This is a genomic window from Acidithiobacillus sp. AMEEHan (assembly GCF_030996345.1).
Taxonomy (GTDB): domain Bacteria; phylum Pseudomonadota; class Gammaproteobacteria; order Acidithiobacillales; family Acidithiobacillaceae; genus Igneacidithiobacillus.
In genome coordinates this window covers 413392-468253 of sequence record NZ_CP118747.1, presented here as the reverse complement: position 1 = coordinate 468253, position 54862 = coordinate 413392, and the positions used below count along the sequence as shown (strand labels likewise).

Here is a 54862-nt window from a genome sequence, read left to right as displayed (position 1 = left end):
CGCGTTACGATCTCGATCGCTTCGGTATCATTTTTCGTCCCAGTCCGCGGCAATCCGATGTGATGATTGTTGCCGGTACCTTGGTCAACAAGATGGCTCCGGCGCTGCGCAAAGTCTACGACCAGATGGCCGAGCCACGCTGGGTGGTGTCCATGGGTTCCTGTGCCAACGGCGGTGGGTATTACCACTACTCCTACAGCGTGGTGCGCGGTTGTGACCGCATCGTCCCCGTCGACGTCTATGTCCCCGGTTGTCCGCCAACGGCAGAAGCGCTCCTCTTTGGGCTGATCCAGCTACAGAAGAAGATCCGCCGTACGCACACGATAGCTCGGTAACGCAAAAATGGACGACCTGGAAACAATATCCCAGCAGATCGAGGCTGGGCTGGGGCAGCAGATACGCCGTTGGCAGATCGCCCGTGGCGAGCTTACCCTGGAACTTTTGCGCGACGACTTTCTCACCAGCTGCACCTGGTTGCGGGATATGGCGGGTTTTGATCAGTTGATCGACATTTGTGGAGTGGACTATGCCGAATATGGGGATGGCGCGTGGGAGGGCGAGCGTTTCGCCGTCGTCTACCATCTCCTCGGGATTCACAGTCGTCAGCGGTTGCGCCTGCGCGTGTTTCTCGATGAGGAGCTTCCGATCATCCCCTCGGTGAACGCGATCTGGCCGGCAGCCAACTGGTTTGAGCGGGAGGCCTTCGATCTGTTTGGTTTTCTCTTCGAAGGGCATCCCGATCTGCGGCGCATTCTTACCGATTACGGCTTTGTCGGTCACCCGTTTCGCAAGGATTTCCCTTTGGTAGGTACGGTCGAAATGCGCTACGACCCGGATCAGCGGCGGGTGATCTACGAACCCACCCGTACCGAGGAGCGTGTCGTCGTGCCGCGCATCGTGCGCAGCGACGAGGAGGGGCGTTACGATGCCAGAAATTAGTAACTTCACCATGAATTTCGGGCCGCAACACCCCTCCGCGCACGGCGTGCTGCGGCTGGTGTTGGAACTCGATGGCGAGGTGATCGAGCGCGCTGATCCCCATATTGGGCTTTTACACCGTGCCACGGAAAAGCTCGCCGAGCACAAGACCTTTCTGCAAAATCTGCCTTACATGGATCGCCTCGATTATGTATCGATGATGTGCAATGAGCACGCCTATTGTCGTGCCGTAGAAGGCCTGCTGGGCCTGGAAATCCCACGGCGCGCCCAATACATCCGTACCATGTTCGACGAGATCACCCGGGTCCTCAATCATCTACTGTGGCTCGGGGCCTATGCCTTGGATGTGGGCGCCATGTCGGTATTCCTCTATTGCTTCCGTGAGCGCGAAGATCTCATGGATGTTTATGAGGCCGTCTCTGGCGCCCGTATGCATGCCGCCTACTACCGGCCTGGCGGTGTTTATCGCGATCTCCCCGCGCAGATGCCGCAATACGAGCTCTCGCCATATCGCGATGCGAAGCGCCTGGAGGAACTCAATGCCAACCGTCAGGGATCGGTCCTCGATTTCATCGAGGACTTCACCCGGCGCTTCCCCGCTTACATCGACGAATATGAAACTCTGCTTACCGATAATCGCATCTGGAAGCAGCGTACCGTGGGAATTGGGGTGGTCGCACCGGAGCGGGCCATTGCCCTCGGCTTCACCGGACCGATGTTGCGGGCGTCCGGCGTCGCTTGGGACCTGCGCCGTACCCAGCCTTATGCGGCTTATGCCGATCTGGATTTCGAGATTCCCGTCGGCAAAGAAGGTGACTGCTACGACCGCTATCTAGTGCGCGTGGCGGAGATGCGCGAGAGCAATAAGATCATTGCGCAGTGCGTTGATTGGCTGCGCAAGAATCCCGGACCGGTCATGGTGGACGACTACAAAGTAGCGCCGCCTCCGCGCGAAGAGATGAAAACCAGCATGGAGGCGCTGATCCATCACTTCAAACTTTTTTCTGAGGGCATGATTGTCCCTGCAGGGGAGATCTATGCTGCGGTGGAGGCTCCGAAGGGAGAGTTTGGTATCTATATGGTCTCCGATGGCGCCAATAAGCCCTACCGGATGAAGATCCGAGCGCCTGGATTTTCCCATCTGGCGGCCATGGATGAGATGGCGCGCGGGCACATGATTGCGGATGTGGTGGCAATCCTGGCGACGATGGACATCGTGTTTGGGGAGATTGACCGATGAGCGAGTGGCTGTCGCAGGCTTCCCTCGACGCTATTGCGGTGGAGCGCAGCAAGTACCCCCCCGAGCAGGCGCGTTCGGCGCTCCTCGCGGCTCTGCGTATTGCGCAGGAGGAGCATGGCTATCTGCCGAATGCCCTGATCGAGCATGTGGCAGGAATCCTCGGTGTGCCCGCAATCCAGGCCTTTGAGGTCGCTACTTTTTACACCATGTACGATTTGCAGCCCGTCGGTAAGCACCAGTTTTGTGTATGCGGCAGCGTATCCTGTTTTCTCAATGACAGCGACGGCATTCTGGCCCACTTGCAGGAACGGCTGGGAATCGGTATCGGCGAAACGACCGCTGACGGTCTTTTTACCATCAAAGAGGTGGAGTGCCTGGGGGCCTGCAAAGATGCACCGATGATGCAATTGGGAGATCGTTATATCGGCGATCTCACGCCGCAGAAACTCGACGACCTGATCGCGCAATTGCGCAAGGAGGCGGGGCAATGACGACGGAAACGTACGTGAATGGCGTTACCTTGCGGAACCGCGGTTTGCCGGATTCGCATCGTTTGCGGGTCTATCAGGACACTGGCGGCTATTCAGCCCTGCGCAAGGTGTTACTGGAGGGCATAACGCCCGAGCAGATCATCAACGAAATGAAGACCTCGGCCCTCCGCGGCCGCGGTGGAGCGGGTTTCCCTACCGGACTGAAATGGAGTTTCATGCCCAAGGGTGTCACGGGGATGAAATATCTGCTCTGTAATGCCGATGAAGGTGAGCCAGGCACTTGTAAGGATCGTGACATCATGCGTTATGAGCCGCACCGGCTCATCGAGGGGATGATCATCGGGGCCTATGCCATGGGTGCGCGGGCGGGATACATTTTCATCCGCGGTGAATTCATCGAGCCGATCCGAATCGTTGAGGCGGCCTTGGCCGAGGCGTATGCCGCTGGTCTCCTCGGTGAAAAAATCCTGGGCACCGATTTTTCTTTCGATCTGTATGTTCACCGGGGCGCTGGTGCCTATATCTGCGGTGAGGAAACCGCCCTGATGGAGGCGCTGGAAGGGAAGAAAGGACAGCCCCGTTTCAAACCGCCGTTCCCGGCGAGCTATGGTCTGTATGGTCAGCCGACGACCATCAACAATGTCGAAACCTTCGCCTCGGTGCCCGACATCGTCACGCGGGGTGGGCAGTGGTTTCTGGAGCTGGGCAAGCCGAACAACGGCGGGACCAAGATCTTCTCGGTAACCGGCCACGTTCAGCGGCCGGGAAATTTCGAGGTGCCCATGGGCACCCCCTTCGCCGAATTACTGGAGATGGCCGGTGGGCTGCGTCCGGGTCGTAAGCTCAAGGCGGTGATCCCCGGTGGTACCAGTACCGCCATGGTCGCTGGCGAGCAGATGATGCAACTGACGATGGACTACGACAGTCTTTCCAAGGCCGGTTCGGCCCTGGGTGCCGGTTCGGTGATCGTCATCGATGACAGCGTTTGCATCGTCAAGGTAGTGGAACGCATCTCCCGCTTCTACATGCACGAATCGTGCGGCCAGTGTACGCCTTGCCGCGAAGGTATGGGTTGGCTGTGGCGGGTTATGCACCGGATCGAGAATGGGCAGGGTCGCGAATCCGATCTGGAACTATTGCAGAATGTCGGCTCCCGCATCGAGGGGCGCACCATCTGTGCGCTGGCCGACGGTGGGGTGGCTCCGGTGACCAGCTCCCTCCGTCTGTTCCCGGAAGAATATCTGCACCATGTGCGGCACCAGGCGTGTCTGGTTGGTTCGGATGCCGCACGGAGAGTTGCCTGATGCCACGCATTGAAATTGATGGTCAGGAAATCGAGGTCGCAGCCGGCACTACCCTGATGGAAGCGGCGCAGCAGCTCGGCATCTACATCCCTTTCTTTTGCTATCACCCGAAGCTATCTGTGGCAGCGAACTGCCGCATGTGTCTGGTGGATGTCGAAAAGCAGGCCAAGCCCCTGCCTGCCTGTGCCACCCCGGCGAGCGATGGAATGAAGGTCTCCACCCGCTCGAAACGGGCGAAGATGGCCCAGCAAGGCGTGCTCGAATTCCTGCTCATCAATCATCCCCTGGATTGCCCGATCTGTGACCAAGGCGGCGAGTGTCCGTTGCAGGACATTACGATGGGTTATGCCAATCCCCATAGCCTGTATACCGAAGAAAAGCGGGTGGTGGAGGACAAAGATATCGGGCCGCTGATCGCTACCGAGATGACGCGCTGCATCCAGTGCACCCGGTGCGTTCGCTTCGGCACCGAGATTGGTGGCATCAGTGAATTGGGCGCTACCGGGCGGGGCGAGAAGATGGCCATCGGCACCTATGTTGCCAAGGCCGTGCGTTCCGAGCTTTCCGGCAACATGATCGATCTCTGCCCCGTCGGCGCTCTGACCAGCAAGCCTTTCCGCTATAAGGCCCGCTCCTGGGAGCTCAAGCATAGCCAGAGCCTCTGTCCGCATTGCTCGACGGGTTGCAATACCGATGTTCAGAGCCTTGGCAAGGAAGTTCTGCGGGTCAAGCCGCGAGTCAACGAGGCCGTCAACGAAGAATGGCTTTGTGACAAGGGGCGCTTCGCCTATGCCGGTTTGCAGGCGGAGGATCGCGTGCTGACCCCTCTCTTACGTATCAATGGCGTGCTGCAGCCAGTATCTTGGGCCGACGCCCTCGAGGCTGCCGCCAATGCTTTGCAGCAGGTGCTTGGCCGTAGCGGACCGGATGCCGTAGCGGGAATCGTGTCGCCATCGGCCAGCAACGAAGAGCTCTACCTTTTTCAGGCCCTTTTGCGTAGGTTGGGAGTACGGGCTATCGACCATCGCTTGCGCCAAACGGACTTCCGCGCTGATTCCGCCATGCCCTTGTATCCGGCCTTGAATATGAGCCTCGAACAGTTGGAGACAGAGCGCAACATGGTGCTCTGTCATGCCTACCCGCGCGAGCAGCAGCCATTGACCAATCACCGCTTACGTAAAGCGGCCTTGGCCGGGGCACGAATTTGGGCCATGGATAGTGCACAACGGGAGTTCAATTTCCCGTTGCGTCAGGTCTGCGCTCCAGCCGGGGGAGATCTCGAGATGTATCGGGAACTCCTTGCCAATCTGCGTGACGGAGCGCCGGCGCAGCATCCAGAACTACAGTCCTTGGCGGATGCCCTGCGTAGTGCCGAAGGTCCTCTTTTCCTGCTGGGCAATGGCCTCCTGCAGCATCCGCAGGCGGCGGAGCTGCTTGCCGTCCTGGCTGCCATCATAGAACAGGTGAATGGCCGGATTTCCTGGCTGGCGGAGGCCGCGAACAGCGCTGGTGCCTGGCTGCTCGGCTGTCTCCCAGGGCGCAAGCCGGGAGGCGCGCAACTCGTGGATGCGCCGCGGATCTGGGACGAGAAAAAGGCGTTTCTGCTCTGGGGCGTCGAGCCTGAGGCAGATGCCATGGACGCGCCGCGTGTCCGCGCGGCTCTCTCTGCAGCCGATACGGTCATTAGTGTCAGCAGTTTTCTCGGCGCTGCCGAGGAGTATGCCGACGTCGTTCTGCCCCTGGCGAGCTGGGCGGAGAGTAGCGGCAGCCTTTTCAATAATGAAGGACGTCTGCAACACTATCGTGCCGCTGTGCGACCGGCAGGAGAGTCACGCCCTGGCTGGAAAATCCTGCGTGTCCTGGCCGATCATCTCGAACTCGCCGGGCTCGATTTCGATGACCTCGAAACGGTGCGAGCGGCATGGCAGGAGGAGCTGGGGGATTTCCCCCTCGATGTTCCGGGTTTCGGCGTGATGCCAGAGATTGCCGCGCGCCACCAGGAAAGGGCAGAGGGTCTCCAGCTGCTGGGCGATTGGCGCATCTACCAGCAGGACCCTCTGGCTCGGCGGGCAGCGCCCCTGCAGCAAGAACCTGTGTGTCGCCTCCATCCCGATACGGTCGCCGGAATGGGGATCACGGGCGCCGCGGTAGAATTGCTGGGGAGCAATGGTGCGCTGGTGCAGCTGCCCTTTGTGAGCGATATCGGGATTCCCCACGGCGCCGTCTGGCTGGATCTCGGCCACCCCGAGACCCAGGCATTGGGCGGAGTCGGGACGGTACTGCGGGTGCAGATGCCGAGTATTCGGGCGCGGGCGTAGGGGGAGAGGATGCACGATCTGGTCAATGCGGCCTGGTGGCCGCCGGTGTGGGCACTCATCAAGATCATCATCGTTCTGATACCGCTGCTACTCGGCGTCGCCTATCTGACCCTGGCCGAACGCAAGGTGATTGGATATATCCAGATTCGCTTGGGACCCAATCGGGTGGGTTTCCGTGGTCTGCTGCAGCCGATTGCCGACGCCTTGAAGCTGTTGTTCAAGGAAGTCCTCATTCCCAGCACGGCCAACCGCTTTCTCTTTCTGGCTGCGCCCGTATTGGCCTTCGTCCCCGCCATGTTGGTCTGGGCGGCGGTGCCTTTCGGTCCTGACGTGGCCATCAGCAACATGAACGCAGGTTTGCTTTACGTCTTGGCCATTGCCGGCTTGGGGGTATATGGGATCATCATTGCCGGCTGGGCCTCGAACTCCAAATACGCTTTCCTGGGCGCCATGCGCGCCGCGGCACAGTTGGTGGCCTATGAAATTGCCATGGGTTTTGCCTTGGTGGGGGTATTGATGCTGGCGCAGACGCTGAATCTGAGCAAGATCGTCGAAGCGCAGGCAGGGGGAGGCTTTTGGTCGTGGTACTGGTTGCCCCTCTTCCCTTTCTTTCTGGTGTATTTCATATCCGGTGTGGCGGAAACCAACCGCGCTCCCTTCGATGTGGCCGAGGGTGAGTCCGAGATCGTTGCGGGTTTTCATGTCGAATACTCGGGAATGGGTTTTGCCCTGTTCTTCCTGGCGGAATATGCCAACATGATCTTTGTCTCGATCCTGACCACGGTGCTCTTCCTCGGGGGCTGGTATCCCCCCTTGAACGTGGTGCCGTTCACCTGGGTGCCGGGCTTGATCTGGCTCTTGCTGAAGACCGCCTTCCTGCTCTACGTCTTCCTCTGGATCCGTGCCACCTTCCCGCGCTACCGCTACGACCAGATCATGCGGCTCGGCTGGAAGGTCTTCATTCCCATTACCATCGCTTGGATCGTGGTCGTGGGTATCGCCCTCGAGACCCCGATGCGGGCCCTCCTGCGCTGAGGAGATCGTCATGGCCAATCCCGTCAAACGCTGGTTTCAATCTTTCTTTTTGCTCGAGATGTTGCGCGGCATGCGGCTCACCGCGCGCTACTTTTTCGCGCGCAAGTTCACCGTGCAGTACCCGGAGGAGACGACCCCCCAGTCGCCGCGCTTTCGCGGTCTGCATGCCCTGCGCCGTTATGAGAATGGCGAAGAGCGCTGCATAGCGTGCAAACTCTGTGAAGCCGTTTGTCCGGCGCTGGCCATTACCATCGAGAGCGAAGAGCGCAGCGACGGGACCCGCCGCACGAGCCGCTATGACATCGATCTGAGCAAGTGTATCTTTTGCGGACTCTGCGAGGAGTCTTGCCCGGTGGACTCCATTGTCGAAAGCCGGGTACTGAGTTATCACGCCGAGACGCGCAGTGAACTGCTCTACGATAAGATTCGTTTGCTCGGTAATGGGGATCGTTTGGAAGGCGAGTTGGCCCGTGATCGGCAGGCGGACAGCGCTTACCGCTAGGAGAGAATGAGAAAACGCATGATGCTCACCACCACCGTCCTCTTTTATCTCTTCTCGGCCGTCCTGCTGGTATCGGCCCTGTTGGTCATCACGGCTCGTAACCCGGTCTATTCGGCGCTCTATCTGGTACTCGCCTTCTTCAATGCTGCCGCCCTGTTTTTGCTCCTGGGTGCAGAATTCCTCGGGCTGATTCTGATTCTGGTATACGTCGGAGCGGTAATGGTGCTGTTTCTCTTCGTGGTCATGATGCTCGACATCAACCTAGAGCGTCTCAAGGAGGGCTTTCTACGCTACCTTCCGCTCGGTCTGGCGATTGCGATCATTGGCGTGCTGGAGATGGTGGCAGTGTTCTGGACCACGCCAATCGGGAGGGTGCCGGCACCTGGTCCGATCCCGGCGAATGCCGATAACACCCGCGCCCTCGGTGAATTACTCTACACCCATTACCTCTATCCCTTCGAGATTGCGGCGGTGATCCTGCTGGTCGCGATCATTGCTGCAATTGCCCTGACCTTGCGTCGGCGTCCCGACACCAAGTCGCAGGCGGTCGGCAAACAGGTTGCGGTTGCTGTACGTGAGCGGCTACGCATGGTCGATCTGCGGGAGCCGAAACCATGATCCCGTTGTCGCAATGGCTCATCCTTGGCGCCCTGTTGTTCTCCATCGGCGTGGTGGGGATCTTCCTGAACCGGAAAAATGTCATCATTCTGTTGATGGCGATAGAGATTTTGTTGTTGGCAGTAAATATCAATTTTGTCGCATTTTCCCGTTATCTGGGAAATCTTCAGGGGCAGATCTTTGTGTTTTTTGTCCTTACCGTAGCGGCTGCCGAGGCGGCCATTGGCTTGGCGATCCTGGTGGTCTATTTCCGTAATCGCCGCAGCATCAATGTAGAAGATATCGACGACTTACGGGGCTGATATGTGGATCTTTGACTGGCTGCATGGCCTGCCACCCATCTGGGTCTATTTGCTCATTCCCCTGGCACCACTGGCGGGTTCGCTGGTTGCTGGCCTTGGCGGATGGTTTCTGCGCGAGAAGGCGCATTGGGCACCCATCGCCGGCGTTGTCTTCGCCCTGTATCTGGCCATTTTCGTGCTGTTGCAGGTGTTGCATGGGCAGACTTTCTATGGCGACGTCTACACTTGGGCGGTGTTTGGGAATCTGCCGGTACACATCGGTTTTGACATCGATAGCCTGACGGCGGTAATGCTGGTGGTCGTTACCTTTGTCTCCCTCTGTGTGCACGTCTATACCATTGGTTACATGCACGGCGATCCCGGTTATGCCCGCTTCTTCAGCTATATCGCCTTGTTTACTTTCAGTATGCTGATGCTGGTGATGGCCAACAACTTTCTGCAGCTGTTTTTTGGCTGGGAAGCGGTGGGGCTGGTGTCCTATCTCCTGATCGGTTTCTGGTTTACCCGCGAAAGCGCCAACCAGGCCTCGCTCAAGGCCTTTCTCGTCAACCGCGTAGGCGACTTTGGCTTTCTTATCGGCATCGCAGCCATCTATCACTACTGCGGTAGCCTGGATTACCGCACCGTCTTTGCCATGGTCCCTAGCCTGGTCGGACAAACCGTCACGATCATCCCAGGACATCCCTGGTCGGTACTGACCTGGATTGCCATCCTGCTCTTTATCGGGGCCATGGGGAAATCGGCGCAGGTGCCTTTGCACGTCTGGCTGCCGGAGTCGATGGAGGGTCCGACGCCGATCTCGGCACTGATCCATGCCGCGACCATGGTCACCGCCGGAATCTTCATGGTGTCGCGCATGTCGCCGATTTACGAGCAGTCGGCAACGGCGTTGAGTGTGGTCATGATCATTGGTGCCATTACCGCGCTGTTTATGGGCTTGATTGGTATCGTGCAGAATGACATCAAGCGGATCATCGCCTACTCCACCCTTTCGCAACTGGGCTACATGACCGCGGCCCTGGGAGCGTCGGCCTTTTCTGCAGCCATCTTCCATCTGATGACCCATGCATTCTTCAAGGCGCTGCTATTCCTTGCCGCCGGATCGGTCATCCATGCCATGCAGAATGAGCAGGATATCCGGAAGATGGGGGGGTTGCGCACGCACATGCCCATTACCTATCTCACCTTTCTGGTGGGCGGGTTGGCGCTTGCCGGCATCCCGCCCTTTGCCGGCTTCTTCAGTAAGGACCTCATCATCGAGGCGGTCGGCGAATCGAGTATGACCGGGGCGACCTTTGCCTACGTGCTGCTCGTTTTGGGGGCGTTGGTGACTTCGCTCTATACCTTCCGCATGTTTTTCCTGGTCTTCCATGGCAAAAAACGCATGGACGAACACACGCAGGAACATTTGCACGAGTCGCCTTGGGTGATTACCGTGCCGCTGATTGCCTTGAGCATTCCGTCGCTGGTCGCGGGCTGGTTGTTCATCGCGCCGGTGGGCCTGGGCGGATTCCTGGATAGCTCTCTACAGATTCGCCCGCAGTGGAACACTATCGGCGCAATTGCGGCACACTGGCAGGGGGCTGGCAGTTTCCTCGTCCATGGTCTGGAGGCTTGGCCATTCTGGTTGGCCATTCTCGGCATCGCGTTGGCGGCGTGGTTCTATCTGCTGCATGACGGCGTACCAGCAGCGCTGAATCGCTTGTTCGCACCATTCACATGGGTCCTGCGCAAGAAATATGGCTTTGATGCGCTCAACCAGGCCGTATTCGTGCGTGGTGCCTTACTGCTCGGCCGCCGTTTCTGGCACTGGGGAGACGAGGCCATCATCGACGGTGGGATGGTCAATGGCAGCGCCCGGCTGGTGGCGCGCGCGGCGCTGTCCTGGCGCCGTCTGCAGACCGGTTATATCTACCACTATGCCTTTGTCATGATCATCGGCCTCGTCCTCTTCATGACCTTTTTCATGATCTGGAGGGGCTGATCGATGCATTCCTTTGGCCTTCTCAGTGCTGCCATCTGGGTGCCCATCGTTGGTGGTTTTCTCGTTCTCGCGTTGGGCGATCGTGCCGGCGGCAACCCGGCACGCTGGCTGGCGTTGTTGGTATCGCTGCTGACCTTTGCCATCACCTTGCCGCTATTCACGAGCTTCGATACCCATACGGCAGCGATGCAATTTGTCGAGCGCGTCCCGTGGATCCCGGCGTTTCACATCGAGTATTTCCTCGGTATCGATGGGATTTCTCTCTGGTTCATCTTGCTCACCAGTTTTCTGACGGTGCTGGTGGTGGTCGCCTCCTGGCGCAATGTCTCAATGCGTATCGCCCAGTATCTGGCCGCCTTCCTGATCATGGACGGGCTGATGATCGGGGTTTTCTGCGCCCTTGATGCCATCCTCTTTTATGTATTCTGGGAGGCGATGCTCATTCCCATGTTCCTCATCATCGGGGTCTGGGGCGGGCCACGCCGGGTCTATGCCACCATCAAGTTCTTTCTCTACACCTTCCTCGGTTCGGTCTTGATGCTGGTGGCCTTTCTGTACCTCTATTTTCATAGCGGCGACAGCTTCAGTCTGCTGGCTTTTCAGAAAACGCCCTTGGGCGCCAACGCACAGATCTGGATTTTCCTGGCCTTTCTGATCGCCTTTGCGGTGAAAATCCCCATGTGGCCGGTACACACCTGGTTACCCGACGCCCACGTCGAGGCCCCTACAGGGGGATCGGTGATTTTGGCGGCGATCATGCTGAAAATGGGGGCCTACGGTTTTTTACGGCTGAGTCTGCCCATCACCCCGGATGCCAGCCATCAACTCGCGTGGTTGATGATTACCCTATCGCTGATCGCCATCGTCTATATCGCCCTGGTTGCCATCGTGCAGCAGGACATGAAGAAGCTGATTGCCTACTCCTCCATCGCGCACATGGGTTTTGTCACCCTCGGTTTTTTCGTTTTTACTCAGACGGCGATAGAGGGTGCGATCATCCAGATGCTTTCGCATGGCTTTGTCAGTGCCGCGATGTTTCTCTGCGTGGGTGTGCTCTACGACCGCATGCATACCCGCGATATTCAGGCCTATGGTGGAGTCGCTAACGTGATGCCGATCTTTGCCAGCCTGATGATGCTTTTTGCCATGGCTAATGTCGGTCTACCGGGCACCTCGGGCTTCGTCGGAGAGTTCATGGTAGTGCTGGGCACTTATCAGGTATATCCCTGGCCGGCGATCATTGCTGCAACCGGGCTGATTACCGGCGCTGGCTATACCCTCTGGCTTTTCAAGCGGGTGATCTTCGGCGGCATCATTCATGCCGAGGTGGCCGCCCTCAATGACCTCAATGGCCGTGAGATTCTGGTCCTGGGGGCTTTGGCGGGCTTGGTGCTGCTGCAGGGTGTGTGGCCGGCTCCTTTCCTCGACATCGTTCACCAATCGGTGGCGCACCTCCTGCAGCAGGTTGCCACCAGTAAAGTTCCTGGTTGAGGAGGCGCCATGCAGAACGCTCTGTTTCACTGGACCTTTGCCATTCCCGAAATTTGGGTGCTGGCAATGGCCTGCTTGGTGCTGTTGGTCGACGTCTTCGTTGGCGAGCGCCAGCACGGCATCGCCTACGTGCTCAGCATTTTCACCCTGCTCGCGGCTATGGCCCTGACGTGGTTGGAGATGGGCCAGACGGGATTTGCCTTCTTCGGGCAGTTCCATCTCGATCCCTTTACCGGTGTTGCAAGTTTCTTCGTCGAATTGCTGACCTTGCTGGTGCTGCTGTATTCCCGCAACTATTTGTTGCGACGCGGTTTGTACAGGGGTGAGGTATTCGTACTGCTGCTCTTTGCCTTGCTGGGGGCGCTGATCCTCATCTCCGGCTCCAACTTGCTGGTGCTGTATCTGGGGCTGGAGCTGCTCGCTCTCAGTCAGTATGCCTTGGTCGCTTTTCAGCGCAGCAATCTGCGCGCGACGGAGGCGGGGCTCAAATATTTCATTCTCGGCGCGCTGGCCTCGGCGTTTCTGCTCTATGGCATGTCCTTGCTTTACGGGCTCACCGGAACCCTCGATCTGCATCAGATCGCCATTGCCCTGGTCAATATGGGCAGTGCCAACTACCTGTTGATGCTCGCGGTGATCTTTCTGGTGGCGGGAATCGCCTTCAAATTCGGTGCGGCGCCATTCCATATGTGGTTACCGGATGCCTATCAGGGCGCGCCAACGGCAGTCACCTTGTTCATGTCTTCGGTTCCCAAGATTGCCATCTTTGCCCTGTTTCTGCGAATCCTGGTGGACGGCGGCTATGGTAGCATCGAGATCTGGCGGCAGCTTTTCGTTGCTTTGGTAGTCGTCTCGCTGCTGATCGGCAATGTGGTGGCCATTGCCCAGACCAACCTCAAGCGCATGTTGGCGTACTCGACGGTGGGCAACATGGGCTTTCTCGCCTTGGGGATCGTCGCCGGTACGCAGAATGGGCTGGCCAGCGCCTTCTTCTACGCGGTCGTCTACGCCTTCATGGCGACCGCCGCGTTCGGTTTGATTGTCTATCTCAGCCGCGAGGGCTTCGAGGCGGAAGAAATCAGCGACCTGCGCGGCTTGGTGCGTAGCCATCCCTGGGTTGCCTTCCTGCTGCTGATCATCATGTTCTCCCTCGCCGGCGTACCGCCAACCATTGGTTTTTATGCCAAACTCGCCGTCTTCCAGGCGCTTGTCGAAGCGCATTTTATCTGGTTGGCGGTCTTCGGTGTGCTGATGGCAGTGGTGGGTGCGTTCTACTATCTGCGGGTGCTCAAGGTTGCATTGTTCGATCCACCGGCGGAAGATTTGGCCTATGGTGCCGATGATCCGCTGGCCGCTTCCGTGCTTACGCTGAACAGTCTCGCTCTCTTGCTCCTCGGCATCGTCCCAGGCGCCTTTTTGGCGTTCTGTTACCACGCCTTACAGGGGGTGCTCTGATGGCTATGCAACAATGGGCAATGATCTACATTCTGGTATCGTTCATCGCTGCGAATCTTCCGTGGCTGAGCCGCAAGCGTTTTGTCTTTGGCAGTCGCAATCCGAAGAAGACCTTGCCCTGGTACCTTGGCGAGTGGTTTGCCATGTACGTCCTTATGGGGCTCATTGGTATGGGCCTGGAGCGTTTTCTGGTTGGTCATAATCACGCGCAGGGCTGGGAATTCTACGTGATTGCCCTGTGCATGTTTGCGGTTTTCGCCATTCCCGGCTTTATCTGGCGCTTCAACATTGTGCCGATGCTGCGCCGATCTTGACGGGTCCAGGTAAACCCTGATACTTTTGCGCGAATTAGGCGCGTAGCTCAGGGGGAGAGCGCTACCTTGACACGGTAGAGGTCGGCGGTTCGAAACCGCCCGTGCCTACCAATACCCGCACCAGGGGGGCCCTGCTCACTGGTGCTTTTTCTTTGGAGATGGTATGCCTGAGATCCGTCTGCCGGATGGTTCCATACGTTCCTTTTCGGCACCCCTGACCGGTGTGGAACTGGCGCGCAACATTGGCGCTGGTTTGGCCAAGGCCGCGTTGGCGTTGCGCGTTGACGGCCGCCTCTGTGATCTCAGTACCCCCATCGACCACGATGCTGAGGTGAGCATCGTTACCATGGACAGTCCCGAGGGGCTGGAGATTCTCCGGCACTCCACCGCCCACCTCCTGGCGCAGGCAGTCAAGGAACTCTTTCCAGATGTGCAGGTGACGATTGGCCCGGTGATCGACAACGGCTTCTACTACGATTTTGCCGCGGCCAAGCCGTTTACGCCGGAAGACCTGGAGGCCATCAGCACCAGAATGCGGGAGCTGGTGAAAGCCGATCTGCCGGTGCAGCGGGAAGTCGTCAGTCGTGATGTGGCGATCGAACGTTTCCACGCCTTGGGTGAAGAGTACAAGGTGCAGATCATCAAAGACATCCCAGAGGGAGAGGAATTGAGCCTCTATCACCAGGGAGATTTCTTTGACCTCTGTCGCGGTCCGCATGTGCCGCGTACCGGAATGCTCGGCGCATTTGCTCTGCGCAGTGTGGCAGGTGCCTACTGGCGGGGGGATTCCCGCAACCCCATGCTGCAACGGGTCTACGGGACCGCTTGGGCGACGCAGAAAGATCTCGATGCCTTTCTGTTGCAACAGGCGGAGGCCGAGCGTCGCGATCATCGTAAGATCGGTACCGAACTTGAGCTCTTCTCCATTCAGGAAGACGCTGGCGGTGGCCTGGTCTTCTGGCATCCCCAGGGAGCGCGAGTGCGGCGGGTGATTGAGGATTTCTGGCGTGCCGCCCATACCGAGGCGGGCTACGAATTGCTTTTTACCCCGCACATCGCCCACGAAGACCTTTGGTACACTTCGGGGCACAAGGACTTCTACGCCGAATCGATGTTCCAGCCCATGGAAGACGAGGGGCAGCCGTATCAGCTCAAGCCGATGAACTGCCCTTTCCACATCCTGGTGTACAAGAGCAAGCTGCGGTCCTATCGCGAATTGCCGATCCGCTGGGCGGAGCTCGGGACCGTGTATCGGCACGAAATGTCGGGCGCCTTGCACGGTCTGATGCGGGTGCGTGGTTTTACTCAGGATGACGCGCATATCTTCTGTCGGCCGGATCAGATCGAGGTGGAAATCGCCGGAGTGCTGGCATTGACACAGCGCATTCTTGGCACTTTTGGCTTTGACCGTTACGAGATCAACCTCTCGACGCGGCCCAAGGGCTCGGTGGGCAGTGATGAGATCTGGGACACGGCAACCAAGGCCCTGGAAGCCGCTTTGCAGCGGGCCGGTCTCGACTACCAGATCGACGCCGGTGGTGGTGCTTTTTACGGTCCGAAGATCGATCTCAAGATCGAGGATGCGATCGGTCGCAAATGGCAATGCAGTACCATCCAGCTCGACTTCAATCTGCCGGAGCGCTTTGCCATGGAGTATGTCGCCGAGGACAGCAGCCGGCAGGTGCCGATCATGATCCACCGCGCCATCTTCGGCTCGGTCGAGCGGTTTTTTGGTGTACTCATCGAGCATTATGAGGGCAAATTCCCCTTCTGGTTGGCGCCGACGCAGGTGGTGGTGGCGCCAATCAGCGAGCAGCACAGCGACTATGCTGAGCACGCGGCCAACCAATTGCGTGCACAAGGCCTGCGCGTAGAAACGGACTTGAGAAGCGAGAAGATCGGCTATAAAATACGCGCCCACACTTTGCGGCGGGTGCCGTTCATGGCTATCGTCGGCGAGCGGGAAAAGAGCGAGGGTACGGTCAGTCTGCGGGATCGGAATGGCACGGATCTTGGTGCCATCCCGCTGGAAATGTTGGGGAAGACTTTGCAACGCTTGGATACACGACGGCAGCAGGCCTTGGAACTGGCCTAGGGGGAGGGTAGGGCAATCGCGACGGAAAAAGAGATCCGCATCAATCGGGAAATTCTTGCGGCAAAGGTTCGGTTGATTGGGGACGACGGAGAGCAGTTGGGTATCGTTCCCTTGCATGAGGCTCTTGCCGCCGCCGAAGAGGCGGATCTTGATCTTGTGGAGATCGCCCCGCAAGCAGTCCCCCCGGTCTGTCGGGTCATGGATTACGGAAAGTTTCGTTTTCAGGAAAGCAAGCGGCAACACGAGGCGCGGAAGAAGCAGAAGCAGAGCCAAGTCAAGGAGATCAAGTTTCGACCGCGTACGGACGAGGCAGATTATCAGATCAAGCTCCGCAACATCATACGCTTTCTGGAAGATGGCGATCGAGCGAAGGTCACCCTGCGTTTTCGTGGGCGAGAGATGAGTCACCCAGAATTGGGTATGGAACTGCTCAACCGGGTGGAAGCGGATTTGCAGGAAATGGGTGTGGTCGAGCAGCGGCCACGTATGGAAGGGCGGCAGATGGTCATGGTCATCGCCCCCAAAAAGAAATAGGAGAGGCACGATGCCGAAGATGAAGACCAATCGCGGGGCCGCTAAGCGTTTCAAGCGCACCGGCTCGGGGAAATTCAAGCACCGGCAGGCGTTCTTGAATCACATCCTCACCAAGAAAAGCACCAAGCGCAAGCGTCAGCTGCGCCACACCCTGGTAACGTCTGGCAGTGAGCAGGCCGCATTGCGGCGCATGCTGCCCTACGTCTGAGTCAAAAGGAGTACCCAGATGCCGAGAGTAAAACGGGGCGTTACCGCCCACGCCCGCCATAAGAAGGTTCTGGCGCGCGCCAAAGGTTTCCGTGGCCAGCGCAAGAGCAATTTCCGTATCGCCAACCAGGCGGTGATGAAGGCCTTGGTCTACGCCTATCGGGATCGCCGCACCAAGAAGCGCGATTTCCGTAGTCTGTGGATTGTCCGCATCAATGCCGCGGCGCGTTCCGAGGGCTTGAGTTACAGCCGCTTCATCAATGGCTTGCAGCGGGCTGGTGTGCGTCTCGATCGCAAGGTCCTGGCGGATCTCGCCGTGCGGGACAAGGCAGCGTTCTCTCGCTTGGTTACCGTCGCGAAGGGTCAGCAAGACGCCGCTTGAGTCTGCGCAAGGAGGCTATGGTGGAGAATGCAGTGTCGCCGGCCTCTGTCGTGGAGTTGGCCAAAGCCGTAGCCAGGATTCAGCAGCTCACCGAACTTGAGCAGCTGCGCGTGCAGTGGCTTGGGAAAAAGGGTCTCATAACCCGAGCAATGCAGGGCTTGGGCGCACTGGATCCGGAACAGCGGCGGGTCCGTGGCGCGGAGCTCAACGAGCAGAAAGAGACGATCCAGCAGCTGTTGGAGCAGCGCCGCGCAGAACTGGAAGAGGAGCTGCTGCAGCAACGTCTGGCAAGCGAATCCGTGGATGTTACCCTGCCGGGCAGAGATGCTGAGCGGGGTTCACTGCATCCAGTTCGGCAAACTCTCCATTGGATCGAGGATTATTTTTCCCGCCTGGGCTTCGACGTGGCCGATGGGCCAGAACTCGAAGACGATTTTCACAACTTCACCGCCCTCAACATTCCCGAAGACCACCCGGCGCGGGCGATGCACGATACGTTCTATGTCCAGGATGGGCGTGTACTGCGAACCCACACCTCGCCGGTTCAGATTCGTTACCTGGAGCAGCATCAGCCGCCCTTGCGCATGATTGCGACTGGGCGAGTCTATCGGCGTGATTCCGATATCACCCACACGCCGATGTTTCATCAGGTGGAAGGTCTGTATCTGGATGAAGCTGCGAGCTTTGCCGATCTGCGCGGTCTGTTGGCCGACTTTCTGCAGGAGTTCTTTGACAACAGCGCGCTGCCGGTGCGCTTTCGTCCCTCCTATTTCCCTTTCACCGAGCCCTCGGCAGAGGTGGATGTCGGTTGCGTCATCTGTCACGGGAAAGGATGCCGTGTCTGCAAGGATACTGGCTGGTTAGAGGTTCTTGGCTGCGGCATGGTGCATCCGAGTGTGCTCTCCACCGTAGCGGTCGATCAGGAGCGTTTTACCGGCTTTGCCTTCGGTCTGGGGGTGGAACGACTGACCATGCTGCGCTATGGCATCGACGACCTGCGCCTCTTCTTCGAAAATGACTTGCGCTTTTTGCGCCAGTTTGCGTAGGGTACGTCATGCGCGTGGCATTGGAGTGGTTGCGGGAGTATCTGGATACCGAGCGTTCGGCCGCAGAGCTGGCCGAAATCCTCAGCATGATCGGCTTGGAGGTCGAGGCGGTGGAAGCCGCAGCTGCGGATTTCTCCGGGGTGCTGGTCGGACGGGTTCTGCGGGTCTGGGCACATCCTTCCGCTGACAAGCTGCGGGTGGCGGAAGTCGATCTTGGTGCCGGGAACCACCGTCAGATCGTTTGTGGCGCAGCCAATCTGCGGGAGGATATGGTCGTTGCGGCGGCCTTGCCTGGCGCGCGGCTCCCGCACATGGAGATTGCCGAGGCCGACCTGCGTGGTGTGCGCTCGGCGGGGATGCTCTGTTCGGCGGCGGAGTTGGAAATCGACGATGGCAGCAGCGGCATACTCGAACTGGATGCGGATGCCCCAATCGGTGTGGATCTGCGCAGGTACCTGCGCCTCGATGATCCGGTCTTTACTCTGGGACTTACCCCGAATCGCGGGGATGCCTTCTCGATTCTGGGGGTGGCGCGGGACCTGGCGGCGCGTGGTGCCGGCCGTTTTCTGGCACCGACGTTGCCGCAGGCCGCTTGGCTGCCAGAGCCAAGCAGCACGCAGTTGACCAGTGCATTTTCGCTACGGATTGCCGACGCGGCTCTGGAAGCCTGTGGCAGCTACTCTGCCCTGCAATTGGAAGCGTTGCCGCAGCGTCTACCAGACCGCTGGCGCGAGCGCCTCCGTCGCGCTGGGCAGAAATCCATTGCGCCCATGGTCGATTGGCTAAATGTATGGATGTTGGCGCTGGGGCAACCCATGCATGCCTTCGACGCCGAAAAGATTCAGCAGGGAATCGAGGTGCGTTGGGCGCGCGCGGGAGAGGTGCTGGATGCCCTCGACGGCCGTGATCTGGCCCTCGACGAGGACATGCTGGTGATCGCCGATGCGGCGGGTCCCGTGGCCCTGGCAGGGATCATTGGTGGGCGTCGTACTGCCGTATCGGCGGGTACCCGCTTGGTACTGTTGGAGGCGGCATACTTTGCCGCGCGGGCCGTGCAGGGCCGCGCCCGCCGTCTGGGATTGCAGACGGAAGCGGCGCAACGTTACGAGCGTGGAGTGGATTTTCGCCTGGCGTTGCCTGCCGCCCTTGCCCTGGCCGAGCAGTGTGGCGTTCGTTGTGTGGCGGGGGCGACGGTATCGGGTACAGAACCAAGATTGTCGGAAATTCGTTTGCGGCCACAGCGCATTGCTCGGGTACTGGGTACAGAGATCGCGGCAGAGACGATCTTCCGGCAGCTCCAGGCGCTGGGTTGCCAAATCCGGGCCGACGGCAGCGAGTACCTTGTGCTTCCTCCCAGCCATCGCTACGACCTGCGCATTGAGGCTGATCTCATCGAGGAACTAGGTCGCCTTACCGGCTATGAACATCTGCCGACCCTGCGACCGCATGCCATCCTTCGTCCATTGCATAGTGCAGACGGGCATCGGCGTGCCCTGATGGCCTTGCTCAGTGCTCGTGGATATAGCGAGATCATCAGTTATAGCTTCATCGCCCCAGAACTGCAGGCGCGGTTCTACCCTGGAGTGGAGTCTCCGGTGCTGCAAAACCCCATTTCCGCCGATATGGCCGTCATGCGTGCCGGGATTTGGCCAGGACTTTTGCAAACCCTGAGTTTCAATCGCAATCGGCAGCAGGATCGTCAGCGCTTCTTTGAGATCGGGCGGGTCTTCACCGATCAGACGCAGCGTCTACAAATGGCTGGGGCGATGCTGGGTGCAGCCAAAGCCGACTCCTGGCTGGGAAAGGGCAGAGCCAGCGATTTTTTCGATCTCAAGGGCGACGTCGAGGCCTTGCTCGGAGTCTGGCCGCAGCGTTGCTTCCATTTTGCCAAGGTTGCCGATCCGGCCTTGCATCCCGGGCAAAGTGCCGAGATTTTCTGGGGCGAGCGGGTGGTAGGTCGCTTGGGTGCCCTGCACCCAGCGCTCGCGGAGAGCTATGATGTTACGGAGCCCGTCTGGCTCTTTGCCCTGGATCTCGAACTATTGTTGGAACCGTCGGAATTGCCGCGTTTTCAGTCGCTATCTCCGTTTCCCTCCGTGCGCCGCGATTTGGCCTTGTTGGTGCCGGAGGAGTTGACTGCGGGCGATGTTCTGGCGGTTTTGCGTGGAGCGGAGTCCCCGCTATTGCAGGAAGTGTCTGTGTTTGACCGGTATATTGGCAAAAGCCTCGCGGATGGGCAGGTAGGTTTGGGCGTACGTTTGCAGTTTCAGGGGCAAACGAGCACTCTGACAGAAGCACAGGTACAGGAAGAAGTGGATCGGCTGCTGCAGGCACTGCAACAAGTCGCTCCCATTGCGTTGCGCAACTAGAGGTGAAAAATGGCAGTAACAAAAGCAGAAATCGTCGACATGCTCTTTTCGACCATGGGTCTCAACAAGCGCGAGGCCAAGAGTGTCACAGAGTCCTTTTTTGAGGGCATTCGTGAGACCTTGGCGAAAGGGGAAGAGGTCAAACTCTCGGGTTTTGGCAATTTTTCCCTGCGCGAAAAGAACCCGCGTCCGGGCCGCAATCCCAAGACCGGTATCGAAATCACCATTACCGCACGGCGCGTGGTGACCTTTCATCCCAGCCAAAAGCTCAAGGCGTATGTAAATGGCGATGGAGCCAGGGAGTAGGTCGAAACCTGGTAAAACCCTGTCGGCGCTGCCTGCAATTCCGGAAAAGCAGTATTTTTCCATCAGCGAGGCAGCGACGCTTTGCGGGGTCAAGGCGCATGTGCTGCGCTATTGGGAGCAGGAATTTGGTTCTTCGATGTTTCATGTGGGTAGCCTGAGATCCAGTTTACCGAGGATCAGGTAGGCCATGTTGATAAAGTTCTTGTGGGTACGGTAGCCACGGGCTTTTGCCTTGGCGGACTGGAGGAGGCTATTGAAGCCTTCCAGAATCCCGTTGGTGATCTGGCTCTCGAACCAGCGGAGCACACCATCCCAGTGATTCATGACGGTGTAGGCGACCTTGACCATTGGCGGTAATCCGCTGTCCTTGACGTTTTCCACCCAGGCCTTGAGCAGGGTGGCGCCCTGGTGGCGATTCTGGACGGTGAAGATTTCTTGGAAGGTCAGGCGAAGCTGATAAGCCTGTGCTGTCTTGAGGTTCTGGTTCTTGAGGATCTCCCGGAGCCTGGCGCTTTGCTTGGCGGAGAGCTTTCCCGGGTTCTTGAGCCAAAGCCAGCGGCTCTTTTTCAGGTCTGGTTGGGAGAGGGCTTCCCCCTTGCGTACGGCATCTACGGCCTCATTGACGAGCTTCATGAGGTGAAAGCGATCGAAGGTGACCTGGGCGTTGGGCAGGTGTTCTGCGGCCCCTTTTTGGAAGGCTGGCGAGAGGTCCATGCTGACCTCCGTAATGGCCTCGGCGCTGCCGCCATGGGCCTGCAGATCTTCGGCGAACTGCGCAAAAGTCTCGGCATCCTTGCCGGGTGTGGCAAACAGCAGGCGCTTCGCCACGAGGTCCACAAACAGGGTGATGTAATCATGGCCGCGCCGGCTGCTCGTCTCATCGATACCGACGGAATGGACCTCTGACATGTCCGCGGCCTCGCGGGCCTTGGCGACGTAATGATCGAGCACCCGCCAGAGTCGCTGGTCCGTCTCCCGCACTAGGCGGGAGACCGTCAACACGGGCATCTCCCGGACCATGGCCATGACTAGAGCCTCAAAGAGCAGCGTGAATCCCGAGCCTTCCCGCGCCCAAGGGACGGATACCAAATGCACGCCGTGTTCCGGGCAATGGACCCGTGGTACGCGGGCATGGAGATAAGCCGCATGCTGGAAGAAGTCGAGGTGACGCCAGACCTTCTCCTGGGTGTCATAGACCGGGCAGTCCTGGCCGCAGACCGGACAGGGAAACTGACTACCCCTTGGGAAGTTCACATGCAGGTCCAGGCGCTTTTCCTCCACCGTGAACCGCACATCGTCCACCATCCACGGCGGAACCAACCCCAACGCCAGAGTGAACAGTTGATTACCTTGGTCCATCCTTATCCTCAGCTCGCTGCCCTTCCCATAAAGCAATCATACCGCCTTACCCACTCAATGTGTCGAGGAGCCAGGAATTTCCCCAGCTACGCCCATTGAAGCGACGGGGTAATCGCCGCTATTACCAAAAACATGATCTACTCTTGGTGCGGCAGATCCGCTTCCTCCTGTACGGCGAGGGTTTTACCATCCACGGCGCGCGCGAGAGGATTGGCCAAGGAGTGCGCGACAATGATCACTCGCCCCAGCTCGTTCTTGATATCGAGGTGCAAGACGACGCCGGGGAGCGCTCTCCGCAGCATTGGCGGCAGCGCCTCCAGACTCTGCGGCACGAGCTGGAGGCGCTGCGGAACCTCTGCGTGCGCCGCGATTGACCGCCGCTAAGAATCTGCGTACTCTGTGCAACTCGCGGGGCGTAGCGCAGCCTGGTAGCGCACCTGAATGGGGTTCAGGTGGTCGGAGGTTCAAATCCTCTCGCCCCGACCAACACAATAATTTGTTTGTCCATCTGGAAGTGCCCGAATCCTGCTGATTCTCCAGCCTCCACTGTCATCGGTCTTCGCTTCCCGCATCATCGTCGTTCTGCATCTGCCGTCATTTCTCTCCCTCGCCTGCTGGGCTACTGAGCCATCAGGAGCGGAGCTTGCCGCAAGTTCTGCGGCGTTGTCAGTGGCTGTCTGACTCCTTTGGTTCTCACAGAGCTCAGACCAAGCGTGTTTGTCATAAAATATTCATAAAAAGTTCATAAAACTGTCACATTGATGCGCTATCATGCGGCCTTCAGAAAAATCGCCGAGGACCGCCGACAATGCGCAATCGCTTTCTTGTATGTTCTGCCTTGGGTCTCACCCTGCTGCCTCTGCTCGGCCATGCCGACACCCTAGCACAAATCATCCGTGATGGTTCGGTGAGTGGGGATCTCCGTTCCTATTACTTCAGCAAGCTGTACGGTGCGCCGACGAAGGCAAACGAGGATGCCTACAGTCTGGGCGGTATTCTCAATGCCCGTACCGGGAGTCTTGACGGCTTCAGTGCGGGGGTAAGTTTTTTTACTGCCAATAGCCTGGGTACCCATGGAAACGATAGCAAGAACGTGGATACCACCCTCATGGGCATCGCGCCCTCCATCAATGCCTTGGGGCAGGCCTATTTGCAGTATGAGATGCCCAAACGTCTGCTCATTCGGGTCGGTAATCAGGTCATCAATACCCCGTGGATGGGACCGCGCGACTCGCGCATGTTGCCCCAGACCTTTCAGGGTGTTTTTGCTGAGCTAGAGCCCCTGCCGGGCCTGAAGATCGAGGGAATGCGCATCTTCCGCTGGAAGAGCCGGACCTCCGACAATTACTATCGCGACAACCTCTATTACCCAACCAACTATGACGAAGACCCTCTATACGGGGTGAAAAAGGTGGGGCTCAAGGCGGATACGCCGGCCAGCAACGGTACGTTGGCGTTTGGTGCCCAATATTCTGCCATGGGCGCCAAGTTGGCGGCTTGGTACTACAACTTCTATCAGTTTGCCAACCTGTTCTACGGCAGCGCCCAATATGGTCTGAAGATGGGTGGTGTTACTCCCTACCTCGCGGGACAGTTTTTGCGGGAGTGGGAAAGCAACGGAATTTTGCAAAATTATCAGGCCAAGCTCTTTGGACAGGAAGGGACGGTGAACACCACCCTCTGGGGCCTGAAGGCGGGGGTGAAGGTTCCGCACGCCAATCTCTTCTTTGCCTATAACCAACTCAACCCACATATCGATAGTTTTGGCGGTGGGGCAATCGTCTCTCCCTACGGTAATTATACCGCCATGTATGCCTCTTTCATGACGAATAATCTGCTGGCCTTTGGTCCCGGGCATGCCTGGCGCCTGGGCGCGGCTCTCGACGCTTGGCAAAAACAGATCCGTTTCTTGGCCGGCTTTGCCCACTTCGATACCAATTATGAGGGTAAAACCGATGGCGTGTATCTGGATTTGACCTATTTCCCCGTGCAGGTCAAAGGGCTGAGCATCCGCGATCGGGTGGCTATTGACAATGGATTGGCGGCCTACGCCGGGCACTCCTTCATCTATAACCGCCTGATGCTGCAGTATGCCTTCTGAGGAATCTGCGGGGCTGCAGATCGAGGGCCTGCAGGTCGAGCTGGGGGGGCGGCCGGTGCTTGCGGACGTCCATCTGCAGCAGGCAGCGGGCAGCTACGCCTGTCTGCTGGGGGAGTCCGGCTCGGGCAAGAGCACCTTGTTGGCGGTCATCGCGGGATTGTTGCGTCCGCAACGGGGATCAGTCTCTGTCCATGGTCAGCAGGTGAACGGGGATGGTATCTTCATCGCCCCAGAGCGACGGCAGACTGGGATGGTGTTTCAGGATGCCGCCCTCTGGCCGCATCTGAGCGTGCTCGAGAATGTGCTGTATCCTCTGCGCGCCCGTCGGCAGGCCGCCGACAAGATGCGGGCCTTGGCCCTGCTGGAGCGCATGGCCATACCTGCCGCCGCCGCCCGCCGGCGACCGCACGAGCTTTCGGGGGGGCAGCAACAGCGCGTCGCCATTGCCCGGGCCATCATCGCCAAGCCCCGCATCGTGTTGCTGGACGAGCCACTCTCGGCGCTCGATCACGGTGTGCGCGAGAATTTGCGCGAGTTTCTCCACGAGCTCTTTGCCGAGGAGGGCATCACGGCCCTGCATGTGACCCACGATCCGAGCGAGGCCTTTTATCTGGGACACCGGGTCGGCGTTCTGAATGCTGGCCATCTGGAGCAATGGGACAGTCCCGAGACCTTGTACCAGCAGCCGGCGAGTCTGGTGGTGGCGCAACTGGGTGGTTCGGTGCGGGCCCTATATGTGCCGGTTTTGCAGCATGCGGGAAAGCAGGCCCTGATCCAGTGGGAAGAGCGCCGCTGGCCGGTGCCTGCATCGGCAGGACTGAATGGCGCGACGCGCGCCATGCTACTGCTCCGGCCGAATGATCTGGAAATCGACGATGCGCCCAGCGACGCGCCCGAGGCAACGGTGCGCCATTCTCACTGGCACGAAGGCCGCTATCTGCTGACCTTGCAGGCCGCTGATGGCCAGGAGTTTCTCGCCCAGTCCCGCCGGGGGGATCTGGGACCGCGCCGGTGGCATATCCGCCCCGACCACGGTTGGTGTATTCCCGTGCTCTCTTCCGCAAACGACCGATAGGAGTATCCCATGAAACGTCTTTTCGTTGCCCTACTGGGTCTAGGCCTGGCGAGTGCCGCCCATGCCGCTACCCTCACCCTTTACAGTGCTGCCCCCGCCACCTTGGCCAAGTCCCTCGCCGCGGCCTTCGAAAAGAAGACCGGGGACCATGTGGATGTCTGGACCTCCAGCACCGGCAAAGTCATGGCGCGTCTGGCCGCCGAAGCCAACCACCCGCATGCCGATGTCGTGATGGTCGCCGGCTGGTCGGCGGGGCTAGATCTGGCCAAGCAGGGAATGGTCTACCCGTACCATCCGGCAGCCATCGAGAAGACTTTGGTCAAGCCCGCTCAGGTATCTGCTCCTTTTCTGCCTTATGGTCTGGATACGGTGTCGATGGTCTTCAACACCAAGGCCTTGCCCGCAGGTGCCAAGCTGCCGGATAGCTGGTTCGCCCTGACCCAGCCGGAGTGGAAGGACCGCATCACGGCACCGAATCCATTGCTCTCTGGCACCGCTTCGAGCTTTTTGGTGGCTTTTGTCGATCAATATGGCAACAAGGCCTGGCAGTTTTTGCAGGACCTGAAGGCCAACGGCACGGTGTGGCCGGGCACCAATCACGCGGCGTTGTTGCCGGTGCTCTCAGGTGAACGCAGCGGCATGCTGGAGTGTGTAGGACATGCCGCGGTGGCTGCCAAGGCGCAGGGCAACTCGATATCGTTGGTTTACCCCAAGGAGGGGACCATCGTCATCCCGCGGCCGATCATGATCCTCAAATCAGCTTCGGATAAGAAGCTGGCAGAGCAGTTCGTGAACTTTGCCATGTCTCCGGCCGGGCAAAAGCTGGTCGCCAAGAATAATCTCTATCCCGCCCTGCAAGGGATTCCGGCCAAAGCGATCATGGCCAAGATGGGTAGTTTCAAGGTGACTCCCGTCGACTGGGCGAAACTGGCAGCGACGCAGCCTGCCGTATTGGCGCGCTTCAAGAAGGATATTCTGGGTCAGTGAGCCGGCTGGCCAATCATCTGCTGGTCTATGTCATCCTTGGGGTGCTGGTTTTGGCACCCTTGGGGGCCATCCTCTATGAGGCGCTGCAGCCGGGTAGTGGTCAATTGCACGGGATTGCCCTACTACAGTTGGGAGTGGACCAGCAATTTCTGCAGTCTTTGTCCGGAACCCTGGGGATGGCCAGCCTGGCCGTCCTCTTTTCCCTACCCATGGGATTGGGCTTGGCTTTGCTACTGTATTTCTTTCCACCGCGTCTCACTCCTCTCTGGGAGGCGCTGATCCTGATTCCGTTCCTCATTCCTCCGTATCTGACTGCTGAGGCCTGGAGCCTTTTGGCCGGACCCGTAGGAATGATCGAGCAGTTGACCGCCTGGCGAGCGTTGGGGGCAACGCTCGAAGAATTTTTGTTTTCGCTGGCCGGTATGGGCATGGTGATGGCCCTGCATCTCACCCCCTTGGTCTATATCCTGCTGCGAGCCGCCCTCGAGAATGGCAATCCGCGCTTGTTGCAGGCAGCGCGAGTGCATGGAGCCTCGGCCCTAGGTGCCTTTCGTTTGGGCATTCTGCCGCTACTGCTTCCGGCGCTGGCCGCTGCGGGCTTGCTGGTCTTTCTCGATACCTCGGCAGAGTTTGGCGTTCCCGCCCTGCTGGCGGGGTACGCCGGAGTGCAGGTGCTCAGTACCAGTATCGAGGCGGCCACCAACGTCTGGCCGGTGGATCTGCCCAAGGCCTCGGCCATCGGCCTGATCCTTTGCGCCCTGGGGGTGGTGATCTGGTTCCTCTACCGGCCTCTGGTGCGCAACAACGAGGGGCGCATCCAGCGCCGCGCGCCAGCGCGCCGAGTATGGTGGAGCATCCTGCCGATTTCGATTTTTGCGCTGATTGGGGTGATTCTGCCTTTAGGAGCGGTGGTCGCAGTTTCTCTGGAAAAGGCCTTGAGCGTGGGACTGCAGGGGAGCAATTTCACTTGGCACCATTATCACCATGTGCTTTCCCACAGCTCTTCTGGCCTTTCGGCCCTGGAAACCAGCCTCAAGCTTTCCGCCTTGGTCGCAGTGTTTGGCATGGCCTCGGCGCTGCTGGCCGCCAATCTGGTCCGCCGGGGTGGGCGCATCGCTGCCTTCGTCGATCTTCTGGCAACGCTGCCCATGGCTATCCCCGGAGTGGTGCTGGCGGTGGGCATGATCTTGTTCTGGAATGCCCCTTGGAACCAGCTGCCGGTGTTTGGGCATCCGATCATTCTTGCGGTGGCCTATGCGACGGGGACTTTTCCCTTTGCCATCCGCTACGCCCGTACCGGACTCGCGCAAATCCCCGCACGCCTGGAGCAAGCGGGCCGGGTCCACGGCGGCTCGCCCTTGCACTCGGTCTTGCGAATTCAGATGCCGTTGCTCTGGCCCATGCTGGTGGGTGGAGCGACAGTGGTGTTTGCCTTGTCCATGCGGGAACTGGTGGCCTCGTTGATGTTGCAGCCGGCTGGCGTGCAGGTCATTTCCACCTATATCTACGGAAATTTCCGGCAGGGGACCATTGGCAATGGTATGGCTCTGTCGGTCATAGGCATTTTCAGTTCGGCGCTCATTCTAGGGCTCGCCCGGGGAGCGCTACTTCGTCGCTAAAATCACCAGGAGAACCATCATGTCCTCTCGCTGCCCGTTATTTCCGCTATGGGCCTTGACCCTGCTCACTGCCTTACCCTTGACAGCCCAAGCCGTCCCCGCCGAAATCATCCTGTTACGCCACGGCGAGAAGATCAACCCCTTCCAACTTTCAAAAATTGGCGAAGAGCGGGCGCATGCCCTGGCGCAGGTTTATCTGGGCAAGGACGCCAGTCACAGCATTCTGCCCAAGGGCGAGAAGCCAGCAGTTTTGATGACGGTCACCCTGCATACCATCGAAACCATGACCCCCACGGCGCTGAGCTGGGGGATGCCAGAGACGGCCTACACGGCAGTGCCCGAATACTTCCAAACCGAGAAGCAGAAAAAGGCGCAGGAGACCCAGCGCACCCAGGAGGCCGCCTACGCGATACTCCACGACCCGGAGTATGATGGCAAGGTGGTGATCGTTATGTGGGAGCACGCCCGTATTGCCAGCCAAAAATTGGAAGAGCATTCCCCCGGTCAGCAGGTCACTTTCCGGCAGCTCCTGCATCTGGGCACGCTCCCCGGCGTGCCAAAAACCTGGCCCAAGCATACCTTTGATTATTTCTGGATCGTGAAGTACCACGGCGGCAATCCCGATCCGGCTGCGTTTCAGATGATCAGACAGACCTACACTGGGAAATATGCCAATCTACCGCAAAATGACTGGGGCAAGCCGGAATAATCACTGACACCCATGGAGCTATCGTGGCGCATGTTGTCGTCACTTTTGGTCTACGAAGAAGCCTATCAAAAATCTTCTGCGGCTCTATCTTGGTTGTTCAATAATTGCGCAATAAAAAGGCCACGAATTATCGTGGCCGAAATTTTTTCTGACGAAAGAGCTGGAATCCGCGTTTAGAAGTTTGCGGTCAAACTGACATAAAAGGTGCGAGGTTCGCCTGGCAAACCGATCAGATCACCTTTGGTGTTAGGTCCATAAGTGCCACCGCTGCTGATATATTCGTAACTGTTGTAGCGATTCCCCGCGACATTGAGCAGATCGACATCTACGGCAATATTCCGGAAGTATTGCAGGTGCATTGGGATCTTGCTGTGCAGCGCCAGGTTCAGCAAGGTATAGGCCGGGAGTTTGGCGGTTGGCGACGGTGATTTGGTGATACTGTCGTAAAGGGTTTGCGGCCCGGTGTACTGGACCCAAATACGCGGCTCGAGCAGAAAACCGTCGACAAAACTCTTGGCATAGGCGCCAATATTGAAGGTGCTGTCCGGGACGTTGGCCACCGGAAGTCCAGAGTAATTTTCCTTGCCGTTATAATAGTTGCTGAAATGTGCCTGCTGTAGGGAGAGGTTGCCGAACAGGTGCAGCCAGTAGATAGGGTTGTCGACGGCGTAGAGGTTCACTCCTTGGTAGTCTGAGGTACCGAAGGCGTTGATGACCGTACCATCGGGCTCGGTGATCGGCAGATACTGATCGGAGAAGCGGGTGAAGTACCAATTGGCGCTGAACAGGAAATGATGCAGGACGCCGTCATGCTCAACATGCACCTTGAAGCCCGCCTGATAATTCTGACCTTTTTCGAGGCTGATGGAACTGCCGGGAATATCCTGGAACGGACCACCGCCGCCGCCAAAGCCCGGAATTTGGTTCGCTTCCGAATAGCTGGCAAAAAACGCCAGATGTTGGATGGGGCGCCAACTGATGTTGACCGAGGGCTCCACCGCGTTCAGGCTACGAGAGTCGGCTGGAAGTTTGGCCTGATTGCCCTTGGGATACAGGACGCTGGCTTCCGGGAAGGCCTCCGTGGTGTAGGGCGTATAATTGAGCTGCCACTGTTCCACACGTACCCCGGGGGTGATATCGAAGCTATGGGCAATATGGATTTTGTCCTGGAAGAAGGCGGAAAGATTTGTTACATCCAAAAAGTCACTGCGATATTTGTCGTTGGGTACGAAGCGGCTAGCATTGTAGGGCGGGTAGCTGCTGAAGAAGGCATTTTTTGTGTTATCGCGCGCTTTGAGGAAGTAGCCACCAAAGGCTATCTTGTTGTAGGGCAGGCGCGTGTCGAACCAGAGTTTGTCGCCATAGGTTTCGCTGTGCGGGTCATTGTACTCGTTGGTGTTGGGCGCACCCACGGCAAACGAGGCATAGCGGTTGTGCAGGCGATGCCCGTAGCGATACCAGATATCGTTATGGAGCCAGGTTTTCGCACCAATATCCACATTGAGCTTGTTGTAGAACATCCAGGTACTGTTGGAATCGATCTTGTATGGGGCGGCATTGTAGAAGCCGGAAGTCTGCTGGCTGTAGAGCGGTCCGGGAATCGGCTTGCCGGTCTTGTAATCGTAGCCATTGATGGTGGTACCCGAGGCTGGGCTCAGTGGGATGTCATAGGGCTTGTATGCCGAGCCAGAGGCCAAGTAGGCGCCAAAGCTGTCGTCTCCAGTATGAAATTTTTTGCGAACCTTAACAGGATGCTGAAAAAGTCCGTGGTATAATTGGCGGACCAGGGCACGGAGGGATTCGATCATGCGTGGAACCAAGGTAGAGTCGGGTGCGATGTTCAGTTATCTGTCCCCCGAGGAGCGAGTGCCGAAGGATCATCCCCTACGTGCTATTCGGGTGATCGTAGATCGCTCCTTGGCAGAGCTCGACGGACATTTCAACCAGATCTACTCAGACCTGGGGCGCCCCTCGATTCCCCCAGAGCATCTGCTTCGTGCTTTGCTGTTGCAGGTCTTTTATAGCGTGCGCTCCGAACGGCAGCTCATCGAGCAGCTGAACTACAATCTCCTGTTCCGCTGGTTCGTGGGCTTGGGTATGGATGATTCGATTTGGGTGTCCACGGTGTTCAGCAAGAACCGGGATCGCTTATTGGACAACGGAACAGTGCAACGCTTCTTTCAGACGGTTTTGGCGCAAGCAAGGTCTCAGGGACTACTATCCGAGGAGCACTTTTCTGTAGATGGCACCTTACTGGAAGCCTGGGCTTCACAAAAATCCTTCCAGCCCAAAGACCCCGAGGATCGGCAGGGCGACGGCTCGGATTTCCGTGGGCAGAAGCGCAGCAATGACACCCATGCCGCGGTAACGGACCCCGATTGCCGTCTCTACAAGAAGGCACCGGGGGATGCCTCGCGGTTGGCGTATCTGGGGCATGTGCTCATGGATAACCGCCATGGTTTGATTGCCGGAGAGAAGGTCACTACGGCGGATGGGACAGCAGAGGTGGATGCTGCGTTACAGCTCATGGATGAGCTGGGTGGAAGCCACCGGATCACCCTTGGCGCCGATAAGGGTTACGATCGTCATGGCTTCGTCCAGGACCTTCGTGATCGGAATGTCACCCCGCACGTGGCCCGTAAGTGCAAGGGATCCGCGGTAGATGGTCGCACGACCCGTCATGTCGGGTACAACATCAGCATTCGTGTCCGCAAGCGGATCGAGTCGATCTTTGGGTGGATGAAGACCGTGGGCGGGATGCGCAAAACGCGATTCCGTGGATTGGAACGGGTGGGGCTGCACTTCACTCTGGTGTCCACCGCCTACAATCTGGTGCGTATGGCACGACTGGGGGTAGCGTGATGGGAGTACTGCGTCCAGAGTTCGGGAATCCGGGCAGATTGACCAGAAAAACCGCACAAAAGTGGTCCAGAACTGCCTTCAGGCCGCGTTTTTCGAGAAAAATAGGTGCCGAGCAGATTTTATTGCTCGGTTTTTCAGCGACCTGTTAAAGAACCAGGCATAACTGTGACTGGGGAGAACGACTCCCGAAGGGCTATACAAGGTCGTGCCCGCTGGAACTCCAAGAAAGCTATTTCCACTGCTTACTCCACCGGCAAGCACAGCGGAGAAGCCGTCGATATTTCCGGTACGGATGTCAAAATGAATATTTTTGAAATCATTGCTGCCATAGCGTATGCCAACGCTTGCGCCGGGCTTGGCAGTGGGCTGAATCGGAACGAAATCGATACTGCCGCCAATGTTGTTGTACCAGCGGTTCTCCGGATTGCCTGGCCCGTAGGTGATATGGATCCCCTGGATCAAAGAGGATTGGTTCACCTGCGGCGATTGCCACAACCCCGTTGCCGGGTTATTCATGGGAATACCGTCGAACTCCACGGCAATACTGTGTGCAGCTTCGGAACCCTTGGGATTGCCCCAACCCTGTTTGATACCGTCGATACTGATCTGCGCCTTGGCAGCGCCCGTTCCATAGCTGGCGAGCACATTCACGCCGGGAGCGTAACTGAGCATCTGCGCGCCACCTGCGGCGGGCCCTGCGGCTTCGATTTCGGCGCGTCCTAGCACCTTGCTGGAGATTCCCGAGTGAAAGATCTTTTTCTGAGAGGGCAGTAGGGGGCTACGTCCAGCATAGGCCGATTGTGTCACAACATTGCTGGCGACCTCGCCCACATTGACTGCATGGTGCTTGTGGTGTTTCTTGTGATGCTGGCTGGCGTCGACCTGGGCACTGGCAGTGGTGCTATAGGACAGGGCGGCGGCCAAGGCAATGGTAAGGACGCGCCAACGTGTATTACAGACGGACATCGGGGTACTCCTTTCGTAGCGGTTGGTTGAAAATTGTTGTGAAGTTGGGAGGATACCAACGATGTGTTACAGTTTTGTGAACAATTGATGACAAAATAATGATATTTTGGATTTTCTATTTTATGGGTGCATAAATGCCTGCAGAAAGTGCGCGGCGTTTTTCGTGGCGACCACGACCTGGAGCCAGCTTCGCCCAAAGCCTGGACGTCGCCGCCGCGACTGATTACCCTTGCGGAACGAAAGTAAGCCAAGATCGGGAAGGCCATAGCAGCATGCGTAAGGGCATCATTCTGGCGGGGGGATCTGGTACCCGTCTCTATCCGCTAACCCGGGTACTGAGCAAGCAGCTCATGCCCATCTACGACAAACCGCTCATCTATTATCCTTTGTCGACCCTCATGCTGGCGGGCATCCGCGAGTTTTTGGTGATTTCCACCCCCGCCGATCTCCCGCATTTTCGCCAGCTTTTGGGCGACGGTTCGGCTTGGGGCCTCGATTTTCAGTATGCCGAGCAGCCGCGCCCGGAGGGGCTGGCGCAGGCCCTGCTGATTGCCGAAGCATTTTTAGCAGGAGCCTCTTCCGCCCTGATTTTGGGGGATAATCTCTTTTATGGGCATGACCTGAGCGAAGGCCTGCAGGCGGTTAGTCGGCAGGCGACTGGTGCTACGGTCTTTGCCTACCATGTCGCCAATCCCCGTGCCTACGGAGTGGTGGAGTTTGACGCCCAGGGGCGGGCGGTGTCTCTGGAGGAAAAGCCGGCCAGGCCGCGTTCCAGTTATGCCGTTACCGGTCTGTATTTTTATGACGCGCAGGCCAGCCAGATTGCGCGCACGATTCGGCCTTCAGCGCGCGGCGAGCTGGAAATCACCGAGCTCAATGCCCGCTATCTGGAAGCAGGGCAGTTGCGGGTAGAGATTCTCGGGCGGGGCACCGCCTGGCTGGATACTGGCACCCATCAGGACCTGCTCAATGCTGGCGAATTCGTGCGCACCCTGGAAGAGCGCCAAGGGCTGAAGATTGCGTGTCCAGAGGAGATCGCCTGGCGCATGGGGTATATCGACGCGGAGCAGGTCTTGCGTCTGGCGGAGCCCCTGCGCAAAAGCGGCTATGGCGAATATCTGTTGCGTTGTCTGGAACAGGAAGGACACTGATGGAATTACAGCGCCTCGCTATCCCGGACGTTTGTCTGCTCACGCCTCGGGTTTTCGGTGACCAACGCGGCTTCTTTCTGGAAAGCTGGAACCGCAAGACCTTTGCCGATCTTGGTCTTGATCTCGACTTCGTGCAGGACAACCACTCGCGCTCCGCCCGCGGTGTTCTGCGGGGATTGCACTATCAGATCGAGCAGGCGCAGGGCAAGCTGGTGCGGGTGGTGGAAGGCGAGGTCTTTGACGTTGCCGTGGACCTGCGCAAGAGTTCTGCCAGCTTTGGACAGTGGGTGGGCGTGACCTTGTCTGCCACAAATCATCAGATTCTCTGGGTGCCTCCGGGCTTTGCCCATGGTTTCTACGTGCTGAGCGAATTTGCCCAGTTTCTCTACAAGACCACTGACTATTATTTGCCCAGTGCGGAGCGTTGCTTGCTGTGGAACGATCCGGCTTTGGGGATCGCCTGGCCTATCCCTGCCGGGGAAAGCCCCATGCTCGCTGCCAAGGATGCAGAGGGTCTGCCCCTCGCCCAGTGTGAAGTCTTTACCTGAGGATTTGTGGATGCGCCAGATCTGTATTTTTGGGGCTGGAGGGCAATTGGGGCGGGAACTGCTTCGCCGTCGTCCAGCGGATGTGACGGTGCATGCCATCGATCGGTCAATGCTGGACCTCAGTCGTCCTGCCGAAATCTCTGCGCTATTGCAGCGCTTGCGGCCGCATATCATCATCAATGCCGCCGCCTACACGGCCGTGGATCGCGCGGAGTCCGAGGCGGAGCTGGCATACGCCGTCAATGCAGAAGCACCCGCGCTCATGGCCCAGTGGGCGCAGGCAGCGGGGGCGCGGTTGCTGCATGTCTCGACGGATTTTGTCTTTGATGGTCGGCAGGGCAGGCCTTATACGCCCAGTGATACCGTGGCTCCCCTGGGCGTTTATGGTGCCAGCAAGGCGGCGGGAGAGGAGAAGATCCGCGGCTTTCTCGGTGCAGACGCCCTGATTCTACGCACTGCTTGGGTCTACAGTGAGTTCGGCAACAACTTCGTCAAGACGATGCTCCACCTGATGGCTGAGCGGGAGACGCTCTCCGTGGTTGGCGATCAGATTGGCACGCCTACCTGGGCTGGGGGCTTGGCAAGTGTGCTTTGGCGTGCCACCGAGCTGCCGGAATTCTCGGGCACGCAGCATTGGACCGACGCTGGCGTGGCGTCCTGGTACGATTTCGCGGTGGCGATCCAAGAAGAGGGTCTGCAGCAGGGCCTGCTGACACGACAGATTCCCATACAGATGATCCCGACCACGGCCTATCCCACCCCGGCCAAACGCCCCGGTTGCGCGCTGCTGGACAAAGCTGGCAGCTATGCAGCCCTGGGGGCGCCACCGCATTGGCGGGTACAGTTGCGACGCATGATAGGCGCTTGGCAAAAAGGAAAGATCGATGGCTGACAAGTTGATACCGGCAGAGATGCGACTCTTGGTTACCGGTGGTGCAGGTTTCATTGGCGCCAATTTTTGCCACTATTGGCGGCATCGTTTTCCGCAGGGCCGTTTGGTGGTGCTCGACGCCCTGACCTATGCCGGTAACCGGGCAAGCCTCGCAGGGTTGATGAATCAAACAGGATTCCTCTTCGTTGAGGGCGACATCAACGATACGCCGTTGGTGGAAAAGCTCTTGCGCGAACACGAGCTCAACGTCATCGTCCACTTTGCCGCCGAGAGCCACGTCGACCGTTCCATCCACGACCCGGATGCATTTCTGCATACCAACATCCTTGGCACCCACAGCCTCTTGCGGGCGGCCCGCAAAGTTTGGTTGGAGGGGCCAGGTGGAGTCATTCCGCATCGCTTTCATCACATCTCCACCGACGAAGTCTATGGCACCCTTGGGCCGCAGGATCCGCCTTTCCGCGAGGACACGCCCTACGCGCCTAATTCGCCCTATGCCGCCAGCAAGGCGGCCTCGGACCACCTGGTACGGGCCTATCAGCATACCTATGGGCTGCGCACGACGACCAGTAACTGCTCCAACAATTACGGGCCGTATCACTTTCCGGAAAAACTCATCCCACTGGTGATCCTCAATATTTTGCACGGCCGCCCCCTGCCCATTTATGGTGACGGGCAGCAGGTCCGCGACTGGCTTTTCGTCGAAGATCATTGCCAAGGCATCGCTCTCATTCTCGAGCACGGTGCAGAAGGGGAGAGCTATAACATTGGCGGCCATAACGAGTGGGCGAACCTCGATATCGTGCGTCTGATCTGTGGATTGCTGGATACGGCTTTTGCCAATGACGCCAGCCTCGCCCGGCGTTTCCCCCATGCCGCACCGGCCCAAGGAAAAGCGGCGGAGAGCCTGATCAGCTATGTCAAAGACCGCCCCGGTCACGACCGTCGCTATGCCATAGATGCCAGCAAAATCGGCAGGGAGCTCGGCTATCGGCCACGACACAACTTTGCCGAGGGTATTCGCAAGACGGTGGATTGGTACCTGCAGCATTCCGACTGGTGGCAGCCTTTGCTTGGTGACGCCTATGCCCAGTGGGTGCAAAAACAATACGCTGACTGAGCCTTTTCGAGTTTCTCGCTTCTGTTTTCCGCTATCGCTCACTCAGTTACAGATGACGACTCGAGGGCGCCGCGTTCGGCTTCACGCGCTTTGCGTTGCGGAGCCACCAAGGCCATTATAAGGCCGCCAGAAGAACATCACGCTCACAGAACCTTCCGCCGTTTCACGGAGAGCCGGCATGAAGCTCGCGCAACAGGATCAAGCGATCCTGATGCACGAGGGATTGGCCTACATAGGCAAACTACCGGACCGGTTCGTCCGTATCGAGGGCAAAGTGTCCGCTAAACTCCGCCCGGTCGATCACATGCCCGAGGGGATGAAACTCGACGGCCTGCGGATCGTCGGCCGGGGGCGGAGCGATGTCGCCAGGATCACGTTGCTTGCGGAGTTTTTCTTTGACTGTCTCCCAATTGGCTCCTTCCGCGAGGCCCAGACCGGGCAGATCACAAGCCAGCAGATGGAAATCATAGTGCTGCAATTCATGGCTGGGGTCGGCTACCGGCGGGTGATAGCTATCGGACCCGAAATCATTCTTCCCGGTCTTGGCCCCCTCCGGGATCGGTCCGCCCTCGGGAATGCCCGTAGCGCTCACTGGTATGTCGTATATCAGCCAGTGAATACGCTGTCCGGCCGCCGCGCCGCGATGTTCCATGAGTAGAATGAGACTCTGGGCGTTAGCGGGAACATGCAGCCAACTGATAGGCGGGATCTTCCCTTCCCCGGGTTGGGCAAAGCGTTGTGGAATCCAGTCTTCAGGATCAATGCCCGTACTGAATACCTTCATTTCTGCAGTCATCGTCGCCTCCTTTTCTTCGTTCTTTTCAGTCTAGACAATATCTGCATGCTTTGCCTCAGAGCCCCGTCGCGCGGCGGATGAGCGGAAAGTACCAGCGGTAGGGGAGGCAACGCAGGAGGGAAAAGCGGCGGGTGAAGGCGCGGGGAAACTGGATCTCGAAACGCTTGCTGCGCATCCCGCGCAGGAGGGCCTGGGCAGCATCCTCGGGGCGCATCAGGTGCGGCATGGAGAAGGTATTCTGGGCGGTGAGAGGGGTGGCAACAAAGCCGGGATGCACCACCTGCACGTGAAAGCCGCGGGGTTCGAGATCGAGGCGCAGTACCTCGGCCAGGTGGGTGAGGGCGGCCTTGCTTGGGCCGTAGTAGAGGGATTGCGGCAGGCCGCGCACGGCGGCGATGCTGGAGACGAGAACGATCTGCCCCGCCCCGCGCTCCTGCCAACCGGGCAGGGCTGCAGCCAGACTGCGTAGGGCACCGCGGTAGTTGATGTCGAGGATCTCTTCGGCTCGATGCAGGTCGAGTTCCCAGGCGCGTGCCGGAGTGTAGGCACCCGCGAGATAGACCAACACATCGATACCTTGCCAATGGCGCAGGATTTCGGTGTGCGCCGCCTGCAAGCTCGTCAAGTCCTGCACATCGGCGGGCAGAATCAGCGGTTGCGCGGCAGCCGGCAAGACCTGCTCGAGCTGGTCTTGTCTGCGGGCGCTGAGAGCAAGCCGTGCCCCGGCGGCGTGCAGGGCCTGGGCGGTGGCGGCGCCAATACCCGTGCTGGCGCCAATCAACCAGCAGCGGCGATTTTGCCAGTAGGTGTCTGTCATCGGTAGGTCTCCGGGCGCGGATGGCCACGGACGGCGTCGAGCTCATCGGCGCCGAGGCGATGAATCTCGATGATTGCTTCGCCAACGAAAAAACCGAAGAAGTGCATGCGACTGTGATTGATTACATGCTGCGGTCCGAGCAGGTACATGCGGTCATCGGTGCGTAGATTGTAAGCTTTGTCGCCCACGGGTTGGCGCACGGTATACTGCCAGTGCATCGCATAGCCCTCGGCACTGCCCTCGGCAATACCGACGATGTCTCCGGCAGAGCCCGCGGCGGTGCCGCGAAAATTTCTCTCGTCAATCTGCTCCAGCTTCCAGACGCGCTCGGCATGACTGCTATTGCCTTGATCGTCGAGAAAGGTGAAGCGCTCCTCCAGGGTGCCGCGTTTACCCTCCCAGTTACCCAGCATGTTCATGAAAAAGCGATTGCGCACGCGACGCTTGCGATCGCAGAAGACGCCGCTGGCAACGAGAGGGCCGCTAAAGAAGCCGTCGAGAGTGAAGCGCGGCAGGGTGCCGCGATACGCGGCAGTACTGTTGATCGACATGATGGCATTCTCCTCGTTCTTCTTTACGTAAAATTCCAAACCCCAGATGCAAAAAATGGAGCGCGAACGCTCCCCAATAGGCCACCAGAAGTCAATCTCTGCGCACGAGTCTCTTGAGAGGGATCAGCTCCGAGCGATAATGTTCTTTGGGAACCAAGCTACTCACCGCATAGGAAACTCCAATCAGGGTCAGAATCCCGGCGCTCAAATTCCAGAAGGGAAGGCTGTAAGAGCCCTGAGTCGCGAAGAGCCCGGCGAGCAGCAAAAAGAAGCCTCCCTTCATCCATGAGTAATTATGTGCAGGCATTCCGACCTCCTACGCGCTCATTTTTGCGAGTTGATACAGATCCATCACCGCTCGCGAGCCCGCCGACTGCCCTTGGGCGATGGAGTCGTCGATGGTTTCTGGACCCGTCGCCGCGCCACAGACGTAGATGCCCTTGCGTGTCGTGCCCTGACTGTTGGTGTACTGCTCGGCCTTGTCGATAAAGCCATGCTTCTCCAGACCAATACCAAAGGTCTTGGCAATCTCGGGATTGAGGGCGTTGGGATCCATGCCAATGGCATGCACGACCATGTCCATGGGGATGACGATGGGGCGCTTCACCAAGGTGTCTTCGCCTTTCACCAGGAGGCGGCCATCGGGAGACTTGGTCACCTCGGCAATACGCGCCTTGACGAACTTGGTTTTGTACTCTTCCTGGCTCTTCCAGTAGAACTTGTCTTCGTAGAGCCCGAAGGTCCGAATGTCCATGTAGTAGATGAAGACATCCGTAGATGGTGACAACTCTTTGATCTCCATGGCGAGATTGGCAGAGACGGTGCAGCAGATCTTGGAGCACCATTCGCGGCCAATCTGCCGATCGCGGGAGCCGACGCAGAGAAGAATGGCTACTCGCTCCGGTACCCGCCCGTCCGAGGGGCAGCGAATCTGGCCGGTGCCGACCATCTGCTCCATCTGGGTCGTGGTGAGCACATCCTCATAGGTACCAAAGCCCCACTCCGGCTTGTTGATGGAGTCGAAATGGGTAAAGCCGGTTGCGAGGACAATGCTGCCGGCCTCCACGCTGCTGCCATTGCTCAGGGTGGCCGTGAAGTTTCCGGCTTCACCGTCGAGCTTGGTCACCTTGGTGGATTTGTGAATACTGACGTTGCCATCGCCTTCCACGCGGCTGACCATGCGGCCGATGGCATCCTTGGCCCACTCGCCCGAGGGGACGAGCTTGGAGTAACCAGAGATGATTGGGGCGCCGCCCAATACATCTTCCTTTTCCACAATGACGGCTTTCTTGCCCATGCCGGCGATGGTTGCGGCTGCCGAAAGACCGGCTGGGCCGGCACCCACTACGAGAACTGTATCCTGCGCTGCCATGACACTGCTCCTCTGCTGACGCTACACAGTCAAGATAGTAGCCGCAGAGGACATTGTCAAGCTTATGTACTAGACAAATATCAGTCAGGATTCTCGCAGTGGTTTTTGCCAGCTCTGCACCGCCTCCAACAAGTCGCGTAAGCGGCGAAAACGCGGCATGCCGTCGGCATCAGGGTCGAGCTCCTCGGCGCCGCTACCGCTCAGCCAGAGGCTGGTGCTCGCAGGCATGCCGCGGCGCAGTTGCTGCAAAAGTTGTTGGTTCTTGGCGTTGACGGAAGCGGCAGAAACGGCAATCTGCAAGACCGGCACCGGGCAATGTTGCAGGCAGGCCAGAATTTCCGCAGATGCTGGCTCATAGCCCAGGAAGAGGACATCCGCTCCACTGCCGAGAAGAAGGGTGCGAGTCATCTGCAACTCGAGCTCGCGTCCCTCTCCGGGCAGATTGGCGAGCAGGATCTGCAGGTTGTTGGCGCCCGCCGGCGGCAGCATGGCGCGCGCCCAACTCATCGACTCCAAGAGCTGCTCCTGGGCAATGGCATGCACAAAATCGGGCACGGCTTCGCCAAGTTCGGCCTGGGCAAGCTGCTGATATAGGGGGGCGGCGATGTGCAGGATAAAGGTCTGTACTCCCAGATTGGCGAGGTGCTGGCGCAGTAGTTGTGCCGAGTGGCGAAAGTCCAGCCGCGTCAGGTGCCCCCACAGTGCATCGACTTCGCTTTCAGCAGTCGTTGCGATTGGAGCACTGCTGGCACTGGGAATTTCCTCTAGAAGCCGCTGCAGCTTTGCTTCGTTGGCGCCGACGACGAAGCCGGGCCGATAGCCTGCCGCCAGCAGCTTGTTGATGTTTTGTAGCCGTTCGATTTGCTCGCGGCTATACAAGCGGTTGCCGCTGGAATCCCGAGCGGGGACCGGGAAATCGTAACGGCGCTCCCACATACGCAGGAGTTCCTTGGAGATTCCCGTCTCCTGCTCGACGACGCTGATCGGATATTGATGCTCTTCCGCTTGCATTGACGTGTTCTGTTCTCGTTTTGTATAGGACGGTATTGAAAGAGGGCTCCGCATGCACTAGGATCATATTGCCATGATTGGCGCGTATAGTACAAAGCCGAGACGAAGAGGCAAGGGGAGGGCGGTGAAAGAATTTTTCCCGATCCAATGGCGGGACCAACTGGCCCGCATCGACCGCCAGCAAGTCGAGCTCTGGAGCTTTGGCGTGATCGCTCTCAATGACGACGCCAAGGTCGTACTCTTCAACAGTGCCGAAGAGCGACTGAGTGGTCTGCCGCGAGAGGAGGTCCTCGGGCATGATTTCTTCACCGAAGTGGCACCCTGCACCGCCAGCCGTCTCTTTCGCGGCCGTTACCTGCGCGCCCGTGCTGAAGGTCATCTCGATGAACACTTTTTCTACACCTTCACCTACCGCATCCGCCCGGTTTCGGCGCATATTCACATGCTCCACGACAGCGAACAGTCTCCCTTGGTCTTCATTTTTCTCGATCGCGTGGTGCCTCTTTTCGAGGATCTGGGATGAGTAGCGCCCCCGATTGGCTCAGTAGCGACTGGTTGCTGGCGACCTGCGATGCCCTCGCCGCTCAGCGCTTTCAAACCCCGCAGCTGCGCGAGGAGCAGGATCTGCTGCTCTATCTCTGCTTGCTCTGTCTGTGGCAGCTACTCAATAACGCGCATCAGGGCGATGGAGAGCAGTTTCTCAGCGCGCAGCAGGCGCGGCAGTTGCAGGAGGTGGATGCGCGCATCGCCTTGCTCGAAAGCCTTATCCCGCCGGCCTTGCAACAGCGGGCACAGCAGTGCCAGCGCAGCTTGCTGGCGCAGATGGATGAATTGGCGCCGTGAATGCTCGCGATGCCCTGCTGCAGGCCCTGCGCGATGGTCTCGAAGGCGGTTTCTGTCTCGATTGGCGTCCCGCGGGAATCAGCCGGGCTTGGCCGGGGCAGGCGCTCTTGGCTTGGGCAACCCAGCTGCGACGGCGCTGGCACCGGAGCTTGCCGCCGCGTGCGCGCATCGCCGTCGCCCTACCCAACAGTCCGGCCTACATCGCCCACTGGCTGGCGGCTTGGCAGGGGGATTGGGTCTTTTGTCCTCTGCCCGAGTCGTCTCCCGCGGAGCGCACGCGCAGGCTGCAGTCCCTACGACCCGCGCTCTTCGTCGACTGGCGGGACGGAACGCTGCGCGAACACTGGTTTCCCGTCGATGATACGATCATCGATCCCGCAGAACTCGCCAATATCTACTGGAGCTCTGCCAGCATCGGTCAGGGTTCTGCCTACGGACTCAGCTATGCCGCTTTGCTCTGGCAGTGGCGACAACATGCGCCGCAGATGGAACTCGATCGCCAGAGTCTGCTGCGCAACACCCTTCCCTGGGCCCATGTCTTTGCAGGTGTGCTCGAACTCTTGCCGGCGCTGATCGCCGGTGCAGAGTTGCGCGTGGCGCCCATCCTCGAGCTGCGGCACGAGACGTTTACTCATCTTCTCACGGTGCCGCGGGTGGCCGCGCTCTTGGACGATGACCAGATCTATTCCCTGCGCGGAGGCAACGTGGGTGGGGCCGCAATGGATGACGCCCTTGCCCGGCGCCTAAGCGGTAGCGCGCTGCAGGTTGGCTATGGCCAGACCGAGGCCGGGCCCGGTATCAGCCTCGGAGCAAGGGGGGAATTTTCTACGGGCTGCATCGGTTCCTTTCTGCCCGAAGTGGAATGTCAGGTTGCCGAGACCCTGCGCTATCGTTCGCCCGGCCAAGCCTTGGGGCGCTGGGATGGCCATGCTTGGCAATCTATCGTCGATGCCGAGGGTTACGTCGACAGCGGCGATCGCATTTCTCCTCTCCCCGAGGGCGGATACCGCTGGCTCGGGCGGCGCGATAGCGCGTTCAAATTGGCCGATGGCCGGGGTATTCAGCCCGAGGGCGAAGAGCTGCGTTTGCGTGCCCAATATCCGAGCCTGCAGCAGATTGTCGTCGGTGCCCCGGGGGAACGTCGCCTTGCCGTACTGGCGGCGGTGGCCGATACCGACCCGGCGCAGCTACGTCGCCGCTGGCAAGAACCCTATCCCCTCTACGTTTTGCCCCCGGACAGCTGGAGCAGTTGGCAGAGTGCCGCCGGCAAACCCAGGCGCCTGGCGCTCTACCACGACTGGCCGGGAATCTTGTCGCAGGCATATCGCATAGGAGGAGGGAAATGAATAGAAAAATCATCAAGCTACACGAACCTCGATATGCCGCCCAAGTGCACGTGCGGCTGCTTCGATTTGATCAAGACGAGATGCATGGTTTAGGTCAAACAAGCGGTCCACTTGAGGCAAATGCCAGCCTAACCTACGGGCAAGTTCAGCTTTTCGAATCCCCTGTTCCAACATGGCTCGGTATAGACCGAGCTTGGCACATTCCAAGGCAGACGGGCTAACGGTTTTCTGACCCTTCATGGGCGAACTTGGAACGGGAAGTGGTTTCCGTTCGTCTACATACATAGAGAGGGCGGTCTCAAGCGCGTCTGCTGCCACCAACAGCGCCTCATCTTCATCCTCACCCTGGGTGATGGCTTCAGGGATGTCCGGGAAAAATACCACGAAACCGCCTTCTGGCTGTGGATGCAGCACTACGGGAAAGTCGAAATCGCTCATTTGTGTCACTCCTTCAACCCAAGTTGTTTCTTGATTGCCTCGACGAGACCTGTCTTTAGCTCACCGGCATGCATGGGGAGCACCGACTGACGCCCGTTCAGATACACCTTCAGGTGCGCCCCCTTTCCTGGTTGGAACGTCGCCCCTCGCTTGGCGAGCCATCGCTTGAATTCGTTCGAGTTCATGGCCGGAACATATCACTTCTGTTGTTATTTTCAACCGGCATTGGAAAGGTATTTCTCAACCCACCGGTTAGCTTGGGCGAGTTGATTGTTGGACTAGCAAGAAGCGTCTGCAGTCATCGCGACTGATTGGTCCAGCGGATTGTATACAGATCACCCGAGGACCGCGCCGTTGCAGACCGCGACAGGCCTTATCGCCTGGGCGGTCTCGTGGAGGTAGATTGCTTTTGTTGGGGGTCGGAGCTTTGGAGGCAAGTGCCAGAGTGGAATTGCGGGTAGCGCGCTGCTGGCTAGCTCAAGCCCAAGCCCAAGCGCCTCGCGCTTTACCACGATCGGCCGGGAATCTTGTCGCAGGCATGTCGCATAGGAGGAAGAAGATGAGAGGGAATCTTGTAGTCACCGGTGCTTCTGGGGCTCTGGCGCAAATTTTCATGCCCGCAGCGCGTGCCGCAGGCTGGCGCGTCATTGCCGTTTCTCGCCGCGAGCCGCCCGCGGACTCGCCCGCTGAAGATCTTTGGTTGCAAGAGGACGTTTCCACTATGGCCGGCGCCGAGGCGGTATTCGCCCGCCTCGGCGAGGCCGGCGTGCTTCCCGATGCTCTGGCGCATCTGAGCGGTATGCTCCTGCTTGCGGGTTTGGCACAGACCTCGGAGGAGCAGTACCGCGCCTGTATGGCCGCCAATCTCGACTCTGCTTTTTTTATGCTGCGTGCCTTCGTCAAAGCGCGGCGCCGAGGGGGCGGTGGAGGCGCTGCGGTGTTCGTCTCGTCGGTGGTAGCCGACATCGGCGTGTCCTTCCACGAGGCAGTGGCGGCGGCCAAAGGCGGACTGGAAGCACTGATCATGGCCGCTGCTGCCACCCATGCGCGCGATCAGATCCACGTCAATGGGGTGCGCTCGGGGCTCATGGATAGCCCGGCGGCAGCGCATCTGTTGCGCAACGAGCGGGCGAGGGAAATGGCCAAGCAGCAATATCCACTCGGCGAGATCATCTCTCCCCAAGAAGTTGCCAGCGCCCTACTGTATTTGCTCGGCGCCGAACAGATCACCGGTCAGGTTTTGGCCGTCGATGCGGGTTTTGGCGCCGTGCGACCGCTTTGCAGTGTATGAGGACAGACAGTTGGTGCCCCTCGGACGCGGAGCCGTGTCATGGGAGAAAAAGGGTACGGGATCCGAGGGGCTACGTCATTTCCGGCATACTTCCTTGCGGTTGCCGATGCGCAGAACGAGGATGCGAATCGCATCATCCTCGATACTGGCGGTGATACGATAGTCGCCAACGCGGTACTTCCAGAAGTCTCCCAGCCTGGAACCTTTGAGGACTTCGCCAATGCTGCGCGGGTCGTCGAGCGGGGCGACGCGCTCCCGCAGAAAGGCAGTTATGCGCTTGGCAACGGTCCTGTCCAGTCCGGCCAGGTCTTTCTTAGCCTTGTCATCGAAGTCAATCCGCCAAGCCAAGGTCGCGTTCCACTTCGTCCAGCGTGTAGCTGCGGCTGCGGCCTTCCCGGAGATCGATCAGGCGTTGCTCTGCAAGGTATAAATCTTCGAGGTCATCGAGGTGCTCGAGGATGGCTTCGCGAGCATAGAAAGTCTTGCTGCGCCCTGTGGCCTTTGCCAGTGCTTCCAGGCGGGCTTCCACTTCAGTGGGCAGTCGGATGGCAAGCAGATTTCGGGTCCCGTTCTAAAAATGCAATACAAGTATAGCGAGACTGTCGGGTTTGAACGATTCGCGAGATACTTTCGGGTACGCGCCCTCCCAGTAAGCATCGTCGGGGAAAAACTGCGATCCGAGTGATTATCGCCCAAACGTGCCACATCGTTCATTATGTGTTGGTGATCATACGCGAAGCGTCAGGAAGACCCCAAAAAATGTTACGGAGTTGTTTCATGCCAGGCGCGCGCGGTTCAGCCACCAAACACCGGCATTGAGATACCAGGCGATGGCGAGCCAGAGCAGGTAGGGAAGCAAGAGGATGCCAGCGATGGTCTGCAACGAAAAAAACAGCAGCGTATCGAGCAGAACCAGAAGGAACAACGCGCTGAGGTCGAGAAGGGCAGTGCGCACGCGATGCAGACCGAAGAAGATCCACGACCAGGCCCCGTTGGCCAGAAGTTGCAGGGCGTAGAGCAGGAGGGCGAGGCTGCGCAGAGGGGAGGCAGGAGCAAGCCAGATCTGCGCTGCTGCTAGCGCCATGGCAACGTAAAGCACTGTCCAAACCACGGGAAAGACCCACGGGGTGGGAGTCACCGATGGCTTGCGTAGGGACTGGTACCATTCATCGGGGCGAAATCTGGCGCCGGTGGCAGCGGTCGCAAAGCTGAGGAGAAGGCTGACCAGGTAGGTAAAGAAGATTTCCACGATCTTGCCTCACGAAAACAGGTCGAGTTGCCGTCCATCGTCCGGCGCCCGGGCTGCACGGGAACTGCGCTTGCGGCTACCGTGGCGCTGCAGGGTTTGCTGTGCCTCTTGCCGCGCAGTGATCTCCCGTCGCGCGGCGAGGATTCGGCCGCGGGCATGGCGGGTTGCTTGCGCCAGGGAGACGATGGGGAAGGGATAATTCTCGCCGAGCACAACGCCTAAGCGCTTGGCGCTGCTCTCGGGCAAGAGCCAGGGTTGCTGTACCCAAGGGGCCGGCAGTTGCGCGAGTTCCGGCACCCAACGGCGGATGAATTCTCCCTCCGGATCGAGTTCCTGCGCCTGTTTCGTCACATTGTAGATGCGCAACGCATTGATGCCGGTGGTGCCGGCCTGCATCTGCACCTGCGGATAATGGATGCCCGGCTCATAATCGAGAAAGAGGCGCGCCAAGTGCAGGGCCGGCTCGCGCCAGTGTAACCAGAGGGCATAGCTGCTGAAAGAGACCAGCATCGCCCGCATCCGAAAATTGATCCAGCCCGTGGCCTGCAAAAAACGCATGCAGGCATCGACCAACGGGAATCCCGTCTCTCCCCGCGCCCACGCATGAAAACGCGCGGCGTCGAACTCTGCCTCGCGCAGACCATCGAGGGCGTGCTGTAGGTTTTCGAATTCGATGCGGGGCTCATCTTCCAGTTTTTGCATGAAGTGCCCGCGCCACGCGAGCCGTGCCTGCAGGCCTTGCAATCCGCGCTGTCCCGGCTGCTGCCGCTGTGCCGCCGTGACTGCTTGCACCACTTGGCGGCTACTGACGATTCCGAGGGCTAGGTAGGGCGACAGACGCGAGCAATACCGCTGCGCGCTGATCGGGCTCGACATGCCGCGCAGATAGTGACGTTGCCGGTTGACGAGGAAATCGCTGACCAGATCCTGCGCCCTTCGCGGGGTAGCGAGAGGAAGGTGCTTCGACGCCAGCCCATCACCGAGATGCGGGGACGGCCATTCCGGCAATTGCTCCGGGTCGATGCTGCCCCTCGGCAGCCCAGCGCTGAAGATCGTCGAGGGCGTTGGCGGGATCGGGGCGCGCATGAAGCGATCGCGTTGCGTTTGCCATAGGTCACGATCGCGCAGGGGACGGACGACGCCATCTTGAGGAAATTCGTACCAGGGAATCCCCTCTTTGCGCAGCCACGCCGCAACCCTGCGGTCGCGGGCGTAGGTCCAGGCATTGCCCACCTCCTCGTGGCTGTAAAGCGCGGCAATCCCGGTTTCCTCTTGGATCTGTCGCAACATCTCCGGCACTTCCCCGCGGAGAATGCAGAGGGGCAGTCCCAACTGCCCTAGCTCTGCGGCGAGAGACTGCAGCCGTGCGCGTAGCCACTGCCAGTGCCGACCGGAGCTATCGGGTTGTTGCCAGAGTTCCGGCTCGATCACATACAACGCGAGCACCGGGCCGCGCGTGGCAGCCTCGGCGAGGGGTGGGTGGTCGGCAACGCGCAGATCGCGCTTGAACCAGACGACGCCGGGGGCCCGCATGGAGCGCCTCACTGGGGTGCGGTCATGGCGGCGCGATTCTCGGCGGTGTCTGGCAGTTTGTGCATCTCCAGGGTGATGTCGCCAGCATGCAGGCCGTACCAGGTGACATCGGTGTGGTCGATGACGACATTGGGCTCGATCATGTACATCCAGTCGTCGGCGTGCAGATTATAGAAACTCTTGCCCACCGGTTGTTTGACGTTGTAGCTCCAGTGCAGGGCAAAACCATAGGCATCGCCGGAAGCCTTCTTCACGTCACCCGCGGAACCCTCGGCATAGCCGGAGAAGTGGTGATTGCCATCGTCCACCAGATGCCAGACGCGCTCGGCGTGAGTGATCTTGCCGTCATTGGCAATGTAGGTGAAGTACTCGTCCAGGGTACCTTGATTGCCTTGCCAATGTCCGAGCATGCGCACGGTGAAGCGGTTCACCACCTTGCCCGAGCGGTTCTGGAACATGCCAGTAGCCAGCAGCGGGCCGTTGAAGAACTCGCGCAGGGAGAAATGTGGCTGGGTATGGGCGTAGTCCTGGGGCACGGTGGCACAGCCGGAAAGGGCAAGGACAGCAGCCAGCGGGGCGAAGAGAACAAGACGTTTCATCGATAGACTCCTTGGGGAACAGTAGCGGGAAAAAACTCCACCCGACGGGGTTGCAACCAGTAGATGGAGCAGATTTTGAGCAGCGCCGGCACCACAGCGTAACCGAGGAGCAATGCCCAAAGATTCTGGCCGCTGGCGCTGTAGCCCAAGAGCTGCAGCAGCGGCAGGATGAGGCCGGCGCCAAGGGCCGTTGCCGCCTTGCCGACCCAGTTGTAGAGGCCGAAGTAGGAGCCCGCGCGCGCCTCGACGTCGTTGTCGGTATGGTCGGCAAGAATGCTCGGCGGCAGGGCTTGATCGGCACCCAGGGCCAGGCCGCTCACTAGGCAGACGAGGGCATAGCCCCATAGGAGATCGGGGCCAAGAAAGCCGGCGCCGAGAAAGGCGGTGGTGGCGAGTACCATCGCCCAGCGCCAGGCCTGGGCCTTGCCGCGGCGATGGGAGAGCCAAAGCCAGAAAGGCATACCTGCGGCCCCCGCCAGGAAATACAGCAAGAGAAAGGCAGGCGCCCAGCTCGGGGCGCGCAGGATCTGATCCACAAAAAAGAAAAACAGCGTGGCGGCAACGGTATTGGCGCTTTGGGAGAGGGTGTAGACCCCCAGCAGACGTGCCGTGTGCGGGCGTTGCAGTGGCTCATAGAAACGCCACCAGGGTCCCTGCCGTGTAGCTGCCACCGAGCGGCGCAAGCGTCGTCCACGCAGGGGCAGGGCAGCAAGCAGCAATAGCGCTGCAAAAATCCCCGCAAAGATCGGCCAGGCCGTCGCCGGCCCCAGTCGCTTTTGCAAGAGCTCGGGGAGAGCGGCGGCGAGGAGCACGCCCAGCAACGCGCCCGCCTCCCGCGCCGTCGTCAACCAGCTGCGACCCTGATAATCCGTCGACAGCTCCGCTCCCAGGGCCTGGTAGTTGAGGCTGCTCAGGCTATAGGCGAGGTAGAAGGCAAAAAGGGCGGGGATCAGGGTCCACCACACGCTGATTTTAGCAATCGGATTGAAGAGAAAATAAAAACTCAAGATCAGCGGAGGGAGCCCCATCCAGATCAAGCCGAGTCGACTGCCGCTGTGTGCCGCCCAATGGTCGCTGGCCCGCCCGATGAGGGGGTCGATGACGGCGTCGCCAAGCCGCGCCAGCAAGAGCAAGACACCAATGCCGGCGAGGGAAAGCCCAAAACGGGTGGCATAGAGATGCGGCAGCAGGAGATAGACGGGCAAGGCGGCAAAAGCCAAGGGTAGGCCCAGCGGCGCATAGCGCAGCAGGATGCCCGCCTCAGGCCGCTCCGTCGCCATGGCCGAGGTGCAGAAGTTGCCGACGCAAACCGGGAACCCTGGTTTGCGGGTCGAGCCAAATCCCGAAGAAGGCGGGGCAGAATTGCGGATTGTCGATTTTGCTATAGAGCTTGCCGTTGTAATAAAAGGCGGTGTACTGGTTGGGTATGCAAAGGCCGACAATCTCATCCCCGGGCCGGACGCTCGGGAAGGCATGGGCGAGTTCTGCGGCGAACCGACGGCGCAAGGAGGGATCGGGGTGGCTCAGGCGATCCATTTCCCGCAATGAGGTCCTGGCGAGCTCCTGGCTCGAAAAATCCCGCTGATAGTGAATCGCCAGGGCGAAGGGCGCAGACTGCGGGGCATAGCTGCTGCCATCTACATACAGAGCGGCGTCGTAGACATGGAACAGAAACCAGTAGAGCCTGCCGGCACCGAGCAGGTGCAGTCCGGGCACCGCCGCATAGACACTGCTCGGCAAGGGAACATCTACCGCTGCTGCCCAGGCTTGGGGTGCAAGGGCGAAAAGCAGCAGGAGGATGGCGAAGAGCCGCTTAGCCATGGGCCAAGGTCCACTGACCGACGCCGATGCTGCCTTCCAGAAATCCGCCCTCGCAGTAGGCAAGGTAAAAACGCCAAAGGCGTTGAAAGGTGTGATCGTAACCCAGTTGCGCCAGCGCCTCGGTCTCGGCGTCGAATTTCGTCCGCCAGGCGCGCAGGGTGCGGGCATAGTCCTGGCCGAATTGGTGCTCCCCCAGCACCTGTAGGCGAGCCTTTCGCAGCTCTTCCCGCAGTGCCGTCGGCGAAGGGAGGAAGCCACCGGGGAAGACATAACGGCGGATGAAATCGGAGCCGCGACAGTATTGCGGGTATTGGGCATCGGTGATGTGAATGGTCTGCAGCAGCACCCGCCCGCCGGCACGGAGCAGGCTGTTCAGGCGGCGGAAGTAGGTAGGCCACCACTCCCGACCCACGGCCTCGAACATCTCGATGGAAACGATGCCGTCATACAGACCCTTGACGTCGCGGTAGTCGCAATATTCCAGCTCGACCCGTTCGCTGAGACCAGCGTTGCGGATCCGCGCCTCGGCATAACGTAGCTGTTCACGGGACAGGGTGATGCCATGCACTCGATAGCCTTGGCGCGCCGCGTATTCGGCAAAGCCACCCCAGCCACAACCAATCTCGAGAATCTGCGAATCTTTCGGCAGGGCGAGGCTCTCCAAGGCCAGGGCATATTTGCGTTCCTGGGCGTGGCTGAGTTCTTCGTGCCGGTTGTCGTCGAAGCAGGCGCTGGAGTAGCTCATGCTTGGATCGAGCCAAAGCTGATAGAAATCGTTGCCGAGGTCGTAGTGCTCGGCAATATTGCGACGGCTGCCGCGGCGGGTGTTGGGGCGGAATTGGTCGAGGAGCCAAAAGAAACGTCGTCGCCACCAGCTCCCCTGAATCCACGACTCGACGGCATGGCGATTGTGCAAGGCCAGGGCGATCAGCTGCGCCGGATCAGGGCTGTCCCAGAGTCCTTCGAAGTAGGCGCGACCCAAGCCGACATCGCCATCCTGCAAAACATAGCGCATGACCCGCCAGTCATGGATCTGCCACTGGGCACGAGGTCCATCCTCGACGCCATCGAAGTGCCAGGTCTCCCCGTTCGGGGTACGCAATTCCAGGCTGCCCGCGCGCAGATGCTGACTGAGCAGGCGTTGCAGCATGGACGCTGCCCGTGGGTATTTGCCGGTATTCAGGGGCAAGGATGCGATACGGGGGGTACTCATAGACTGATCTCCTCGGAAGGGGGGAGGGTTTACGTTGCAGGCGAATGCCCGCGCGCCAGATCTTCAAGGCTTCCCAATGGATGCCGACGGTAACCATGAAGCTCATCAGGGGATTGCCGAGTACGGCGAGCCAGGCGCTGGTCCAATGGAGGTCTCGGCGCTGACCAGCGAGTTGGGTGATCAGGCGCGCCTGACCAGCAGCGTCGTAATGATGAATATCGACTTGCACGCGCTCGCTGTCGAAACGGAAGCGAAAGCGATAGCTGCCATCGACAGTGAAAAACGGCGAGACATAAAAGGCCTTTTCACTCTGTAGCCACTCCGAGGGCAGGATCTTGCCCCCGTCGGGGTGGCGTAGCAGGTAACTGTGATGCTCGCCGAAGGTGTTGTTCACCTCTGCGAGGACCGCGCGCAGATCGCCGTCGGCGTCGAGGGCCAGCCAAAAACTCACGGGTTTGAAGGCATAGCCCCAGAGCCGGGGATAGGTGATGAGGTAGATTTCCTCGGGGAAAATCTCGGACTTGGCAAAGATGCTGCGAATCCACGGCTCCAGAGTAGAGCCATTGCGCGCTCCGTGATCCCCAATACGAAAGCCGAGGGGGGTGGCGCGCAGGATCGTCTGCAGTTGCGGCAACTGGCTGAGAGCAAAACAGAGCTGGAAGCCGCGATACCGAAAGGCACGGCGTTGGGGCTGCAGTCGTCGGTGCATCACCCGTACCGGCAACAGCGCAGACTTCATGCTGCGTTGGGGCATAACACTGCTTCCGGGCGGCTCTGGGTGGCTGCCTTCTCTTCCCAGGGGATGCGTACCCCGAGCGCGCGTGCGACCTCGACGGCACTGCGCATGCCGTCCTCGTGAAAACCGTAGCCCAGCCATGCTCCGGCCAGATACAAACCCTGCACCCCTTGCAGCGCGCGCAGGCTGGCTTGGGCCGCCACGGCAGGGCCGTCGAAGACCGGATGGGCGTAATTGATCTCCCGCCAGACGAGGGCAGGGTCGGGTTCCCGTTCGGGATTCAGGGTGACGATGATGGGATCGCGGAAAGGCAGGGGCTGCAATTTGTTGATCAGATAGCTGACCGCCACCGGCCGCTCGACGCTGCTCCCAACTTCGCGGTGAAAATTCCACGCCGACCAGGCCTGCCGCCGCTGCGGCAGAAAGCTCGCATCGCGATGCAGTACGGCGCGGTTGGGTTGGTAGCGGATGGCGGCCAAGGGCGCATGATGCTCGGGCCAATGTTCCCCGAGGAGGGGGAGGAGCTGGTCGCTGTGCACCGCACTGACTACAGCGTCGAAATCTTCCACCCCGGCCGCACTGTGTACACGAATGCCTGCACCTAAGGGTTCGAGGCGCAACACCGGTGTCCCGCTGCGCAGGTCATCCAGTTGCGCGAGGATCCGTTGCACATACTCCCGCCCCCCGCCTTTTACCGTGAGCCACTGGGGGCGACGGAAGATATTCAGCAGCCCGTGATTCTCGTAGAAGCGCAAAAAGGAGCGCGCTGGGTAGGCGCGCATCTGCGCCACGGGGCAGGACCAGATCGCCGCCGCCATGGGCAACAGGTAGGCCTCCTGCAGCCACTCGCCATAGCGTCCGCGAACAAGAAACTCCCCCAGGGAGATGTCAGACGCTTCCGCGCGCAGCCACGCCTTGGCGTCGCGATTGAAGCGCAGAATGTCGCGCAGCATGCCGTAGAAGGCCGGACGCAGCAGATTGCGACGCTGGGCAAAGAGGCCGTTCAGATCCGTGCCGCTCCATTCCAGCTCAGGATCGGAGAGGCGCACACTGAACGTCATCTGGCTGGCCACCAGCTCCACCTGCAGTTCGGCAAATAGACCCAGCAGATGTGGATAGGTCCAATCATTGCAGACCAGAAAGCCGGTATCGACGGGGGCAGTTATGCCCTCATGCTCGATTTCCACGGTATGGGTGTGTCCACCGCAACGGGAATCGGCCTCGAAGAGGCTGACTCGATGATGTTTGCGTAGAAGCCAGGCCGAAGCCAGGCCGGCAATTCCACTTCCAATCACTGCAACGCGCATCGGCGCCTCCGGGGGCAAAGTCTAATTCTCTTACGCAAGGAATGGGGGTGCGGATGCAATTCCCTTGCGCATCGGCTTTCACGTCCATATTATGTATAGTACAAATTCAGATCAAGAGTGCTCGATGAAAAAAACGCAGCTACCCCAGAAGATCTGTCCCGTCTGTCACCGCCCATTTTCCTGGCGAAAACGCTGGCGCAAGGACTGGGAGGCGGTGAAGTATTGCTCTGCCGCCTGCCGCGCCAAAAAACAAAGCATCAACAACACATGAACGCCGCAAAACTGGTTTTGCTTCTCGGCGATCACCTTGATCCCCACTCCGCCGCCTTGTCCGAGCTTGACCCCGCCTCCGATCTTTGCGTTTTCATCGAGGCCCGCAGCGAAGCGGAGCAGGTTTGGTCCCACAAGGCGCGGATCGTACTTTTCCTCTCGGCTATGCGACATTTTGCCGCGGCGCTGCGGGAGCGGGGTTTGCCGGTCCTCTACGTAACCCTCCCGGAAAGTTGCGGCGAGAGCTTGGTGGAGCGCTTGGAGCAGATCCTGTTACGGCAGCGTCCAACGGAACTGCGCTGCGCCCAACCGGGAACCTGGGCGTTGCGGGAAGCGATCCGCGCCCTCTGTACCCGCCTCGGCATCGACTACCGGGAGTGCGAAGATCATCGCTTTCTCTTCCCCCTCGCGGTCTTTACGGATTGGGCGCAAGGACGGCGGCAGTACCGCATGGAGCACTGGTACCGCTTTCTGCGCCAGCGCAGCGGCATCCTGATGCAGGGTGACGAACCTCGGGGTGGACGTTGGAACTACGACAGCGACAATCGTCGCAGTTTTGGCCGCGCCGGACCGGGCTGGATTCCCGAGCCCTGCAGTTTTCCGCCGGACGCCATCACCCAGGAGGTGATGGCGATGGTGGAAAGGGAATTTCCGGAGCACCCCGGCAGTCTCCACCGTTTCGACTGGCCGGTGACCGCCGCCCAGGCGGAGGAGGCATTGAACGATTTTCTGCGCCATCGCCTCCCGAGTTTTGGACACTTTCAAGACGCCACCTGGCCGGGAGAGGTTTGGCTCTATCACTCGCGGCTTTCGGCAGCGATGAATCTGGGCTTGCTCGATCCGCGGCGGGCCATCGACGGTGCCATCGCCGAACTCGATGCCGGGCGGGCATCCCTGGCCGCCGTCGAAGGCTTCGTGCGCCAGATTTTGGGGTGGCGGGAGTACGTGCGCGGCATCTACTGGCGCGAGATGCCGCATTATTTGGAGCGCAACGCCCTGGGCGCGGAGCAGCCCTTGCCCGCGTGGTACTGGACTGGCGAGATCGAGATGGCCTGTTTGCGCGACGTGCTGCAACGCACCCTGGAAACCGGCTACGCCCACCACATCGAGCGTCTGATGGTGACTGGACTTTTTGCCTTGCTTCTCGGTGTTCGTCCCCAGGCCATCCACGAGTGGTTCCTGGCGATCTACGTCGATGCCGTAGAGTGGGTCGAACTCCCCAATGTGCTTGGGATGTCACAGTACGCCGATGGCGGTATGCTCGCCTCTAAGCCTTATGTGGCGAGCGGCCAGTATCTGCAACGCATGGGCGGACATTGCCAGCGCTGTCCCTACCGGCCGGAGCAAG

The 54862-nt window shown here is 59.3% G+C and carries 58 protein-coding genes, 2 tRNA genes and 2 pseudogenes (2 of these 62 running past the window's edge); 41 read left to right on the top strand and 21 right to left on the bottom strand.

The annotated features are described in order from the left end of the window. From ORD17_RS02380 to ORD17_RS02270, 23 genes are all read left to right on the top strand, one after another. On the top strand, positions 1–335 hold the 3' portion of the coding sequence (locus ORD17_RS02380; RefSeq protein WP_215871631.1) for an NADH-quinone oxidoreductase subunit B family protein. The gene continues 142 nt to the left of window position 1, outside the view; only the last 335 of its 477 coding nucleotides appear in the window; its start codon lies off the left edge, out of view; its stop codon occupies positions 333–335. 7 nt (positions 336–342) lie between these two features. After that, entirely contained in the window at positions 343–939 is a 597-nt protein-coding gene (locus ORD17_RS02375) for an NADH-quinone oxidoreductase subunit C (RefSeq protein WP_308389308.1), read from the top strand. Beyond that, the gene (locus tag ORD17_RS02370; protein ID WP_308389307.1) at positions 926–2179 is read left to right on the top strand and encodes an NADH-quinone oxidoreductase subunit D; all 1254 of its coding nucleotides are present in this window, start codon (positions 926–928) and stop codon (positions 2177–2179) included. The genes ORD17_RS02375 and ORD17_RS02370 overlap by 14 nt, the downstream gene beginning before the upstream one ends. Then, positions 2176–2670: an NADH-quinone oxidoreductase subunit NuoE gene (nuoE, locus tag ORD17_RS02365; RefSeq protein ID WP_308389306.1), complete on the top strand. Its 495-nt coding sequence runs from the start codon at positions 2176–2178 to the stop codon at positions 2668–2670. The genes ORD17_RS02370 and nuoE overlap by 4 nt, the downstream gene beginning before the upstream one ends. Beyond that, the gene (nuoF, locus tag ORD17_RS02360) at positions 2667–3974 is read left to right on the top strand and encodes an NADH-quinone oxidoreductase subunit NuoF (protein ID WP_308389305.1); all 1308 of its coding nucleotides are present in this window, start codon (positions 2667–2669) and stop codon (positions 3972–3974) included. The genes nuoE and nuoF overlap by 4 nt, the downstream gene beginning before the upstream one ends. Beyond that, positions 3974–6292: an NADH-quinone oxidoreductase subunit NuoG gene (gene nuoG, locus ORD17_RS02355; RefSeq protein WP_308389304.1), complete on the top strand. Its 2319-nt coding sequence runs from the start codon at positions 3974–3976 to the stop codon at positions 6290–6292. The genes nuoF and nuoG overlap by 1 nt, the downstream gene beginning before the upstream one ends. A 9-nt stretch (positions 6293–6301) precedes the next feature. Further along, positions 6302–7327, top strand: coding sequence for an NADH-quinone oxidoreductase subunit NuoH (nuoH, locus tag ORD17_RS02350; RefSeq protein ID WP_308389303.1), 1026 nt, complete (start codon positions 6302–6304; stop codon positions 7325–7327). 10 nt (positions 7328–7337) lie between these two features. Beyond that, positions 7338–7829, top strand: a complete 492-nt coding sequence (gene nuoI / locus ORD17_RS02345) for an NADH-quinone oxidoreductase subunit NuoI (protein WP_308389302.1) — start codon at positions 7338–7340, stop codon at positions 7827–7829. A 6-nt stretch (positions 7830–7835) separates the two neighbouring features. After that, entirely contained in the window at positions 7836–8447 is a 612-nt protein-coding gene (locus ORD17_RS02340) for an NADH-quinone oxidoreductase subunit J (protein ID WP_308389301.1), read from the top strand. Then, complete coding sequence (gene nuoK / locus ORD17_RS02335) at positions 8444–8749, top strand: NADH-quinone oxidoreductase subunit NuoK (RefSeq protein ID WP_308389300.1); 306 nt, start codon at positions 8444–8446, stop codon at positions 8747–8749. Before ORD17_RS02340 ends, nuoK begins: the two co-directional genes overlap by 4 nt. A gap of 1 nt (position 8750) precedes the next feature. Then, entirely contained in the window at positions 8751–10733 is a 1983-nt protein-coding gene (gene nuoL / locus ORD17_RS02330) for an NADH-quinone oxidoreductase subunit L (protein WP_308389299.1), read from the top strand. Between the two features lie 3 nt (positions 10734–10736). Next, positions 10737–12224: an NADH-quinone oxidoreductase subunit M gene (locus tag ORD17_RS02325; RefSeq protein WP_308389298.1), complete on the top strand. Its 1488-nt coding sequence runs from the start codon at positions 10737–10739 to the stop codon at positions 12222–12224. A gap of 9 nt (positions 12225–12233) precedes the next feature. Beyond that, a complete protein-coding gene (nuoN, locus tag ORD17_RS02320; RefSeq protein ID WP_308389297.1) occupies positions 12234–13679 on the top strand; it encodes an NADH-quinone oxidoreductase subunit NuoN in 1446 nt (481 codons plus the stop codon). Then, on the top strand, positions 13679–13993 hold the full coding sequence (locus tag ORD17_RS02315) for a DUF2818 family protein (RefSeq protein WP_308389296.1): 315 nt from the start codon (positions 13679–13681) through the stop codon (positions 13991–13993). Before nuoN ends, ORD17_RS02315 begins: the two co-directional genes overlap by 1 nt. Before the next feature lie 36 nt (positions 13994–14029). Beyond that, positions 14030–14104, top strand: a tRNA-Val gene (locus ORD17_RS02310). A 52-nt stretch (positions 14105–14156) separates the two neighbouring features. Further along, positions 14157–16088 carry a threonine--tRNA ligase gene (thrS, locus tag ORD17_RS02305; RefSeq protein ID WP_308389295.1) on the top strand — a complete coding sequence of 644 codons (1932 nt, stop codon included), beginning with the start codon at positions 14157–14159 and terminating at the stop codon, positions 16086–16088. A 15-nt stretch (positions 16089–16103) separates the two neighbouring features. Continuing rightward, positions 16104–16622 (top strand): translation initiation factor IF-3, encoded by a 519-nt coding sequence (gene infC / locus ORD17_RS02300; protein WP_374693397.1) that lies wholly within the window; start codon positions 16104–16106, stop codon positions 16620–16622. A gap of 10 nt (positions 16623–16632) precedes the next feature. Next, entirely contained in the window at positions 16633–16830 is a 198-nt protein-coding gene (rpmI, locus tag ORD17_RS02295; protein ID WP_308389294.1) for a 50S ribosomal protein L35, read from the top strand. Positions 16831–16848: 18 nt separating this feature from the next. Continuing rightward, a complete protein-coding gene (gene rplT, locus ORD17_RS02290; protein WP_308389293.1) occupies positions 16849–17211 on the top strand; it encodes a 50S ribosomal protein L20 in 363 nt (120 codons plus the stop codon). A gap of 17 nt (positions 17212–17228) precedes the next feature. After that, a complete protein-coding gene (gene pheS, locus ORD17_RS02285; protein ID WP_308389292.1) occupies positions 17229–18257 on the top strand; it encodes a phenylalanine--tRNA ligase subunit alpha in 1029 nt (342 codons plus the stop codon). Positions 18258–18265: 8 nt separating this feature from the next. Beyond that, positions 18266–20626, top strand: a complete 2361-nt coding sequence (gene pheT / locus ORD17_RS02280) for a phenylalanine--tRNA ligase subunit beta (protein WP_308389291.1) — start codon at positions 18266–18268, stop codon at positions 20624–20626. 9 nt (positions 20627–20635) lie between these two features. Next, the gene (locus tag ORD17_RS02275) at positions 20636–20932 is read left to right on the top strand and encodes an integration host factor subunit alpha (protein ID WP_215871613.1); all 297 of its coding nucleotides are present in this window, start codon (positions 20636–20638) and stop codon (positions 20930–20932) included. Then, positions 20910–21116, top strand: coding sequence for a MerR family transcriptional regulator (locus ORD17_RS02270; protein WP_308389290.1), 207 nt, complete (start codon positions 20910–20912; stop codon positions 21114–21116). The genes ORD17_RS02275 and ORD17_RS02270 overlap by 23 nt, the downstream gene beginning before the upstream one ends. Here ORD17_RS02270 and ORD17_RS02265 read toward each other — a convergent pair. After that, positions 21074–22291 (bottom strand): ISL3 family transposase, encoded by a 1218-nt coding sequence (locus ORD17_RS02265; RefSeq protein ID WP_014003049.1) that lies wholly within the window; start codon positions 22289–22291, stop codon positions 21074–21076. The two genes, ORD17_RS02270 and ORD17_RS02265, sit on opposite strands and share 43 nt — an antisense overlap. Before the next feature lie 71 nt (positions 22292–22362). On the opposite strand from ORD17_RS02265, the pseudogene ORD17_RS02260 reads away from it, so the two are divergent. The 7 genes and pseudogenes from ORD17_RS02260 to ORD17_RS02230 all read left to right on the top strand — a co-directional run. Then, positions 22363–22665, top strand: a pseudogene (locus tag ORD17_RS02260) (MerR family transcriptional regulator); the annotation flags it as partial. A gap of 35 nt (positions 22666–22700) precedes the next feature. Then, a tRNA-Pro gene (locus ORD17_RS02255) sits at positions 22701–22777 on the top strand. Between the two features lie 322 nt (positions 22778–23099). After that, the gene (locus ORD17_RS02250) at positions 23100–24392 is read left to right on the top strand and encodes an OprD family outer membrane porin (RefSeq protein ID WP_308389288.1); all 1293 of its coding nucleotides are present in this window, start codon (positions 23100–23102) and stop codon (positions 24390–24392) included. Then, entirely contained in the window at positions 24382–25467 is a 1086-nt protein-coding gene (locus ORD17_RS02245) for an ABC transporter ATP-binding protein (protein WP_308389287.1), read from the top strand. Before ORD17_RS02250 ends, ORD17_RS02245 begins: the two co-directional genes overlap by 11 nt. Positions 25468–25476: 9 nt before the next feature. After that, complete coding sequence (locus ORD17_RS02240) at positions 25477–26454, top strand: extracellular solute-binding protein (protein WP_308389286.1); 978 nt, start codon at positions 25477–25479, stop codon at positions 26452–26454. Beyond that, positions 26451–28073 carry an iron ABC transporter permease gene (locus ORD17_RS02235; RefSeq protein WP_308389285.1) on the top strand — a complete coding sequence of 541 codons (1623 nt, stop codon included), beginning with the start codon at positions 26451–26453 and terminating at the stop codon, positions 28071–28073. The genes ORD17_RS02240 and ORD17_RS02235 overlap by 4 nt, the downstream gene beginning before the upstream one ends. Positions 28074–28092: 19 nt before the next feature. Beyond that, complete coding sequence (locus ORD17_RS02230) at positions 28093–28782, top strand: hypothetical protein (protein WP_308389284.1); 690 nt, start codon at positions 28093–28095, stop codon at positions 28780–28782. A gap of 173 nt (positions 28783–28955) precedes the next feature. On the opposite strand, the gene ORD17_RS02225 is transcribed toward ORD17_RS02230, so the two are convergent. After that, a complete protein-coding gene (locus ORD17_RS02225) occupies positions 28956–30590 on the bottom strand; it encodes a TonB-dependent receptor (RefSeq protein WP_308389283.1) in 1635 nt (544 codons plus the stop codon). Between ORD17_RS02225 and ORD17_RS02220 the strand changes: the two genes are divergently transcribed. After that, positions 30589–31644: an IS5 family transposase gene (locus tag ORD17_RS02220; RefSeq protein ID WP_308387902.1), complete on the top strand. Its 1056-nt coding sequence runs from the start codon at positions 30589–30591 to the stop codon at positions 31642–31644. The two genes, ORD17_RS02225 and ORD17_RS02220, sit on opposite strands and share 2 nt — an antisense overlap. Before the next feature lie 78 nt (positions 31645–31722). Here ORD17_RS02220 and ORD17_RS02215 read toward each other — a convergent pair whose 3' ends face one another. Beyond that, positions 31723–32610: a TonB-dependent receptor plug domain-containing protein gene (locus tag ORD17_RS02215; protein WP_308389282.1), complete on the bottom strand. Its 888-nt coding sequence runs from the start codon at positions 32608–32610 to the stop codon at positions 31723–31725. 272 nt (positions 32611–32882) lie between these two features. Between ORD17_RS02215 and rfbA the strand changes: the two genes are divergently transcribed. The 4 genes from rfbA to rfbB are packed head-to-tail and all read left to right on the top strand — an operon-like array spanning position 32883 to position 36321. Further along, positions 32883–33761 carry a glucose-1-phosphate thymidylyltransferase RfbA gene (gene rfbA, locus ORD17_RS02210; protein ID WP_308390032.1) on the top strand — a complete coding sequence of 293 codons (879 nt, stop codon included), beginning with the start codon at positions 32883–32885 and terminating at the stop codon, positions 33759–33761. After that, positions 33761–34309: a dTDP-4-dehydrorhamnose 3,5-epimerase gene (rfbC, locus tag ORD17_RS02205; protein ID WP_308389281.1), complete on the top strand. Its 549-nt coding sequence runs from the start codon at positions 33761–33763 to the stop codon at positions 34307–34309. The genes rfbA and rfbC overlap by 1 nt, the downstream gene beginning before the upstream one ends. A gap of 10 nt (positions 34310–34319) precedes the next feature. Next, positions 34320–35201, top strand: a complete 882-nt coding sequence (gene rfbD, locus ORD17_RS02200; protein ID WP_308389280.1) for a dTDP-4-dehydrorhamnose reductase — start codon at positions 34320–34322, stop codon at positions 35199–35201. Further along, positions 35194–36321 (top strand): dTDP-glucose 4,6-dehydratase, encoded by a 1128-nt coding sequence (gene rfbB / locus ORD17_RS02195; protein WP_374693384.1) that lies wholly within the window; start codon positions 35194–35196, stop codon positions 36319–36321. The genes rfbD and rfbB overlap by 8 nt, the downstream gene beginning before the upstream one ends. Positions 36322–36562: 241 nt before the next feature. On the opposite strand, the gene ORD17_RS02190 is transcribed toward rfbB, so the two are convergent. The 6 genes from ORD17_RS02190 to ORD17_RS02165 form a co-directional block, all read right to left on the bottom strand. Continuing rightward, positions 36563–37117 (bottom strand): YbhB/YbcL family Raf kinase inhibitor-like protein, encoded by a 555-nt coding sequence (locus ORD17_RS02190; RefSeq protein ID WP_308389279.1) that lies wholly within the window; start codon positions 37115–37117, stop codon positions 36563–36565. Positions 37118–37172: 55 nt separating this feature from the next. Beyond that, on the bottom strand, positions 37173–37934 hold the full coding sequence (locus tag ORD17_RS02185) for an SDR family NAD(P)-dependent oxidoreductase (protein WP_308389278.1): 762 nt from the start codon (positions 37932–37934) through the stop codon (positions 37173–37175). Further along, positions 37931–38485, bottom strand: a complete 555-nt coding sequence (locus ORD17_RS02180; RefSeq protein ID WP_308389277.1) for a DUF3833 family protein — start codon at positions 38483–38485, stop codon at positions 37931–37933. The genes ORD17_RS02185 and ORD17_RS02180 overlap by 4 nt, the downstream gene beginning before the upstream one ends. 91 nt (positions 38486–38576) lie before the next feature. Further along, on the bottom strand, positions 38577–38792 hold the full coding sequence (locus ORD17_RS02175) for a hypothetical protein (RefSeq protein ID WP_308389276.1): 216 nt from the start codon (positions 38790–38792) through the stop codon (positions 38577–38579). A 9-nt stretch (positions 38793–38801) separates the two neighbouring features. Beyond that, positions 38802–39857, bottom strand: coding sequence for an FAD-dependent oxidoreductase (locus ORD17_RS02170; RefSeq protein WP_308389275.1), 1056 nt, complete (start codon positions 39855–39857; stop codon positions 38802–38804). An 84-nt stretch (positions 39858–39941) separates the two neighbouring features. Then, positions 39942–40868 carry a MerR family transcriptional regulator gene (locus tag ORD17_RS02165; RefSeq protein ID WP_308389274.1) on the bottom strand — a complete coding sequence of 309 codons (927 nt, stop codon included), beginning with the start codon at positions 40866–40868 and terminating at the stop codon, positions 39942–39944. A gap of 124 nt (positions 40869–40992) precedes the next feature. Here ORD17_RS02165 and ORD17_RS02160 point away from each other — a divergent pair, with 124 nt between their 5' ends. From ORD17_RS02160 to ORD17_RS02150, 3 genes are read left to right on the top strand one after another with little or no spacing between them, the layout of a single operon-like run. Beyond that, complete coding sequence (locus ORD17_RS02160) at positions 40993–41391, top strand: PAS domain-containing protein (protein WP_308389273.1); 399 nt, start codon at positions 40993–40995, stop codon at positions 41389–41391. Beyond that, positions 41388–41711 (top strand): hypothetical protein, encoded by a 324-nt coding sequence (locus ORD17_RS02155; RefSeq protein ID WP_308389272.1) that lies wholly within the window; start codon positions 41388–41390, stop codon positions 41709–41711. The genes ORD17_RS02160 and ORD17_RS02155 overlap by 4 nt, the downstream gene beginning before the upstream one ends. Further along, positions 41708–43057, top strand: coding sequence for an AMP-binding protein (locus ORD17_RS02150; RefSeq protein ID WP_308389271.1), 1350 nt, complete (start codon positions 41708–41710; stop codon positions 43055–43057). The genes ORD17_RS02155 and ORD17_RS02150 overlap by 4 nt, the downstream gene beginning before the upstream one ends. A gap of 12 nt (positions 43058–43069) precedes the next feature. On the opposite strand, the gene ORD17_RS02145 is transcribed toward ORD17_RS02150, so the two are convergent. Both ORD17_RS02145 and ORD17_RS13420 read right to left on the bottom strand, forming a co-directional pair. Beyond that, positions 43070–43495, bottom strand: a complete 426-nt coding sequence (locus ORD17_RS02145; protein ID WP_308389270.1) for a type II toxin-antitoxin system HicB family antitoxin — start codon at positions 43493–43495, stop codon at positions 43070–43072. Between the two features lie 5 nt (positions 43496–43500). Then, entirely contained in the window at positions 43501–43680 is a 180-nt protein-coding gene (locus ORD17_RS13420; RefSeq protein WP_374693383.1) for a type II toxin-antitoxin system HicA family toxin, read from the bottom strand. Between the two features lie 374 nt (positions 43681–44054). On the opposite strand from ORD17_RS13420, the gene ORD17_RS02140 reads away from it, so the two are divergent. Beyond that, a complete protein-coding gene (locus ORD17_RS02140; protein ID WP_308389269.1) occupies positions 44055–44786 on the top strand; it encodes an SDR family oxidoreductase in 732 nt (243 codons plus the stop codon). A 75-nt stretch (positions 44787–44861) separates the two neighbouring features. Here ORD17_RS02140 and ORD17_RS02135 read toward each other — a convergent pair whose 3' ends face one another. From ORD17_RS02135 to ORD17_RS02090, 10 genes and pseudogenes are all read right to left on the bottom strand, one after another. Next, positions 44862–45134 (bottom strand): type II toxin-antitoxin system RelE/ParE family toxin, encoded by a 273-nt coding sequence (locus ORD17_RS02135; protein ID WP_308389268.1) that lies wholly within the window; start codon positions 45132–45134, stop codon positions 44862–44864. Then, positions 45118–45315: a TraY domain-containing protein gene (locus ORD17_RS02130; RefSeq protein ID WP_374693382.1), complete on the bottom strand. Its 198-nt coding sequence runs from the start codon at positions 45313–45315 to the stop codon at positions 45118–45120. Before ORD17_RS02130 ends, ORD17_RS02135 begins: the two co-directional genes overlap by 17 nt. A gap of 246 nt (positions 45316–45561) precedes the next feature. Further along, positions 45562–46035: a TspO/MBR family protein gene (locus ORD17_RS02125; protein ID WP_308389267.1), complete on the bottom strand. Its 474-nt coding sequence runs from the start codon at positions 46033–46035 to the stop codon at positions 45562–45564. Between the two features lie 9 nt (positions 46036–46044). Continuing rightward, complete coding sequence (locus ORD17_RS02120) at positions 46045–47568, bottom strand: FAD-binding domain-containing protein (protein WP_308389266.1); 1524 nt, start codon at positions 47566–47568, stop codon at positions 46045–46047. Between the two features lie 8 nt (positions 47569–47576). Continuing rightward, positions 47577–48167 carry a DUF3833 domain-containing protein gene (locus ORD17_RS02115; RefSeq protein WP_308389265.1) on the bottom strand — a complete coding sequence of 197 codons (591 nt, stop codon included), beginning with the start codon at positions 48165–48167 and terminating at the stop codon, positions 47577–47579. Further along, positions 48164–49447, bottom strand: coding sequence for an MFS transporter (locus ORD17_RS02110; protein ID WP_308389264.1), 1284 nt, complete (start codon positions 49445–49447; stop codon positions 48164–48166). Before ORD17_RS02110 ends, ORD17_RS02115 begins: the two co-directional genes overlap by 4 nt. After that, the gene (locus ORD17_RS02105; protein WP_308389263.1) at positions 49428–49988 is read right to left on the bottom strand and encodes a chalcone isomerase family protein; all 561 of its coding nucleotides are present in this window, start codon (positions 49986–49988) and stop codon (positions 49428–49430) included. The genes ORD17_RS02110 and ORD17_RS02105 overlap by 20 nt, the downstream gene beginning before the upstream one ends. After that, a complete protein-coding gene (locus ORD17_RS02100) occupies positions 49981–51201 on the bottom strand; it encodes a cyclopropane-fatty-acyl-phospholipid synthase family protein (protein ID WP_308389262.1) in 1221 nt (406 codons plus the stop codon). The genes ORD17_RS02105 and ORD17_RS02100 overlap by 8 nt, the downstream gene beginning before the upstream one ends. Positions 51202–51280: 79 nt before the next feature. Further along, a pseudogene (locus tag ORD17_RS02095) lies at positions 51281–51910 on the bottom strand (DUF1365 domain-containing protein); the annotation flags it as partial. A gap of 26 nt (positions 51911–51936) precedes the next feature. After that, entirely contained in the window at positions 51937–53244 is a 1308-nt protein-coding gene (locus tag ORD17_RS02090; RefSeq protein WP_308389261.1) for an FAD-dependent oxidoreductase, read from the bottom strand. A gap of 124 nt (positions 53245–53368) precedes the next feature. Here ORD17_RS02090 and ORD17_RS02085 point away from each other — a divergent pair, with 124 nt between their 5' ends. Together ORD17_RS02085 and ORD17_RS02080 are read left to right on the top strand one after the other, a co-directional pair. Continuing rightward, complete coding sequence (locus ORD17_RS02085) at positions 53369–53515, top strand: DUF2256 domain-containing protein (protein WP_308389260.1); 147 nt, start codon at positions 53369–53371, stop codon at positions 53513–53515. Continuing rightward, on the top strand, positions 53512–54862 hold the 5' portion of the coding sequence (locus ORD17_RS02080) for a cryptochrome/photolyase family protein (RefSeq protein WP_308389259.1). The gene runs 188 nt beyond the window's last position; only the first 1351 of its 1539 coding nucleotides appear in the window; the start codon lies at positions 53512–53514; its stop codon lies beyond the right edge, outside the window. Before ORD17_RS02085 ends, ORD17_RS02080 begins: the two co-directional genes overlap by 4 nt.

What these genes read in the sequence shown, in the direction of transcription:
- ORD17_RS02105 (WP_308389263.1), bottom strand. Translation starts at nt 49,988, where the DNA reads ATGGCTAAGCGGCTCTTCGCCATCCTCCTGCTGCTTTTCGCCCTTGCA.
- nuoF (WP_308389305.1), top strand. Translation starts at nt 2,667, where the DNA reads ATGACGACGGAAACGTACGTGAATGGCGTTACCTTGCGGAACCGCGGT.
- rfbC (WP_308389281.1), top strand. Translation starts at nt 33,761, where the DNA reads ATGGAATTACAGCGCCTCGCTATCCCGGACGTTTGTCTGCTCACGCCT.
- ORD17_RS13420 (WP_374693383.1), bottom strand. Translation starts at nt 43,680, where the DNA reads ATGAACTCGAACGAATTCAAGCGATGGCTCGCCAAGCGAGGGGCGACG.
- ORD17_RS02340 (WP_308389301.1), top strand. Translation starts at nt 7,836, where the DNA reads ATGAGAAAACGCATGATGCTCACCACCACCGTCCTCTTTTATCTCTTC.
- ORD17_RS02325 (WP_308389298.1), top strand. Translation starts at nt 10,737, where the DNA reads ATGCATTCCTTTGGCCTTCTCAGTGCTGCCATCTGGGTGCCCATCGTT.
- nuoG (WP_308389304.1), top strand. Translation starts at nt 3,974, where the DNA reads ATGCCACGCATTGAAATTGATGGTCAGGAAATCGAGGTCGCAGCCGGC.
- rfbD (WP_308389280.1), top strand. Translation starts at nt 34,320, where the DNA reads ATGCGCCAGATCTGTATTTTTGGGGCTGGAGGGCAATTGGGGCGGGAA.
- ORD17_RS02225 (WP_308389283.1), bottom strand. Translation starts at nt 30,590, where the DNA reads ATGATCGAATCCCTCCGTGCCCTGGTCCGCCAATTATACCACGGACTT.
- rfbB (WP_374693384.1), top strand. Translation starts at nt 35,194, where the DNA reads ATGGCTGACAAGTTGATACCGGCAGAGATGCGACTCTTGGTTACCGGT.
- ORD17_RS02215 (WP_308389282.1), bottom strand. Translation starts at nt 32,610, where the DNA reads ATGTCCGTCTGTAATACACGTTGGCGCGTCCTTACCATTGCCTTGGCC.
- ORD17_RS02090 (WP_308389261.1), bottom strand. Translation starts at nt 53,244, where the DNA reads ATGCGCGTTGCAGTGATTGGAAGTGGAATTGCCGGCCTGGCTTCGGCC.
- ORD17_RS02185 (WP_308389278.1), bottom strand. Translation starts at nt 37,934, where the DNA reads ATGACAGACACCTACTGGCAAAATCGCCGCTGCTGGTTGATTGGCGCC.
- ORD17_RS02110 (WP_308389264.1), bottom strand. Translation starts at nt 49,447, where the DNA reads ATGGCGACGGAGCGGCCTGAGGCGGGCATCCTGCTGCGCTATGCGCCG.
- ORD17_RS02145 (WP_308389270.1), bottom strand. Translation starts at nt 43,495, where the DNA reads ATGAGCGATTTCGACTTTCCCGTAGTGCTGCATCCACAGCCAGAAGGC.
- rplT (WP_308389293.1), top strand. Translation starts at nt 16,849, where the DNA reads ATGCCGAGAGTAAAACGGGGCGTTACCGCCCACGCCCGCCATAAGAAG.
- ORD17_RS02180 (WP_308389277.1), bottom strand. Translation starts at nt 38,485, where the DNA reads ATGTCGATCAACAGTACTGCCGCGTATCGCGGCACCCTGCCGCGCTTC.
- ORD17_RS02250 (WP_308389288.1), top strand. Translation starts at nt 23,100, where the DNA reads ATGCGCAATCGCTTTCTTGTATGTTCTGCCTTGGGTCTCACCCTGCTG.
- thrS (WP_308389295.1), top strand. Translation starts at nt 14,157, where the DNA reads ATGCCTGAGATCCGTCTGCCGGATGGTTCCATACGTTCCTTTTCGGCA.
- nuoK (WP_308389300.1), top strand. Translation starts at nt 8,444, where the DNA reads ATGATCCCGTTGTCGCAATGGCTCATCCTTGGCGCCCTGTTGTTCTCC.
- nuoN (WP_308389297.1), top strand. Translation starts at nt 12,234, where the DNA reads ATGCAGAACGCTCTGTTTCACTGGACCTTTGCCATTCCCGAAATTTGG.
- pheT (WP_308389291.1), top strand. Translation starts at nt 18,266, where the DNA reads ATGCGCGTGGCATTGGAGTGGTTGCGGGAGTATCTGGATACCGAGCGT.
- ORD17_RS02120 (WP_308389266.1), bottom strand. Translation starts at nt 47,568, where the DNA reads ATGCGGGCCCCCGGCGTCGTCTGGTTCAAGCGCGATCTGCGCGTTGCC.
- ORD17_RS02085 (WP_308389260.1), top strand. Translation starts at nt 53,369, where the DNA reads ATGAAAAAAACGCAGCTACCCCAGAAGATCTGTCCCGTCTGTCACCGC.
- ORD17_RS02245 (WP_308389287.1), top strand. Translation starts at nt 24,382, where the DNA reads ATGCCTTCTGAGGAATCTGCGGGGCTGCAGATCGAGGGCCTGCAGGTC.
- ORD17_RS02270 (WP_308389290.1), top strand. Translation starts at nt 20,910, where the DNA reads ATGGCGATGGAGCCAGGGAGTAGGTCGAAACCTGGTAAAACCCTGTCG.
- ORD17_RS02275 (WP_215871613.1), top strand. Translation starts at nt 20,636, where the DNA reads ATGGCAGTAACAAAAGCAGAAATCGTCGACATGCTCTTTTCGACCATG.
- ORD17_RS02140 (WP_308389269.1), top strand. Translation starts at nt 44,055, where the DNA reads ATGAGAGGGAATCTTGTAGTCACCGGTGCTTCTGGGGCTCTGGCGCAA.
- rpmI (WP_308389294.1), top strand. Translation starts at nt 16,633, where the DNA reads ATGCCGAAGATGAAGACCAATCGCGGGGCCGCTAAGCGTTTCAAGCGC.
- ORD17_RS02375 (WP_308389308.1), top strand. Translation starts at nt 343, where the DNA reads ATGGACGACCTGGAAACAATATCCCAGCAGATCGAGGCTGGGCTGGGG.
- ORD17_RS02370 (WP_308389307.1), top strand. Translation starts at nt 926, where the DNA reads ATGCCAGAAATTAGTAACTTCACCATGAATTTCGGGCCGCAACACCCC.
- nuoL (WP_308389299.1), top strand. Translation starts at nt 8,751, where the DNA reads ATGTGGATCTTTGACTGGCTGCATGGCCTGCCACCCATCTGGGTCTAT.
- rfbA (WP_308390032.1), top strand. Translation starts at nt 32,883, where the DNA reads ATGCGTAAGGGCATCATTCTGGCGGGGGGATCTGGTACCCGTCTCTAT.
- pheS (WP_308389292.1), top strand. Translation starts at nt 17,229, where the DNA reads ATGGTGGAGAATGCAGTGTCGCCGGCCTCTGTCGTGGAGTTGGCCAAA.
- ORD17_RS02240 (WP_308389286.1), top strand. Translation starts at nt 25,477, where the DNA reads ATGAAACGTCTTTTCGTTGCCCTACTGGGTCTAGGCCTGGCGAGTGCC.
- ORD17_RS02220 (WP_308387902.1), top strand. Translation starts at nt 30,589, where the DNA reads ATGCGTGGAACCAAGGTAGAGTCGGGTGCGATGTTCAGTTATCTGTCC.
- nuoE (WP_308389306.1), top strand. Translation starts at nt 2,176, where the DNA reads ATGAGCGAGTGGCTGTCGCAGGCTTCCCTCGACGCTATTGCGGTGGAG.
- ORD17_RS02115 (WP_308389265.1), bottom strand. Translation starts at nt 48,167, where the DNA reads ATGAAACGTCTTGTTCTCTTCGCCCCGCTGGCTGCTGTCCTTGCCCTT.
- nuoH (WP_308389303.1), top strand. Translation starts at nt 6,302, where the DNA reads ATGCACGATCTGGTCAATGCGGCCTGGTGGCCGCCGGTGTGGGCACTC.
- ORD17_RS02100 (WP_308389262.1), bottom strand. Translation starts at nt 51,201, where the DNA reads ATGAGTACCCCCCGTATCGCATCCTTGCCCCTGAATACCGGCAAATAC.
- ORD17_RS02170 (WP_308389275.1), bottom strand. Translation starts at nt 39,857, where the DNA reads ATGGCAGCGCAGGATACAGTTCTCGTAGTGGGTGCCGGCCCAGCCGGT.
- ORD17_RS02315 (WP_308389296.1), top strand. Translation starts at nt 13,679, where the DNA reads ATGGCTATGCAACAATGGGCAATGATCTACATTCTGGTATCGTTCATC.
- ORD17_RS02155 (WP_308389272.1), top strand. Translation starts at nt 41,388, where the DNA reads ATGAGTAGCGCCCCCGATTGGCTCAGTAGCGACTGGTTGCTGGCGACC.
- ORD17_RS02165 (WP_308389274.1), bottom strand. Translation starts at nt 40,868, where the DNA reads ATGCAAGCGGAAGAGCATCAATATCCGATCAGCGTCGTCGAGCAGGAG.
- ORD17_RS02175 (WP_308389276.1), bottom strand. Translation starts at nt 38,792, where the DNA reads ATGCCTGCACATAATTACTCATGGATGAAGGGAGGCTTCTTTTTGCTG.
- ORD17_RS02190 (WP_308389279.1), bottom strand. Translation starts at nt 37,117, where the DNA reads ATGACTGCAGAAATGAAGGTATTCAGTACGGGCATTGATCCTGAAGAC.
- ORD17_RS02230 (WP_308389284.1), top strand. Translation starts at nt 28,093, where the DNA reads ATGTCCTCTCGCTGCCCGTTATTTCCGCTATGGGCCTTGACCCTGCTC.
- nuoI (WP_308389302.1), top strand. Translation starts at nt 7,338, where the DNA reads ATGGCCAATCCCGTCAAACGCTGGTTTCAATCTTTCTTTTTGCTCGAG.
- ORD17_RS02265 (WP_014003049.1), bottom strand. Translation starts at nt 22,291, where the DNA reads ATGGACCAAGGTAATCAACTGTTCACTCTGGCGTTGGGGTTGGTTCCG.